This window comes from Acinetobacter sp. V116_7, assembly GCF_056735735.1.
The window spans coordinates 230,685-288,355 of record NZ_JBWZIF010000026.1 but is presented as its reverse complement, the minus strand read 5'-3'; the positions used below and the strand labels follow the sequence as shown (position 1 = coordinate 288,355).

Here is a 57,671-nt window from a genome sequence, read left to right as displayed (position 1 = left end):
TTGATAAATGCGCAGCTAAATCTGGTTCAGCTTGCTGCATAATCTTTTGAATATCCTGTAGCAGGTGGTAATCACCTTGCAATGGGATATTGCCAATCTGATCTGGATCGCTGACCAATAATTTAATCAGTTCGACGACATCTTTAACATGCAAAGTTGCTGTTGCTTCAGAAATTTTGAATTGCGCATCAAAAGGGCGTTGTTCAAAAATAGAAGGCTTTTCACTGTGCCCTGTTGCAGTAGGTTCAAGACGTACTTTTTCTTGGTCAAAGAATACATCGACAGAAAGCTGCGGACTATCAATCACAACACGCAACATTTTGCCCTGTAACTGATTAAGCTGAATGCGGGTAACCGCATCCAGATCGATCAGATGATGAATGATACGTTCGACTGCACCGAGTGCCAGAATCGACCACATATCGTTATCCCTTACAGTTTGAAGCCACGGTGAACGGCAACGATACCAGCAGTAAGGTTGTGATAGTCGCAGTTCTGGAAGCCAGCATTTTCCATCATACCTTTTAAGGTGCGTTGGTCTGGATGCATACGAATTGATTCAGCCAAATATTTATAACTTTCTGAGTCATTCGCAACCAATTTACCCATAATCGGTAAAGCAGTGAATGAATAGAGGTCATAAAGTTTTGAGAATGGCTCAAATACAGGCTTAGAAAATTCAAGAATAAGTAAACGGCCACCTGGCTTCAACACACGGAACATAGATGCAAGCGCTGCATCTTTATCTGTCACGTTACGTAAACCAAAGCTAATGGTGAGTAAGTCAAAGCTGTTATCTGCAAAAGGCTCTAGAGTTTCTGCATTAGCAAGTACGAAATCAACATTGGTACAGCCTGCATCAATGAGGCGGTCGCGACCAACATTAAGCATAGATTCGTTAATGTCTGAAAGAACGACATGGCCTTGAGGACCAACTTCACGGCTAAATACTTTTGCTAAGTCGCCTGTACCACCAGCAATATCTAATACGTGTTGACCACGGCGTACGCCAGACATATTAATTGCGAAGCGTTTCCATAGGCGATGAATACCAAATGACATTAAGTCATTCATCAAGTCATATTTGCTTGCCACCGAGTGGAATACTTCTGCAACTTTTTGAGCTTTATCTTCAGTTCTAACTGTTGAGTAACCGAAGTGGGTGGTTTCACCAACGTTGCCAGTATTGCCAGCACCACGAGGTAAATTATATTTCGGTACAGAACCATTAACCGGTGTGTCGGTTAAGGTTTGTTGTAAAGATTGTTGTTGCCCTTGAGGGGTACCTGACGGTAAAGGTGAGCTTAGGAATGGGCTAACTTTGTCTGAACTTTGTGCCTGCTCAGTTGGAGATGTTGGCTTTTGGTTTTCGTTAGACATATTGTCTCTCCTAGACTCAAACTCAAGTGAAACGGAATAAGTTCTGCATGATGACAGATTTTGTCTATTTTTACAGGCATCATCACGCAAATATAATGAATAAAATCTCAACTTCGTAAGGTTGATTTTTTCTCTGTGCCGACCTTATCACACTCTAAACGGATTCGGATGCCCTGAATGTACATTTTCAATAATTTGGCGTTCTTTTTCAGTAAAAGTCTTGATAAAGTTCTCGGCTGATTTTAACGGTTTCATCGCACTAAAACCATCTTGGATAAAATCATACATCAATTCGAAGTGATATTTCTGGGCAATACCTTTACACATTTTAAAAGCCGTAAACATCATAAATGAGCGCATGTATTTATCGAGTGCGGCTCCTAAATCATCAAGAAGAGCAAGCTGCTGATAACGAGCTTCTGCCTGATCAAGTTTGATTAAGGTTAAACGCATAATCTCATCAGTGAGTACTGTATCTGCCGGATAGTCCTCAAGAAGCTGCATAGCTACTTGCTCATCAAGTTGAGTTGCAAGCACAGCCAAACTTACCGATTTAGTGCCAGTTTTAATTGCATTTTCAGGCAATACTTTTTCGGCTTTATGGGCATATTTCAATAAGCGTTCAATTTGAGCTGCCAGAGCATCAAACTCTGGACCACCATATAAACGATTTAAAAAATACTCTGACATGAGTTTATGTTCAGGCAAGTTAAAAAAGTCGTGATGAGTATCTTTCATCCGCTCTTTTAGCCATGTTTGTACATCTTGCAAACGCTGGGCAAGCACTGGATTGTCGTGATAATTAAATGTTTTATATTGTTGTAAAAGATCATCAAAAGCAGCGAGTTTAGACATTTAAGGCTCTAATATTGGGCTATTTGCAAAAAATCATAAGAGGCATTGTAACCTTGTACTATGGCGAGAAGATGTAAAAAAAATGATTCATGCGTCAATTCTTAGACAGATTTTTGTCGCAATGACATAATTTGTATAGCAATTCATCATTTAACCGCATAAGTTAAAGATCATCGAAATTAAACAATAAAATATTAGAGCCGTAGACTATGAGTGAACAACAACCAAAATTTGAAATTCGAGATGAAGAACTGCTTTCAGTTGACTTGATTGAAGCACAATATGCGTTAAAAGAAAGTCGGGGAAAACCCAACGCTAAAAGCACACTCATTTTAATGAGTGGTATTGAGCTGGCAGGTAAAGGGGAAGCGGTTAAGCAGCTTCGTGAGTGGTTAGACCCTAGATATTTGCGAGTCAAAGCAGATGCGCCACGTGTACTGACAGATACAGAAGCATTTTGGCAATCTTATTCGGAGTTTATTCCTACCGAAGGCCAAATTGTGGTGATGTTTGGCAATTGGTATAGCGATTTGCTCGTAACAGCAACGCATGTATCTGAACCTTTAGATGAAGCACGCTTTGATGCTTATGTTGAAAATATGCGGGCATTTGAGCAAGATTTAAAAAATAACTATGTCGATGTGGTTAAAGTCTGGTTCGATCTTTCATGGAAATCACTACAAAAACGTTTAGACAAAATTGACCCGTCTGAGCAACACTGGCATAAGCTTCACGGTCTAGATTGGCGTAATAAAAAACAATACGACACTTTGCAAAAGTTACGCCGTCGTTTTACTGACGACTGGTACATTATTGATGGCGAAGATGAAAAGCAGCGTGATCAGTTTTTTGCTCAGTACCTTTTACAACACATGCGCCAACTTCCTGATCATGAAACCGAAGTTAAAGGAAAATGGCAGCAGGCCAAAATTCCAGAAAGTTTATTAAAACCTTCTAATGAACCACTTGAAAAAGCTGAATATAAAAAAGAGCTCGATAAATTAAGCAAAAAAATTGCTGATGCCATGCGTTTCGATAAACGTAATGTCGTCATTGCTTTTGAGGGGATGGATGCTGCAGGTAAAGGTGGTGCAATTAAGCGAATTGTTAAAAACCTAGACCCGCGTGAATATGATATTCACTGTATTGGAGCACCTGAACGCTTTGAAGCACGACACCCTTACTTATGGCGCTTTTGGAACCGCATTAATGAAGCCGAGAAAATCACAATCTTTGATCGGACATGGTATGGGCGCGTACTTGTTGAACGTGTTGAAGGTTTTGCTTCACCTTTAGAGTGGCAGCGTGCCTATGACGAAATTAATCGTTTTGAAAGAGATTTATTTGATAGTCAAACGATTGTGGTAAAAATTTGGCTTGCGATTAGCAAAGATGAGCAAGAGCAGCGCTTTAAGGCCAGAGAAGAGACACCGCATAAACGTTTTAAAATTACCGCAGAAGATTGGCGTAATCGTGATAAATGGGATGATTATTTAAAAGCGGCAGCAGATATGTTTGAGCGAACCAGTACAGATTACGCACCTTGGTATATTGTTGCAACTGATGATAAATATACGGCACGTCTGGAAGTATTAAGGGCGGTTTTAAAACAGCTGAGAGCAGATTAAGCTCTCAGCCATAAGGCATAGATTAATTTACAATGGTGGTGCGGCTTTTTTGCTGAATACGCTTTGCAAGATTGTAACTGTCGGTAAGATGCGTTTCTGCTATTTTTTTCATCATGAAATAGCCTAAACTAGCTGCTACAATTTGTCCGCCTAGCGGTATAAATTTAGTCACCTGTTTCGTTACGATTTTGCCAAAAAAGCCGTTAAATGTTTTTTTAACGGTCGTGCGTGCCACTACAAAGCCTGAAAATTCGAAACCACGTTTACGTAGTTCATCCCAGTGAATTGTTTTAGTTTTTGGGTCATAGACACTTACGTGTTCAGGGGCTAAACCGAAACGGGAATTGATATCTGGAATCAGGTACGACAAAATTCCCAAATCTATCACCACGTCAAAAAAAGGGATCGGTACAATTGCCGCCCCTGCTGAGACGTAAGCTCTTTTTTTGATGAGATCATGGCACTCATCGCGAATTTGTTCCAGATTTAGGCTAGGATCAATATAGTCAGGAATCTTGTCAATTTTCATAATGTCTACCTGTATAAATTTCTTGATGGCGTCATTCAAACCAAGTGTAAGTGACACCTGAAGTTAAATTATGCTGTGTTTAAACCAACGTGACATAGTCAGATTCAGTTGTATAGTAATGAATGTTTATGATTTTGTGCATAAATTATGCAAGCAGGAAATGAAATAAATGGGGATCCATGTTATTCAAAGTCAACGTATTGATGTGTTGTTGCAAGGTGTATTAGCGTCTACATCTCAAGCTTCAACGCATCCATTACAGGTTTTGAAAACCCAACATTTTATTGTTCCAAGTCCTGCGGTCGAGCAGTGGCTGATACAAAAACTTGCAGAACAGCAAGGCATGAGTGCCAATTACCAGTTTCACCAACGGGTACGCGGCTTCCAGTGGTATGCCTATCAGCAAGTTTTAACTGCGCATAAAGAACAGGTCCGTAAAGCGAACATTCCACGTTTGATTTTTAAATGGCGGGTTCATCAGGCTTTGCATGAGTTTATTCAACCTGACACGATGAGCATAGACACATCGCATCCTTTACATTCTATTGTTCAGCGTATTTACGACAGTGCAGATCGCCTCGAACAAGGCATAGATAAACAATTAAAAAAACAGAAAATGCTGTATTGGGTCGCTGAGCAGGTTGCTGATTTATTTAGTAACTATATGATTTATCGTGGACAGTGCCAGCGTGGTTGCGAAAATGGTTGCACTTGTCCTGAAAACTGGTTGTCTGCTTGGGGGCAGGGGCGATCACTCGATATTGAAAAATATATTGTACAAAAAGATGAAGAAGTGACTGCTTTTGCATTGCACCAAACTGAGGAACTAGAACGCTGGCAGCGTTGGTTGTGGCAGCAACATTTTCATGATGATTTTGTGCAGATGCAGCAAATTGATGCGTTGTTCTGGCAAGAGTTAGATCATCCGGACCGTAGTAAGCGCGCTATTTCAAGATTACCTAATCAGGTAGTGATCTTTACGTTATTAGATTTACCGCCAAGCCAGTTACAGTTCTTGCGCCGTTTAGGCCAATATATTGATGTACTGATTTTGCACTATAACCCTTCACAAGAATATTGGGCCGATAGTGTCGATCCACTGTGGAAGCAGCGTTATGACCTAGGGGTAAAAGAACGTTTTATTGCGAAAAACCCGAAGGCTACAGATGCTGAAATTAGTGATTTCTTTAATAAATTTACACTCAACTTTAATGCTGAAGCGCGTGAGTCTAGACATCCGCTTTTAACCAGATTGGGTAAACAAGCCCGCGACCACTTTTCACTATTATCGAATTTGTCTACGGGCGAAGAAGGTAAGTGGGTTGATGCTTTTGTGGATGATTTTCCAGAAAGTTTACTCGGTAAAGTTCAGTCAGATATTTTGCATTTAGTGGAACCCCAAGCTAAACAATATGAGCTTGCTTCCGATGATGACTCTATTCAGATTCATGTTTGTCATTCGACTTTACGCCAACTTGAAGTATTAAAAGAGCAATTGATTGGTTGGTTGGCTAAACCACATGACCAGCCGCGCCGACCAAACGATATTTTAGTTTTAGTTCCTAATTTGGCTGACATAGAGCCTTTAATTCGAAGTGTATTTCCTGCTACGGCCACAGAGCAAGGTGTGCATTTGCCTGTGAAAATCGCAGGTGTTGCATCACTTGATGCACTGAATGCATGGCGTGCTGTGATTGGGCGTATTCAACTGATGCAGGGGCGTTTTAGCTTTGATGATTTTGCTGACTGGTTAAGTTTACATGCGACCCAGCAGCGTTACGAACTTGCGTATGTTCAGGTTGAGCGAATTTTAAATTTGCTTGCCGATGCAGGTTTTAAACGAGGGCTTGATGCAGAACATCTCAAGCGCAGTTTGTGTGACGGTGATGATGATTATCGATATAGCTTTAAATTTGCCTTAGAACGATTGGCTCTTGGTATTGCCGTGCCTGTGCACGCCACATTTAATCAGGTGTTGAGTTATGCCAAAGTTCAACCGAGTGATTTTGAGCTGATTGGTACACTCATTCAGATTTATCAAGATTTGAATGAGCGCCGTGATTGGCTGACGCTGCATGAACAGGGGAAAGTCTACACGGTTGAATATTGGCTTCAGGTGCTGGGTAAAGATATTGTTGAATTTGAGCAGGTCGGTGTTGCTGCTTTAAAAGCTGTTCGGGAAATTGTTAAGAAACAAGAGCGAATGTTGACGCTCGCAAGCTATTACGCTGAGACAGAAACAGGAACTTTGCGCAAAATTACCTTGCCTCTGCCTTATATTATTGAAGAAATTCAGCGAACTTTAGAAAGCCAAAGTACACAAGCTGAACCGACAGGACAAATTACCTTTGCCCAAATTGGACATATTCGGCCTTTACCTTATCGTTTAATGGTCATGCTAAATCTGGATGCAGGGCAATTTCCAAACCGAGATACCCATGTTCCATTTGATTTAATGGATGCACTGCGTCAACAGTTAGGTGACCGCTCTCGTCTTGAAGACGATCAAGGGGCGTTTTTAGATGCTTTATTATTAGCCCAAGACAATTTATGGCTGTTTTATAACGGTTTTGATGTGAATGATGGTGAGGTACGAGAACCATCTAGTATTCTTCAAGAGTTCCGTGAACACCTTGCCTTGATTGTGAAAGCTGAAGACGATGTACCTGAAAATGTAGTTGTGGAAGGAATTGAGATTCCATCACAGTTAAAACAACTCTATCACTTACATGACTTACAGCCCTTCGACCCGAAAGGTTTTACTGTAGAAAAAAGTGTGATCCGTTATCAAGATCACTGGTTTAAGGTCGCTTCACAAATTCAGCAAATCTCAGGAAACCGTCAACCTTGGGCGAATACGACCTATCCGCTACAAGCCCCTGACATGTTGGTTTTAGATAGTCAGCAGTGGATACAGGATGTGACGTTCCCTGCACGTTTATATTTGAAAACTTTAGGGGTGGAAAACTTAGGAAGTGTCGGAGTGCTCGACCAAAATGAACCGTTATTATTAGATGGTTTAGGGCGTTATGCGATCCGACATTTTTTACAGCAATCTGAACAGCAAGCACAACCTGAAGTATTAATTGATCAGTTGCCTGTAGGTAAAGTCAAATATAGCGCATGGCAACAAGGTGTGTTTGAGCAAGAATGTTTGCTTGAACGCCTTCACCATTATGCACCAGCAGTGACACAAACCACGCAGCGTATTTGGCGAATTGCTAAACAGCTTCATATGAATATTACAGTTCCAAAGTCTGAAACTCGGGATTGGGTGAGCATGGAGCCTTCAAGTGCCCGCGCAAAAAGACGCGCGAAAGTCTGGTTGGAACACTTACTTTGGTTAGCTTATTTGAATGAGGGAAGTGCAGGAGCTGAAAAGCGCCGTATTGTGGTTTTTAGCGATCAAACTGTGATTTGTAGTGGGGTTAGTTCTGAGCAAGCTCGGCAATATTTACAGCCATGGTTTAAAATCTGGCGTCATGCACAGCAACAACCATTGGTTCTACCAGCAGCCTTATTATTAAAACCATTAGAAAAAGCCAAAGCATATCAGTGGGAAACAACAAATCAGGCAGAAAAAGCAAAACTGGATGAGAAGAGCTACACTGAGCTGTTAAAATACTGGAATGAGACAGGGTCATTTACCACAATGGATATGACTCAAAATGAAGCTTGCAAGTTGCATCGAGACTGGAGCTTTATTTTACAAGAACAAGATGCGCAAGCTTTGCTTCAACATGCTTGTGATGAGTTTGCGTATGATCTGTATCATCCGGTTTTTCAATTTCAACATTCGGAGTAAGACATGAACTCAAGAGTACAGGTGTCTTATCAACCTATTATTGATATTGAATTTAGTGGTTTACATTTAATTGAAGCTTCGGCAGGTACAGGAAAAACTTATACCTTATCGAGCTTGATGGTCCGTATCTTTCTTGAAAAATACTTGCCTAAACAAGTGATTGCGACCACGTTTACCCGTGCTGCCGCTGCTGAGTTAAAAAGTCGTATTCGTGCCCGTTTGGTAGAAACGTATCGTTACTTAGAGACCAAGCGTAGTTTTACAGAACACGAATTAATTACGCAGGCTGAGCAAGAGTCTGACTTATTACTTCAACATATTTTAAAAAGCTTTGCGACGCGTATTGCCTATGCATGTGAACGTTTAAAATTAGTCATCGATCAGTTAGACGAGTTATTTGTCGGGACACTTGATAGCTTTAGCCAAAAACTGTTACGTGAGTTTGCCTTTGAGAGTGGCAAAATTGAGCGCGCTCAAATTACCGATGATGCCACAACATATAGTCGACAACTAATTCATGATGTTTTACGTGAATGGATACAGTCTCAACCTCAGACCGTGATTGATGCTTTATATCTGGCAGGTGAACTCAAGAGTGTCGATAGTTTTGTCAAACTTGTTGAAGACTCACTGAATTTTAGTTCGGCTCACTTTAAACTTCCTGAAAAACCAACCATTCAATTTGAACAACTTGCACAGCTCAAACAGTTAGCAACAGAAATTGACTTAAGCCTTTTAGAAAACTATTACCAACTTGATGGTGAACACTATAAACATGTGAGCGGCACAATATTTCGGAATGGGGCATTTAACAAATTATTTAGTGAATGTTTGCCGCAGCTTTTGCAAGTTCTAACGCAAAGCGACAGCATTTTGGTTTTTGATGGGTCTTTGACTGCACAACGTGAACTCGTTTTCAAATTTTTAGGTCAACTTGCCGATCAGAAAGTTTTCAAGAAATGTCCTGCTGAAATTTCTGCTGGATTCTATCAACATCCTTGTATTCAACAGATTCAACAGCTATTTGGTGTGCTGAAAAACTACGCCGAGCAGTTCGACCAGCTTCATATTTTTTTAAAAGCCTATTTGTGTGTAGAAGTTAAAAAACGTTTGCCGCAGGTTTTACAAAATAAAGGCGAAACTACTTTTTCTCAGCAAATTCGTACACTTTCTGAAGCTTTAAAAGGTGAGCAGGGGCAGCGTTTTGCTGTATTTGTTCAGGCACGTTATCCCTTAATTTTGGTCGATGAATTTCAGGACACTAACCAAGATCAAGACGATATGCTGGCGAGCATTTGGCGCCATCCAGAGCGCTACCAAAAAGGCTGCATGATTATGGTGGGCGACCGTAAACAGGCGATTTACGGTTTCCGTGGTGGGGATATGCTCACCTTCTTAAATGCCTATAAAGATATTCAAGCCAAACATGGCCGTGAATATAAGTTAATTCATAACCATCGTTCCGTTGCTGATCTGGTTGAAGTGGTCGATGCCTTATTTCAACGACAAATTGATTTCGGCGAAGAGGTTCAATATGACCCAATTCGAGCAGGAACTCGGCCTCATCCTGTACTGATTGAGCAGAATAATCATAATCCTCATCCTTTACGTTGGCTCATGCTCAAAGATAAAGAAACTGAGGCACAGCAAGTTGCTTGGAAGATTCGAGATCTACTCAACCAGTCACATGCTGGACAACTATATTTTCAAAAAGATGCTCAGACTCAAGCTCTAAACGAAGATGATATTGCGGTATTGTCTCGTAATCATGATGGGCTTGATAAAGTTCAATTTGAGCTAGAGCGTTTAGGAATTCGGGTTAACAGGCCATCAAAACGAAGTGTTTTCGATTGCACAGTTGCGCAAGACGTTGGTGCTTTGTTGACTGCCATACTTCATCCTTACGATGAGGCAAAAGTGAAGCGAGCTTTAATTAGCCGTCTATTTGCCATGGATTTAAAACAACTCTTACAGCTTGAGCAGACAGCCGAAGGGTTAAGCCAGTTTATGACTGGTTTTGATAGCATTAGAGAGTTGTGGTCCGCTCAAGGCTTTTTAGTAGCATGGCAACAATGCCTCATCCAGTTTGATATATGGCAAAATTTGGTCGCTGCCCAAAGTAAAGATAATGAACGGGTTGTGGTGAACTTGCGTCATTTAACTGAAATTTTGAGTCAGCACAGTGAGAAATACTCAGGCGCGCAAAACCTCTATCATTGGTATCTCAAACAGTTGAGTTCTCCTCTCGATCGTGATTGGGAGTTAGAGCGTAAATTGTCGAGTGAAGCTGGTGTTCAGCTCATGACAATTCACCAGTCAAAAGGACTGGAATTTAAGATTGTATTCTTATTGGGTGCAGACAAGCCCTTTCGAGAAAATAACAAAACTCTGAATTTTTCGACTCAAGATGTAATTCAACCAGACTCAAGTCAGACTTTGACTCAACGTGTCGTTGCGATTGCTGATAAAACTTATTTGAATGAAGTTGAACTTAAGCAACACGAAGAACGAGCGCTTGCTGAACAGAATCGTCTTTGGTATGTCGCTTTAACGCGAGCAAGCCACCGCGTCTACGCGCTTTTACAAGATGTGGATGGTAAATCCGTATCAGGCCTCGCGTTTTGGAAAAATAGGACTGAGCCTTTTCAACACCGTTGCTGTACGGATGAAATGGTTTTGGAGCAGATTCCACAGGCAATTCATTTAGCCAAACAAACAAGTATTATTGAAATACAAGCACAACGTTTTCCTGAACAACGTTTTTATTCGAGAGGTAAAACCAGTTTCAGTTACTTGGCACAGCATTTAAAACATAAGGCTGGCACAGATTTATTGGCCAGTCAGAGCAATGAGGCTGTCTTAGCAGAAGATGAGCTGGATTTAATTAACACTGCTGAAGCAATTAGTGCTCAGCCGATTGACTGGATAAAGAGTAACTTCCCGCGAGGAACGCTTGCTGGTAATTTCTTACATGAAATATTTGAACACATCGATTTTCAATGTTCAGATGACTGGGTAAGTGAAATACGTCGTCGTTTTAAAAATGACTATAGTAGTCTTTGGCAAGATTTACTTAATAAATATAACGAGAGCTTCCCAGAGCAAGAAGATGCCGAGAATCTGCTTTACCAGTCAGTTGCAGAGTGGCTGAAAGATATTTTGCGAACACCGCTTTATCAAGGTTTCCGACTAAATCAGCTTCAACAAGAGCAGTATTTGTCAGAGTTTCCTTTTTATTTGGCATTATCAGATCGGGTTCTAGCGATGACACGTATTCAGCAGCTTTTCGCTGAGTATGGTTTGAATATGCCTGAATTACTTGAAGCACGTTCAGCACGTTACCTTAATGGTTCTATCGATTTAGTTTATTTTGATGGGCAGCGTTACCACATTGCCGATTATAAAAGTAATTACTTAGGTGATGATCTTGCAGATTATCGTAGCGATAGCATTGCCCAAAGCATGTCTTTAGCAAGTTATTGGCTACAAGCAGGTCTATATCTCGTTGCATTACATCGCTATTTGCAAGTCAAAATGCAGGATTACCAAATTGAGCAACACTTAGGTGGGGCAACTTATCTTTATTTACGTGGCATGAATGGTGAAGCTGAGCAGGGCTATTATTACTGGCAGCCTAGCATTGAGTTTATTCTGCGTCTTGATGCCATTTTAGGGTATTTTGCTGAGGATAAAATTGCATGAAAAATGCTGATAAAGTATGTAATTTTAATATTAACAAACATTTGGCATGTGGATAAGCCTGTCTATAACCATGTGGACAAGCGTGTGGAAAACTAGGTGGATAAGTGTGTGGACAATCTAAATAGCTCTGAACAGGCCGATTTAAGCTGGTTAACAACGTGGAGTAGCTTCCTAAATCAGGCTCCATTTACTGAGCAATCGCAAGTGTCAGAAGCCACTTCTTACTTGCAGCAGCTTATTGAAGCGAGCTTACAAGGCGATAGTTGTATCGATGTCAGTTCTGAGCAAATTGCAGCACTTGGTCAGCTTGCTATATCTGCCGATCAAGCAACCTCAAATGTTGCCCCATGCGTCTATGATGAGCAGGGGTTGGCATTATACCGATATTGGCACCTAGAGCAACGACTTGCAGAACAAATTTGTCGATTAAAGCAACAATTAATTCAACCTGTATCTTTTGATGACTACTTAAACCTACTCACAGACTCTCATCAACAGGCAGCTTTACAAATGGTCGCTCGGCAGAGCCTGAGTATTATTACGGGTGGGCCAGGTACGGGTAAGACCTATACGCTTGCACGTATTATTGCAGTGCTTAGCCAAGCAATTCCACATATTCGTGTAGCGATGGCTGCTCCAACAGGTAAAGCCGCACAGCGTATGCAAGAGGCCTTACAGAACTCGTTTAATGACCCTAAATTGCTTGAGTCTGGATTAGTGAGTGAAGAACTAAGGAATCAGGGAACGCAAACAATTCACCGATTATTGGGAATGGGGCATAGTCAAACACCACGGTTTAATCAAAAACAACCGCTTCCTTATGACGTGATTGTCGTGGATGAGGCTTCCATGCTGGATTTAAATCTAGCTACTCTTCTATTTGAAGCAATGCCAGAGTCTTGTCGAATTATTTTATTAGGAGATGCAAATCAGCTGGCTTCCGTCGACGTCGGAGCGGTTCTTGCTGATTTGCAACAAATACAGGCACTCGCCGACAACAGGGTACAATTACAAACCAGTCGCCGTTTTGCTGAAGGGGCATTGATTGGGCAGGTGGCACGTTTTATTCAAATGCAAACCAGTCAGATTAATCATGAGCAGGTTTTGCAACAGTTTGAAATTGATATTGTTGAGGTTTCTGAATTAAAGCCTATAGTTTTACAAAGTGACATGCCAGATGTGGTTCAGCTTGAGTATTTGCCAGAAGGGAATCACGCAGAAGTCGAAATTTATTATCAGAAGCTCATGCTCGGTTTCCAAGGATATGTAAAAAGCCTAAAAAATTATTTAAAAGAAGAACGCTCTATTGAACAGGTCCAAAACGTAGTAAAAGCATTTGATGACTATCGTATTTTAACGGCTGTTCGTCATGGTCCATTTGGCTTACAGCAGTTAAATCAATATGCACAGCGTTGGATACAGCAACAACTTTCAATAGTGATAGCTGGGGGATGGTATGTCGGTCGTCCGGTCATGATGACTTATAACGACTATCAGCTCGGTATTTCAAATGGTGACATTGGTCTGTGTTTTGAACATAGAACTCAGCCTCAGCAGTTTGAAGTATATTTTCCAAGTTTGAATAAATGGGTCGCGGCAAATCGATTACCTAAAAGTATTCAAAGTGCATTCGCTTTAACGATTCATAAATCACAAGGGTCTGAATTTACACACACTGCTGTCGTTTTAGATCAAGCCGCAAAGAATTTATTAAGCCAAGAGCTTATTTACACTGCGATTACACGCGCTAAAAAAGTAGTAAGTCTTTTGGTTCATCCCGAAGCTTTACTACAGTCCTTTACAGTTCGTACGACACGAAAAAGTGGTTTAGTTCAGAAAGTTAATCGGTTAGTTCGTTAAGCCAAACTTAATATTTTTACCCTTGTAAGAAAAAGCTTACATAGATTCGAGATATTTGCTGCTAGAGTACACCCCACGTTTTTGAGATTATAAACGCACAACGAGCTTGGCAAGGAATGTCGGGCAAAATCGCACAATAATAATAGCTTAAGTCGAGAGACTGCGAACTTACAATGACGTAGGTGTATAAAGAGGAAACTTACAGCCGCTAAGCCTTGTAGTTTTGGGAGAGACTACAGGGCTTTTTTATATTCTCAATTTTATTTACTTCTAAAAATTATCAGAAAAGTTCGGATTTAAGCCAATATTGAGTGCAATTTCTTTTAAAAATTTATATCAATAATATCAATATATTTATCTGTAATATGATTTTTAAACAGCCATTTTTCCTGTGAATTGTTAAGTTAAATGTTATACAGAACTGTACGATAATGGGGCAAAAACCGTTATTTATTAAATATTAGACAGACCTGTACGTTTTTGCTTACATGATGATAAGAAAAATACTACTTTTCTTCATAATTGGATATGTCACAATACATCACATAAGGAAATAGAAACAAAACAACGGAAGTCAGTTAAAACAACAAGAAGGATGTGACTAGCATCTCACCAACGATAATAAAAATAGAAATAACACGATAAACAAAAACTACAGCGCAAAAAACCCAAGCAGAAATGCTTGGGTTTTTTATTTAATTTACACTAAGTTCGTTTCATGAGCATCGCTGCCAAACAAAGATCGGCGCTGATCTCTAGGAATACGTGGGCATTGTGTTGAAATCTGATAAAGTACATTGGCTAGTGCAGGAAGGTGAGTGCCCACGACCGATTTGCCCGTTGTTAATAGAGAAACACTAATATCTCGTTCAGGGTCGGCCCAACATAAAATGTTGGAGAATCCTAAATGACCAAAAGCTTGCCCCGTCATTGGACCAAAAAGGCCTATAGGATTACTACCTAACATTGGACCTAAGGCATAGCGCATTGGAATGAGTAAAGTACGGTCAATGTTAACGCCTGTGGTCGGCAGTGTTGCCCTGAAAATCGTTTTCTCACTGAATATTTGCTGACTGCCATAGCTTCCGCCACTTAAAAGCATTTCAAAGAAACGTCCAGCTTGTTCTGCACTCGTATAAATGTTGCCGGCTGGGCAAATTGTATCCATAAAACGACTATCGTTAGTCACATCAACTGCAAGTTGCAACCCTCCACCTAACACATGATTTAGATAGTGATCGGTACCCAGCCGAGGGTGTAGACCCGTTGCACAGTTTAAGGCCACTTGTGAGCGGTATTCTGGTTTTAAGCCATAATTGAAATAAGGCATTCCCATTGGTTTTTCGATAGTTTGATGTACAAACTCACGTAAATCTTGCCCAGTCACCCGTTCAATCACTTCTCCTAAAATATAACCCGCCGTAACCGCATGATAGGCAAGATGGTTGCCAGCAGGAGATACAGGCTTGGCAGCATATAAACGTTTTAAAATTTCATCTTTATCAAATAGGAGTTCGGGCGTGACATCGCCATCAATATAGGGAATGCCGCCACGATGTGCTAATAAATGAAAGAGAGTTGCACGGCGCTTACCATTTACGCCGTATTCTGGAATATAGTAGCTAACAGGATCAAGCAAATTGATTTCGCCTTTTTCATCTAGTAGATGAATCAGCATGGCCGTGATCATCTTAGATGCTGAAAACAGACAAACGGGCGTATCTGGAGTCGCAATCAGGGCATTCTCTTGTAGTCCTGCCGGAGAGTTCCCTTGAGCATATCCAATGCTTCTGTTCAGCAAAACTTTACCTTGTCTACGTAAGCAGAAGGTAATAAGTGGATAATTTCCGGTTTTATATAGTGCTTCTATACTGTTCCAGATCTTTTTAACCTGGCGCTCAGTCATTTCACCCTGTTCAGCAGCAACTTCATCTTGATGACGAATAACTTGCTCAATATTGTCCGGTACTGGACAAGTGTTGGTTGAAAAAATTTTCACACGTCCCTCGCGCTTCTTTCTTTTTATTCAAAGCTAGTGTGCAGGGTTAGCATGCTCATGTCAGTGTCTAAAATGACAAGTTACTGAAAACTATTTTGCAATCCACCTATAGATACCTTAAAATAGGCAACTTGCTGTAGTGATGCACGGCAGTCAGTTGCCTCAACTGATTCATATCGTTTACTTTTTTAAGCATCTCGGAGAAATCGAATGGCTTTAACTAATGCAGACCGCGCAGAGATCATTGCTAAATTTGCTCGCGCTGAAAATGACACTGGTTCACCAGAAGTACAAGTAGCTTTATTGACTGCTCAAATCAATGATTTACAAGGTCACTTTAAAGCTCACAAACACGACCATCACAGCCGTCGTGGTTTGATTCGTATGGTTAACCAACGTCGTAAATTGCTCGACTACTTAAATGGTAAAGACCACGGTCGTTACACTGCTTTGATCGGTGCTTTAGGTTTACGTCGTTAATTCGATTTTCACTTTGTTTTCGCTATTTCGCATGTCGCAATGCTTTATCGCTGAAAAGAGAGTTTCACTTAATTTTAGATTAAGTGATGTTTAGAAGGGGCGCTTGTGCGCTCCTTCTTTGCGTTTAATATTATTTAAAATTTTTGGCCTAGTGTGATGGCTTCTAAGCTTTGTCATTTATCTACCAACAGTTGTAGTCTGAATGCCAAACCTTAGGGGTCTCACTAGAATAAAATTAGGAAAATACAATACATGTCAATGTTTAATATCGTTCGTAAAGAATTCCAATTCGGTCAACATCAAGTCGTTTTAGAAACGGGTCGCGTTGCACGTCAAGCAAACACAGTTTTAATTACAATGGGTGGCGTAACTGTTTTAGTTGCAGTTGTTGCTCAACCTAAAGCAAAAGCGGGTCAAGACTTCTTCCCGTTAACAGTTAACTATCAAGAAAAACAATATGCAGCTGGTCGTATCCCTGGTGGTTACGGTAAGCGTGAAGGCCGTGCTTCTGAAGCTGAAACTTTAATTTCACGTCTTATTGACCGTCCAATTCGTCCATTGTTCCCAGAAGGTTACTTCAACGAAATCCAAGTAACAGCAACAGTTGTTTCTTCTGACAAAACTATGGATGCTGATATTGCAGCAATGCTTGGTACATCAGCAGCATTATCTATTGCTGGTACTCCTTTCCGTGGTCCAATCGGTGGCGCACGTGTTGGTTTAATCAACGGTGAATATGTTCTTAACCCGAACTTTGAACAGTTGAAAGAAAGTGACCTTGACCTTGTTGTTGCTGGTACAGAATCTGCTGTATTAATGGTTGAATCTGAAGCTAAAGAGCTTTCAGAAGACCAAATGCTTGGTGCTGTGCTTTTCGGTCATGACGAAATGCAAATCGCGATTCAAGCAATTAAAGAATTTGCTGCTGCTGCTGGTGCAGTTGAATCAACTTGGGTTGCTCCAAGCAAAAACGAAGCACTTCTTGAGCAATTAAAAGCAGCTTTCGAAGCTAAAATTTCTGAAGCATATACAATTGCGGTTAAACAAGACCGTTATGCAGCACTTGATGCACTTTATGCAGAAGCTGTAGCTCAGTTCGTTCCTGAAAATGACGAAACTGGTATTGCTGACGAAGTAAATGAATTATTTGAAGACCTTAAATACCGTACAGTACGTGACAACATCTTGTCAGGTAAACCACGTATTGATGGCCGTGATACTAAAACTGTTCGTGGTATCGACGTTCAAGTTGGTGTATTAGACCGCGCTCACGGTTCTGCATTATTTACACGTGGTGAAACTCAAGCGTTGGTAACAACAACTTTGGGTAATACTCGTGATGCATTAATGGTTGATACATTGTCAGGTACTAAAACTGACAACTTCATGTTGCACTACAACTTCCCTGCATACTCTGTAGGTGAAACTGGTCGTGAGTCTGGCCCTAAGCGTCGTGAAATCGGTCATGGTCGTTTAGCTCGTCGTGGTGTTCAAGCTGTTCTTCCTGCTGCGGACCGCTTCCCGTACGTAATCCGTATCGTATCTGACATTACTGAATCTAACGGTTCATCTTCAATGGCTTCTGTATGTGGTGCTTCATTATCACTTATGGATGCGGGTGTTCCACTTAAAGCACCAGTTGCTGGTATCGCAATGGGCTTAGTGAAAGAAGGCGAGCGTTTTGCAGTACTTTCTGACATCTTGGGTGATGAAGATCACTTAGGTGATATGGACTTTAAAGTAGCAGGTTCTGCAAACGGTATTACTGCGCTTCAAATGGACATCAAGATTGAAGGTATCACTGAAGAAATTATGGAAGTTGCATTAAACCAAGCATTTGCTGGTCGTATGCACATCCTGAATGAAATGAATAAAGTCATTTCACGTGCTCGTGCTGAAATCAGCGCACATGCACCGACATTTGAAGTGATTAACATCAATCCAGACAAGATCCGTGATGTTATTGGTAAAGGTGGCGCAACGATTCGTGCCATTACTGAAGAAACTAAAGCTGCAATTGATATTGAAGATAACGGTACAGTTCGCGTATTTGGTGAAACTAAAGCTGCTGCTCGTGCTGCGATTGCAAAAATTCAAGCACTTACTGCTGAAGTTGAACCAGGTAAGATCTATGACGGTAAAGTAATCCGTATTGTAGAATTCGGTGCGTTTGTAAACATCATGCCGGGTACTGATGGTCTTCTTCACATTTCGCAAATTTCAAACGAACGTATTGCGAACGTGACTGACGTTCTTAAAGAAGGTCAAGAAGTGAAAGTACAAGTTGCTGATGTTGATAACCGTGGTCGTATTAAATTGACTATGAAAGACATCGAACAAGCATAATTGTTTGAATGACACGAAAAAGTCCGCTTGATGCGGACTTTTTTTATGGCATGATGCAAGTAATACAAAAACAGATCGTTGTGGTATGCAGGTTTATTATTTTTATCGCCATCAAAGCGACGGCTATGTCTTTTTAAGCCGCGAACAGCATAGTGAACATGTTCTGGAGTTTTTCTGGATTGATAGTGTCAGAACGGATGTGGTTAACCATAACGAAGAATGGCAACAAGAGATTCATAAGCTTTCAGGTGTGGTTATTAATGAGTTTCATATGCGGGATATTGCCAACATTGAACATCCCTGTGCATTTGACACGCTTGAAGAATATGACCTGTTAATTTTTAAGAAATTGGTTACGCCTGACGATGAAATTAAGCATGCAGAATCACAAGATAGTGTTTTTGGTTTAGCAACGACGCCGATTAGTTTTATTTTGACACCTGATGTGCTGATTAGTGTGCGCGAGCAGGGGAATAAGTCGATTGAAAACTATATTCAACGTCTCGAAAATATTTTATGTAAAACTTTAGAAGAACAAAACAAAACCCGTAAATTACCGAATTCACCCGTCGATTTATCATTACGCTTGTTAAATAGTATGGTTGATGGTTATCTTGATATCCGCTCACCATTGACGCGAAGAGTAGAGCATTGGCAACAACAACTATTGCAGGGTAATCGTCGTTTTAAACAGTGGCACCAGTTGTTCCATGAGAATATGGCCTTTCAACAGGTCGAAAATTTATGTGAAGAACAAATCGAAACCCTTCAAGAGTTTCGGGATGAAATTGTAGAAAATTACCATCATGTCGTTGGCAGTCACATCCATAATTCTCAAGATATTTTACTGGTTCGTTTAAATGATTTAATGAGTCATGTAGAACGTATTCAGAAACATACTTTACGTTTACGTAGCGCAATTCAGTCAGCAATTGATTTACATTTTTCTGCTATTGCAAACCAAACTAATGAAAACATGCGGATTCTTGCGATTATCACGGCAGTCTTTGCACCACTTACCCTTTTAACGGGCATTTATGGAATGAACTTTGAGTTTATTCCTGGTCTTAAATCACCTGTTGGTTTCTGGATTATGTTGGGTGCCATGCTGATTAGTACGATTTTTCTGTTGTACTATTTTTATCGACAGCATTTGGTTGGGCGTGGTGAAAAAAGTGTGATTGATTTACTGGCTCAACAGCATCGTCAAGATCGGATGAATTTGTTTTGGTTTTTGGAATATGAGCCGATTAAACAGACTGTGAAGGAATTGGAGAAGATTACTCGGTTGAAGTAATAGGAATTTTCAAAGATCAGTAAAGTTGATTTGTTAGTACTGCCTCAAATTTAGGGATTAATTTGATACTTATTGTCTAGGCATATCCTTACTTTTGACTGGGCAAAAGTAACAAAACCCCTTGCTTGGACTGACGGTACATCCTTGTTACCGCAGTCCAAAAGGCGGCATCCATGCCGCCCATCACGTTAGCTCATACCTGTGTGAAAGATTATTTAGAAGAAAAAATCTTAATGAAAATGCTTCAACTGTTTTCTAAGTTGTTGTACTTCATCAATCAAATCTAACATCACCGCAACTGCTGCCAAACTTGCGTCAAAGTCACGTTGCAGACGATAAGCTTTACGTGCACGTGCCACATCTTCACCGATAAATTGGTGTGCTTCAGGCGTATTATCGACAGATAAAATGTCATATTCAATTAACTGAATAATCCAGTCAGGGCTTTGACCACAAGCTTGAGCAAATTGTTGTAGGTCAAATGTAGATTGTTCATCAACGACCTCCGCACTAAAGGTATGGCCGTCATATACAATTTCGCGATAATGAATGGTTGTCATGATCTTGCTCCCTAATGAGATGAACGAGGTTCGAATGAAGCGAAGGCTTCAGCCAGTTGCTGATAAGCTTGTTTTTCTTTTTCAGAATGCGCTGGTGGGAATACAATATTTAAAATTAAATAGAGATGGCCTGGCGTTTTATTTGGTATCCCTTTGTCTTTTAAACGTAGCTGTTGTCCTTGTTTTGCGTTGTGAGGTAAATTGACGTTTAAAGGTCCAGCTGGTGTTTTTACTTCAATACCCTGACCTAATGCAGCTTCCCACGGCGCTACATCTACAGTCAAATATACATCGCTACCTTCAACATGAACGCGGTCTGTATCTTTATACTGAATTTCAATATAAAGATCGCCGTTGGCACCACCATTGATACCACTTTGTCCTTGTCCACTCAAGCGAATTTGCTGACCTTCTTTCATACCTTTTGGTATTTTCACCTGCAAGGTTTTGCGTTGAACTTCAGGTTCGCCATAAGCATTCATGGTCGGGATTTGCAGGGTAATCTGTTGCGTTGATCCATGATAGGCAATATCAAGATCAACCTCTATGCTGGCATGTTGGTCTTCACCGCGATAACTACGTTGTTGTCTCTGGTACTGTTGCTGACCACCACCAAATCCTGCACCAAAGCGTCCAAATAAATCTTCAAAACCGCTAAAGTCTGCTTGTTCACCACCTGTAAAGCCTTGGCGATAAAACTGTGCTCCATCAAAGCCACCTTGTGCAGCACCCTGACCAAAGTTATTAAAACCTTGAGGATGATCTAACATCTGGTCATATTCAGCTTTTTTTTCTGCATTGCTTAACGTGTCATAGGCAACATTAATGGCCTGCATCTTTTCTTCTGCATCTTTTTCTTTGCTGATGTCAGGATGATATTTACGGGCTAGTTTCCGATAAGCTTTTTTAATTTCATCAGCAGAGGCTTTGCGTGTAACCCCTAATTCTTCATAATAATTTTTTGCCATAATGTTTTATCACGATGGAGTTGTTTATTTCATTATGAAACGATTTTTAGAGTTTTCAATAAGCTAGATTGTATAAGAGTTGTTCTATTCCCAAATGAAATTGATAGAAAAAGGTATAGGCAAATGAGGCCCATATCTTTCATGATTTAGATGAAACTTTGATATAAGCCATACAGGGCAATAAGTAAAAGTAATAAACCGCATAGCCCTAATATTTTTGGATATAAATGACTGTTAGAGAGGCGACGGAAGAATATATAAACCAAAGATAAGGTGAGGAAGTCTAAAACAATCCATGTCAGGGTCAGTATGGTTAGACTTAAATTTAATTGAGGGGTAATAGAGACGAATTGGGGAAAGAAGGCCGAGAAAAAAATAATATCTTTAGGGTTTGAAATACCTACGAGAAAGCCTTTTTTAAAGCCACCATTTTGTGCTGAAACTGTTTGTATTGCTTCTGGATGAGGTGCTTGAATCACTTCTTTAAGAATACTAAAACCCAAATAACCAATATATAAGCAGCCTAAAATACGAATGATATTAAGATAACTATCGTTAACACTCAGTACTCCCTTTAAAACGAGTACTGAAATAAAAATTAAGACAAGAGATGCTAGATTTGTACCAAAAATGGTTTCAAGCGCTTTTTTATAGCCTCCTTTAAGTCCAGCGCTTGCAACTAAAATCATTACGGGGCCAGGGGTCGCAATCATAATAATTACGCTAAAAATAAAGAGAAAATAATCAAAATAATTCATGGCGTTTTAAGCAATCTATTTATAGGCTATAAAGTAGCCTTATATTATCCTATTTAAAATAAAATATTGAAAACTATCATCAAAAGTACAGACAAATAAAAAGGCGGTATATCCGCCTTTTTATAAATTTTAATGATTAACTCAAATGTTCACCAAATAATGCTAAAGCTTCTTCAGCAGTAAAAGTGTATTGAGTATTACAGAACTGACAATCCATACGAATAGGGTTCTGTTCCTCTAATGTTTCATGAACAGCGTCTACACCAATTTGAATCAGTGCATTTGCACAGCGTTCTTTTGAACATGTACAGCCAAATTTTAGTGCTTCAATTTCTGGTAAACGAACTTCTTCTTCGTTATATAAACGATATAAAATTTCGTTTGCATCTAAATTGGTCAGCTCTTCGGCTTTTAATGTTTCGGTCAACATCGTCAAACGTGGCCATAAATCTTCATCGACCAAGTTTTGCTCTTCTTCATCATGGCGTGGTAAAAGCTGAATTAGTAAACCACCAGAGCGTTTGGTCGTACTTGCTAACACAATGCGAGTTGGAATTTGCGCAGACAAATCGTAATACTGCATTAAACAGCCAGCTAAAGTTTTTTGATCAAGAGGGACAATCCCTTGATAACGCTCGCCAAATTCAGGTTCAATATTAATAAATAAAACTGGATTAACTAAAGCGCCAAGAACTGTACTACTGTCTGTTGCTTCGATGAAGCGTGGGTCCGTTTCGTAATCAGCTAGAGCACGTACTTCACCTAAATGATTACATTCAGCCATTGCCCACTTAAAGGTACCGCTAGCCTGGATTTGCAAGCTGATACGGCCTTTGATTTTTAGTGTACTTGCAAGTAATGCAGTCGCACTCAACATTTCACCTAACAGAATTTTAACCGCAGGCATATAGTCACGTTGAGCTAAGATAGTTTGTAGTGCTTCTTCTAGATGAACTACTTCCCCACGAACCGGAAAGTTCTCAATATAAAAGCGTTGGCGTAAATCAGACATAATATTCTCCAGGGCCCTAAGCAGAGTATAACTATTTCGTTTTAATCAAGCTTAGGAAATGCAGCGAAGCCGCAAGCCGGACAGGGGCAGCTTTGTGCCCATTGTCCAATTATTTAGGCAATGTGAATAAGTCCTTAATATAGCCATTTTTTGAAATCTCAAGTTATTCTAGATGATCTCTTGTAATGTCGATGCGATTTGGCTGTAAATGACGCTTTAAATTAACATCATGTTTTGATGTAGCCTGTTGCTGCGCATCACTTTCAAACAAATGTTCAAGTTCGGCTAAGGCATTACGATGTGTTTCAAAAATCTTCTGTTCATCAGTATAAATACTTTGCTGCTGTATGAGCAATTTCTCATCATAATCCCGAAAGATTTCGATATTGTTATAGGCTTGTTCATCTGAGATGCCGAGTTCTCGTAAGGCGCGATAAGCCATACCTAATGAAGATAAATATGTTTCACGCCAAATGTATTCAACGCCTAAATCTCTTAAAAGATGTACGTGATGGCGGTCACGAGCACGAGCCAACAGCTTTAAGTTTGGGTAATTTAATCTGAGATGGCGAGCGACATTCATTGAGTCTTCAACATCATCAATCGCTAAAATAAATACTTTGGCTTTTTCAATACCCGCGGAACGCAATAAATCTGGCTGGGTCACATCGCCATAATAAAGCTTGCCGCCATAGCGTCGAACAAAGTCTACTTGATGAAGATTATTGTCGATTGCGGTAAAGCCCAAATGTTGCAGGCGGGCAATACGCGCGATAATTTGTCCAAATCGACCAAAACCAGCAATGATAATCGGGTTATCCTGCTGAGGAATTTCATCGTACTCAGGTGGACGTTCTTTATTAAACAGAGGAATAACCTTGGTTGCCATAATCCAGTAAATCACTGGGGTAAGTACCATCGACAACGTCACAATAAGGGTCACTGGTTCTAATAGAGCTTGAGTTAAAATCTTCTCACTTTTTGCAAGACTCAAAATTACAAAAGCAAATTCTCCGCCTTGTGCCAAGCAAGTGCCCAAAAGCAAACTATTGTTCCAACTGTATTTTTTATAGCGGGCAATGGCCGTCAATATCAGTGTTTTGATGAGCAATAAGCCGACTGCTCCACCAATAATAAGTAAAGGCATTTCAATGAGTAGTGACAGTTGAGTGGTCATACCCACGGTCATAAAGAATAAGCCAAGTAGTAAACCTTTAAACGGTGCAATACTCGCTTCAACTTCGTGACGAAATTCTGAATCTGCTAATAATACGCCTGTAAGGAACGCGCCTAATGTGGTGCTAATTCCTAAGGTATCCATAAGCAAGACAACGGCAAGGATAATAAATAATCCTACTGCTGTAATAAGCTCAGTCGCGCCACTTTTTGCAACAAAACGGAAAAAAGGACGCATCACATAGCGACTAAACAAAAACAAGCCAGTAAAGGTCGCAATAATCGCCGCAAAATAAGCGATCCCGTGATGGGTTGATTCTGTTCCTGCCAATAATGGAATGATGGCAAGTAAGGGAATCGCCGCTATATCTTGAAAGAGCAAAATCGAAAAAGATTGCTGACCATAAGTCGTGTTGAGTTGCTGCTTTTCAGTCAGAAGCTGTAATACAAAAGCGGTGGAAGATAGCGCAAGGGCAAAACCAATGACAAAGCTAACAGAAAGCTGCTGCTTAAAGAGTAATAGTATGATCAGCATAAGTACGCCACCGCTAATGAGGACTTGCAGACTTCCCATTACAAAAATAGAGTCACGCATTTCCCACAACCGCTGTGGTCTTAGTTCTAAACCAATCAGGAACATCAATAAAATGACACCGAATTCGGCAAGTTCCATAATTGCTTCAGGGTCATGTGCAATATTTAAAACACTAGGACCTAGAAGTATTCCTGTAAATAAATAACCTAAAACTGTTGCTATCCCTAGGCGTTTGCCAAGAGGGACTAAAATCAGAGAAGCTCCAAGAAAGATTGTTGCTTGCAGTAGGAATGACATTCATTGCCTCGAATGTATTAGTCTCTTTTAAGTGTAAAGCCAAAAAGGCTTCTTCACACCATGATATTCAAATCATCTAATTAAATTCTTGCGGATCGACATCAATTGATAGCCTGAGCTGATGCTGTCTTGGGGCATGAACCAATTGAGACCACCATTGTCTTAAGTAAAAATGTAGGCGAGCACGGTCAGCAGATAAAATCACCATGTGGGCACGGTAGCGTCCCGCTTTACGTTCCATCGGCGCTGGAATAGGTCCCCAAATATCAACAATCTCACCAGCGACTTGACGAAGTTGCTCGGCTGCTTCATTTAAAAATTGTAAGGTATAGTCACGATCTTTAGATTCTGCACGTATTAGTACTGCATAGCGATAAGGTGGCAGCAAAGCTACTTTACGTTCAGCCAGCGTTTGTTTGGCAACTGCGCGATAATCTTTTTCAATGAGCGTGGTGAGTAACGGATGGTCAGGTCTTAATGTTTGTAAATAAACATGGCCTTTGTGTTCACCACGACCTGCACGACCAGCGACTTGTACAATCAGCTGCGCCGTACGTTCTGGTGCACGGATGTCTACACTGAGTAAACCTGCATCAATATCTAAAATGGCAACTAATGTGACATGCGGAAAATGATGGCCTTTTGCCAACATTTGAGTGCCGAGTAAAATTGTTGGTTTGTTTTGATGAATACGGTCATAGATTTTTTGCCAGCTTCCGACACGACTGGTACTGTCACGATCGACCCGAATGACATCATGATCTGGAAATAGTTCTTGTAAGTGCTCTTCAACCTTAGCGGTTCCTGCACCTAAAGTTTTTAAGCTTTTTTGCTGACATTCAGGGCAATGATCGGGTAAGCGATGAATGGTTCCGCAGTGGTGACAGTGTAAATAAGAATAAGGCTGAGTGTGCAAAGTAAAATGCGCGTCGCAATGCGGGCAATTTGCTTGCCATCCACAGCTTTCACAAACTAGTACAGGTGCATAGCCACGACGGTTTAAAAAGATTAAAACCTGTTCTTTTCTAGCTAATGTATGTTTGATTTGTTCAATAAGAGGCTGGCTGATTCCATGCTGTTTTTTGACAATTTTAAGGTCAATCAAATGCATTTTAGGCAAAAGTGCATGTCCAGCACGTTTGTTGAGTTGCAGTGCAGTTAATTTGCCAGTTTCGACCAAATAATAACTATCAATACTTGGTGTTGCCGACCCTAAAATAACAGGGCAGCTTTGCAAGTGACCGCGGTACAGTGCGACATCACGCGCGTGATATCGGAAGCCTTCTTGTTGCTTATAAGACAGGTCGTGCTCTTCATCTAAAATGATGAGGCCCAAACGTGGCAGTGGCGTATAGATGGCAGAGCGCGTTCCTAAAATAATAGACGCTTTTCCAGTCTGTGCCTGTTGCCATGCTTGTAAGCGTTTGGAATCATTTAAGCCAGAGTGCAATAAAGCAATATCACAGTTAAAACGAGACTTAAAACGGGAAATCGTTTGAGGGGTTAAACCAATTTCAGGTACTAACACCAGTACTTGTTTACCTTGCTTTAGCACCTCGTGCATGATGTGCAGATAAACTTCGGTTTTACCACTTCCTGTTAAACCATCTAATAAAAATGCTTGGTATTGATGTTGCGCGTTTACGACGTGCTGGGTTGCTTTCTTTTGATCTTCATTGAGCGTGAGCGGCATTTGTGCCAATTGAGCTGGTGTCGGGCTAAAGTCGTGTGGTTCGAGCGTGCAGTCAACCAATCCTTTCTTTTGAAGTGCTTTAAGCGTTGCAGTTTCTACACCACTTAAATTGAGAATATTTTCTGTAGTTCCGGCAGGGTGTAATTTTAAAATTTGATACGCATCTTGTTGCTTAACAGAACGCTTTAGCAGTGCTTCAACATTGTCACAGGGAGTGATTTTCCAAAGATGGAACAAAACATCCATCGGTTTGCCCTGACGCAATAATGCGGGTAGGGCAGTTTGCATGACCTCACCAATTGGAAATTGGTAATATTGCGCGGACCATGTCAATAAACTTAAAACTTGTTCATCTAAAATTGGTTCTTCATCTAAAAGTTCAGAAATGGCTTTAAGCTGAAATTTGCCTGTAAATGGCTCATGTGGATTTACTTTTTCTGTAATGATACCAATCAGGTTTTGGCGTCCAAATGAAATAGCGACGCGTGAGCCTACGTGAGCCCGTTCATATTGTGCTTGGGTGAGTGTATAGTCAAAAGTGTCGTACAGATGCACAGGTACGGCTACACGCACACGATAAACAACTGAATCTGGCTTTGGCGTTATGGTCATAGAGGCTCATTTCGTCAATTTTAAAAAACGGCATAGCGTCGTGAAGAGGACTTGGGTATTCTACACAGGCTATAGAACGAATATGAATGATTGCGTAGCATAGATGCAACAGCAGCGACTATTATTTTTGGAAAATTAGAACATTACCATGCCTGCATATCAATTTACTGCCATTGATGCTTCAGGGAAGCAGCAAAAAGGAGTGCTTGAAGGAGATTCAGCACGCCAGATTCGCCAACAATTACGCGATAAAGCATGGACACCAATTAGTGTTGACCCTGTTGAACAAAAAGATAAACATCAGAGTCAGGGGTTATTCCAAAAAAAGTTCAGTGCTTATGATTTGGCACTCATGACCAGACAACTTTCTGTTTTGGTTGCAGCGGCCATTCCTCTAGAAGAAGCTTTACGTGCGGTGAGTAGGCAAAGTGAAAAACCACATGTGCAAAACCTTTTATTATCTGTCCGTTCTCGCGTTTTAGAAGGGCATTCACTCGCACAAGGGATGCAGCAATCTGGACGGTTTCCAGACCTCTATATTGCAACGGTCGCAGCTGGTGAGCGTTCTGGGCATTTAGATCTGATTTTAGATCAGCTCTCTGATTACACCGAAAACCGTTTTGCCATGCAAAAGAAAGTTCAGGGCGCTATGATTTACCCAATCATTTTAATGCTGATGTCTTTTGGTATTGTGATGGGTTTAATGACTTATGTTGTGCCAGAGATTGTAAAAACGTTCGACCAAAGTAAAGATGCCTTGCCGTGGATTACAGTTGCTTTAATGAAAGCCAGTGATTTTATTCGGCATGCTTGGGTGTTTATTATTATTTTTGCAGTTGTGGGAATTGTTGCATTTGTACGATTCTTAAAAACGACTGCTGGGCATTATGCTTTTGATCGATTAACACTCAAATTGCCATTATTCGGTAAACTGTCACGTGGTATTAATTCTGCACGATTTGCCAGTACTTTATCTATTTTGACTCGTTCAGGCGTACCTTTGGTCGATGCCTTAAAGATTGGTGCAGCAGTGACCAGTAATTGGGTCATACGAGATTCAATTGCCCATGCAGCTGAGCGTGTTACCGAAGGTGGTAACTTGGGAACACAGCTTGAGCGCAGTGGTTATTTCCCACCAATGATGGTACAAATGATTCGAAGTGGTGAGGCATCAGGCGAACTGGACCGCATGTTAGAACGTGCATCGACCATGCAAGACCGTGAGGTTACAACATTTATTTCAACCTTACTGGCATTACTTGAACCACTTATGCTGGTTCTAATGGCAAGCATTGTACTGGTTATTGTAATCGCGGTTATGCTGCCAATCGTAAATATGAACAATATGATTTAATAACTTTGATATTAGAGATAATGATGAAGATGGTCATGAAACAAAAAGAGCACGTTAAGGATGCTCAAAAAACCTCAAGCGTAGCTTTCGGACTTGCGGCACGTTCGAGCGGTGCTCGAATGAAACGTGCCTCAGGATTTACCCTCATTGAAGTCATGGTCGTGATTGTAATTTTAGGCGTGTTAGCAGCGTTAATCGTACCAAATGTCATGGGGCGTAGTGAAAAAGCTAAAATTGATACCACCCAAATTACATTAAAAGGTGTGGCTGGTGCTTTAGATCAGTACAAGCTTGATAATGGACATTTCCCAACCATGCAAGAAGGCGGGCTAGATGCTTTAGTTAATCAACCTGCAACAGCGAAAAACTGGATGCCGGGTGGCTATGTAAAAGGTGGTTATCCTAAAGACAGTTGGAAAAATGATATTCAATATGTCATTCCTGGGGCAGATGGTCGCGCTTTTGATTTGTATTCATTTGGAGCAGATGGCAAAGATGGTGGTGAGGGTAATGATGCGGATATTTATTATCAGCCTTAATTGAAAATATAATAGAGATTATCAATTTAGTTAAAAAGATAAACCGATAAATTCGAATTGATAATCTCTCTCAATCAGGAAAATATAATAAACAACTGAAAAATATAAATTAAAATTAATAATGATATTTGAGATTTATAATAAGAATTATTCCCATATTTAATAGTTACAAGAAAGTTAAAATGTAGAGAGAAATAAGCTATATATTTAAATGAAAGCTTTGCATAATAAATAAAAAGCACTTTATTCAATTAAAAAGGAGAGATTAAATGAAAGCATTTCTCATATTAGATGAACTGACTCAGTTCCATTGGGTAATGCTCAAATCTGTCCTATTGATTTTGGGTTTATTGCCAATTGCTGAATTTTCATTAAAGTTATGGTTGAGTACAGAGGGAAGTAGCCAAATTATGATTGGTTTCTTCGCATTAAGTATTGTGAGTGCATGGTTGATGGTGAGCTTCTTTACCGCATTAAAAGCGAGTGTCTGGCAAGCTAAACAAATATCTACTAAATATGAGCAATTACTGTTTAAAGCTTATCGCTATGTACCCATGGTCTTTTTATCAAGCTTAGTTGCTTATTTATCTTTGGAACTATCTATCGCTTTTTAATGATATTTTAAAACCAGATTTTTAAATAAAACGTAGACTCAACATCTACGTTTTATTTTTTTAGGTAAGCAGGTTGTACTAATATGGCCGTGATTTTACGAACAACAGGTAAGACCAAAAGTAACGTTGGAAAAGCGATTAACCAAGAAATTGCCCATGCAGACATCCAGACATAAAGGGAAAATTCTTCTAGTCCTAAACTTCGTAATGTACTAATCATCGAAACCACAAAAGTCATAATGATCGATAGAAGAAAAGGTAAAACGATAGATGTATAGCGATTTGGAAGTTTTTTAAAAGTAGACAAAGATTTTGAGTTTTGCATTTTTGACTCCGTAAACCAACAAACGCCAGTGCCATTCAAAAATATAAAAATATTTTGAACAAATAGCTCCAAGCATTGTTGGAGGTATGTTGGCACGTTGATTGACGTAAACGTTTACGGCTTTTTGATGAGCAGATTTAATTTAGCATGAATTTTGAAAACTGGAAATAAAAAGAGGGTGTTTCTTTATTTGTACATATTATATGCTTCAAATCAGATATTTAAGAACATGAGAAAAAGTAAATGGAACAAATCGAGTGGAATGATTTTTTAAAAGTAGAGCTTCGCGTTGGTAAAATTATTCAAGCTGAAGTTTTCGAAAAGGCACGTAAACCTGCCTATATTTTACATGTAGATTTTGGTGAAGAATTAGGTATACGTAAATCGAGTGCTCAGATTACCAAGCTATATCAACCACAAGATTTAATTGGTAAATTAGTTGTTGCTGTAGTGAATTTCCCTAAAAAACAAATTGGGCCTATTCAGTCAGAATGCTTAGTGACAGGGTTTCATAACGCAGATGGGGATGTTGCACTTTGTATCCCAGAGTTTGAAGTTCCTCTGGGTACAAAGCTATTATAATTTAGCGACGTGATTTAAAAGAAACGTCAACTTTACGTGGACGATACACCCAACCTAAAATCAGCAGTAATACTGCAAATCCTAACACTGGATAATCACCTAAACGGTTATAAAGAGTTTGACCTTGCATGGCAGGTAAATCACCTCTCAAGACAAACTCTTTATCGAGCGGTGCTTGTTCAGTGATATGACCATTTTGATCAATAAACGCTGTTACACCAGTGTTGGTTGCACGAATAAACCAACGACCATTTTCTTTAGCGCGCATCTGCACCATTTGTAAATGTTGCCACGGCCCGGCAGTACCCGTAAACCAAGCGTCATTAGATACAGTGACTAAGAAATCGCTGTCTTCTGCATTGCGTCGGGTAAGGTCCGGATAAGCCACTTCATAACAAATCGCAGCAGCAAGCGCATGCCCTTTAATTAAGAGTGGTTTCTGGTTACTCTCCCCACGTGAGAAACCGCTCATGCTAATATCATTTTGCATGGCTGGTAATACCCATGAGAGTAAGCCTGATAGTGGAATATATTCACCAAACGGCACAAGACGCTGCTTTTTATAAAGACCGCTTGAATCACTGCCAGAAGCCATAATACTGTTGTAATACAGTGGGCTACCGACTTCATGAGATTTAGTAACATCCCAGTAAGGAATTCCGGTTACCCATGCAGTGTGGTTCTTTTTAGCTTGTGCATCCATTGCATCCAAAAACGGTTCAATGTCAGTTTGGAAGAGTGGAATTGAAGATTCAGGCCATACAATTAAGTCACGGCCCCATTCAGATTGAGTCAGACCAGCATAAATTTCTAATGTTCTAACTTGATATTCAGTCAGCCATTTTAAATCTTGTGGAATGTTGCCTTGAATGAGCGAAACGCTAAGTGGTTTAGCAGCTTTAGGTTTTACAAACTGTATATATGATGCTCCCCATGCACCCAAAACCAATAGGGCAGACGGGATAACCCAGAAAATACGCTTGCGCAGAACTTCAACTAAAGCACATGCTAATACAATGACAACGAAGGAAATTGCATAAATACCGAATAGAGGTGCGTAACCATCAAGTAAACGTTCAGTAAAAGCGTAACCCACAAATAGCCATGGGAAACCTGTAAATACCCAAGTTTTTGCCCACTCGAAAACAATCCAGAGCGGCGCAAAAGTCAGAGGTGTTTCAGGGAAGAAACGTCGATAAACCCAAGTCTGAAGTGCGGTAAATAAGCCCATCACAAGGGCCATAACAGCAATCATACATACGCTTAGAAAAGCATTGGTGTCGCCATATACATGGATAGAAGTGTAGAGCCAAAAAGCGCCTACAAACCATAAGCCGAAGCCATAGCTCCAACCAATCGCAAATGCTTGTTTAGCTGAGCGTTTATGTAGTGATGCATAGAGTAGGGCTGGAGATAAAATTGCCAGCCACCACCAATAATAAGGTGCCAGTGAAAAACTGAACACGGCACCTGAAAATAAAGCAATGAGTAAAGGAAAAATTAAAGGAAGCTGTTTTTGTTGTTGCGAAGAATCTAACAGCTTTTCAAAGTATGCTCTCATTGACGTACAGCTCGAATCAGATGAATAGTGCGGGCATCTGCTTCAACGATTGTAAATAACCAATTTCCAAGCTCAACAGTTTGTCCTTGTAAATCACTTACTAGACCAATCTCTTGAAGCAATAAACCGCCGACAGTTTCTACTTCATCGTCAGAAAAATCAGCATCTAAAACAGTATTGAAATGTTCGATTGGTGTAAGTGCTTGCACCATCCATGCATTTGCTACCGTATGGTCATTGTCAGGAACAATGTACTGAGCATCTTCATCAGCAGTGTCATGTTCGTCTTCAATTTCGCCAACGATTTCTTCAAGAATATCTTCGAGCGTAACAAGACCAGCCGTTGAACCATATTCATCAATCACAATGGCAATGTGAGTCTGAGTATGTTTCAACATGCGTAGAACTTGATCGGAACGCGCACTTTCTGGAACAAATAAAGGTTGACGCATAAGAACTCGAATATCGACTTTGGTATTCGGTTCGGTTAGAAACGGCAGTAAATCTTTTGCGAGCAAAATCCCGACAACATTATCAGGCTGATCAGAAGAGAAGACTGGAAAGCGTGAGTGAGCAGACTCGACCAATACATCAAGAATATCAAGTAACTGATCATCTTCTTGCAAACTGATCATTGCTGTTCGTGGTGTCATGACTTCACGAATTTTTGTAGCTGGAAGGTCAAGAACCCCTTCAAGCATGGCAACAGTATCTGGTTCTAAAAAGCGACGTGAATTTTGGACTAATTTTAATAATTCATCACGGGTTTCTGGTGCTGTGCCTAACCATTTTCGTAAGCCGCGCATTCCCCACGACGGACTTGGTTCCTCTTGCATGATCTTTCCTAAAGACTCAATCTATCAAATGAATACTTTGAATCATACCGAAGAAAACATGCTTATGCATCTATAAAACAAGCTAAAAGACAAAACGTATATTGTTATGTAAAAGCCAGTTACAGTTAACAGCGCAGTAATTTGTTTATGCTAAAATGTGAAAATTCTATTTGTTCGAGTTTGTTATGTCAGAGCAACCCATTTCACCTACTGTACAACTCAATACGCGTGGTTTACGTTGTCCGGAACCTGTCATGATGTTGCATCAAGCCATCCGTAAATCTAAATCTGGCGATGTGGTTGAAGTCTTCGCAACAGATAATTCGACCTCGTGGGATATTCCTAAATTTTGTATGCATTTAGGCCATGAGTTGCTTTTGCAAGAAGAACGCTTAGATGAAAATGGGCATAAAGAATTTCATTATTTGGTGAAGAAAGGGTAATACAATAATAAGGCTTCTAATAACGATGATTAGAAGCCATTAATAATTCAAATTTAATTTGAAATGATAATTTTTTACAAATAAGAATCGTTATATAATTTATAAAATTAAGTATATAAATGACGTATAAAAATGAATGAATATTTTGTAAAACGAAGCTTATTTATTTTTCTTTGGTTTTTCTGTATTGCCATTTTATTAAATCTAGAAACTTCTTGGTTATCTGAAACTGTTGCTGTCATTATTTTAGTTACTCTTATTATTGTTGGCTCAATTCTGTTGGGTTATAGAAATACATATTTTGCTCCCGAACCAAAAATAAAGATGAGTCTGATTTTACATACAAGATTCATGGGCTTCATGTTAATTCTTGATTTATTGTTTGGGAAATCAGTTTGGTATTTCGATTTAGCACGAAACTTTGGTTTTCTTGGTCTGTTTTTATTAGGCTCATTTATTTTCTATAAAAAGAACCTTAATTTAAATGTAGCAAAAATACCGCCTTTTCAATAAGCGAACTCCAATAAAAAAAGCCCCGAATAATCGGGGCTTTTTTATTACATATTAGGATAATTCGGACCACCGCCGCCTTCTGGCGTTACCCATGTGATGTTTTGAGATGGGTCTTTAATATCACAGGTCTTACAGTGAACACAGTTTGCTGCGTTAATCTGGAAGCGTTTAGAGCCATCATTGTCTTCCATAATTTCATAAACACCAGCAGGGCAGTAGCGCTGTGCAGGCTCATCCCATTTCGGTAAGTTTACGTTCACTGGAATTGACGGATCAGTAAGCTTCAAGTGAGCTGGCTGGTTTTCTTCATGTACAGTGTTTGAGATAAATACAGAAGATAAACGGTCAAATGTAAGCTTGCCATCTGGTTTTGGATAGTTTGGCTTAAAGCTGGTTGTATCAACAGTTTTCAATACAGCGAAGTCTTGCTTCAAGTCATGTAAAGTAAATGGCACTTTAAAGACATTTTGGTCGATAAAGTTAAATGCACCACCAATCCATTGACCAAATTTATGCATTGCTGGGCCAAAGTTACGAGAGTTATAAAGCTCTTCTTTTAACCAGCTGTTGTTGAATTTGTCAGTGTATGAAGTTAATTCTTTAGTGAATAAATCTTCGCCTTCGGTAACACGTGCAATCGCAAGGTCACCACCTTTTTCTACACCAGCAGCAATCGCTTCAAATACAGCTTCACCACATAACATGCCTGATTTCATGGCAGTGTGTGAGCCTTTGATTTTTGCAAAGTTCAAGAAACCTGCGTCATCACCAATCAAGCAACCGCCCGGGAAAGTCAATTTAGGCAATGAGTTGAAACCGCCTTTCACTACAGCACGTGCGCCGTAAGAAATACGTTTACCACCTTCTAAATACTGTTTAATCAGTGGGTGAGTTTTCCAGCGCTGCATTTCCATGAATGGATACATGTGTGGATTTTCATAAGACAAGTCCACAATCATACCCAACGTCACTTGGTTGTTTTCAGCGTGGTATAACCACCAACCACCAGAAGAACCAGTTTCAGCCAATGGCCAACCAGCACCGTGCATCACTAAGCCTGGTTTATGTTTTGCTGGGTCAATTTCCCAAAGCTCTTTAATCCCGATACCGTAGTGCTGAGGATCAGCATCTTTATCAAGGTTGTATTTCGCAATGAGGCGTTTGCCTAAGTGACCACGGCAACCTTCAGCAAAGAGGGTGTATTTAGCGTGAAGCTCATAGCCTGGAGTAAAGTTATGCGTTGGTTCGCCATCTTTACCAATACCCATGTCACCAGTTTGAATACCTTTTACAGTACCGTCTTCATGGTAAAGCACTTCAGATGCAGCAAAGCCAGGGAAGATAGAAACTTCTAATTCTTCAGCTTTTTGACCTAACCAGCGAACAACGTTACCTAACGAGATAACATAGTTACCATCATTGTGCATGGTTTTAGGAACCATCCAGTGAGGTGCTTCTTTAGAAGTGGTTTCTGAAAGTAAGAAGAATGTCTTGTCTTCAGTTACAGGGACATTAAGAGGCGCGCCTTCTTCTTTCCAGTTCGGGAAAAGTTCATTGATGGCACGTGGCTCAAGCACAGCACCAGACAAGATATGCGCACCTACTTCAGAGCCTTTTTCAACTACACAAACAGAAAGATCGGGTAAGTTTTTTTCAATCGCTAATTGACGGATCTTAATCGCAGCAGACAGACCGGCAGGTCCTGCACCTACGATGACAACGTCAAACTCCATCGATTCACGTTCGATGTGTTCCATGTAGGACTCCTCAATACTTAAAGGTGGCAACCGTCATATTCAGAAATTCGGTGCTGCCGTGAGTGTTTTAATCCATAGGCGCAAATATGCTATTGTGCCTTTTATCGTTTTGGCTAGTATAGTTTTAAACCATGATCTAGCCAATTGGCTGAGTCGTCATATTTTTTCGTCAGCAAGGCATAAACTATGGTAAATCAAAATAATTCCCCATCGGATATGGGAAAAATACCGTTATCTGATGATAAAAACTTAATGAACATTGCACAATACTTAAAAGGTGTACAGCAAAGTCACAAAAGGTCAATTCCACCTTTAGAGCAGTGGCATCCAAAGCATTGCGGCAAAATGGATTTGACGGTTAAAGCCAATGGAGAATGGTGGCACGAAGGTCAATTAATTAAGCGCCAAGCCCTATTAGATCTATTTACCAAAGTCCTATGGAAAGAAGAAGGGAAATTCTACCTGAAAACCCCCGTAGAACAAATTGAAATTGAGGTTGAAGATGAACCTTTATTAGTCAATCAGGTCGATCAAGTTGAAATTTCAGGTGATCAATTTTTACAACTGACCACGACCAATGAAGATGTGATTTTGGTTGATGCTGAACATCCAATTTTTATGCGTGAATATGCAGGGGAGTTACGCCCTTACGTACATGTGCGTTTTGGAATTAATGCGCTTATTCAACGTCAGTCTTTTTATCACTTAGTGAACTATGGAACACTGATCGAAAAAGAGAATGGTGAAACCGTTTTAGAGTTAAAAAGTGGTAATTTGCTCTTGCAATTAGGCACTTGAGGTTTAAGCTTTAGGAAGTGAAATTTTCTGACACTTCAGTACAGCTATGACCGCCATACAACCTCTATTTACCGATCTAGAACCTATGCCTAAAGCATCAGCAGATGCCCCAATTGGTATTTTTGATTCGGGAATTGGAGGAATGTCTGTTGCAGCAGAAATAGCTAGATATTTGCCGAATGAACGCATTGTGTATTATGCCGACACAGCCTACGTTCCTTATGGCCCACGTTCTGATGAAGAAATTAGAGAGCTCACAGCTCGCGCAGTCGATTGGTTATACCGCCAAGGTTGTAAAATTGCGGTGGTTGCCTGTAATACTGCTTCAGCATTTAGCCTTGACCATTTACGTGAACATTATGGTGAACACTTTCCAATTGTTGGTTTAGTTCCAGCATTAAAACCTGCCGTATTACAGACACGTTCTAAAGTGGTTGCGGTGTTGGCCACACCTGCTACTTTTCGTGGGCAACTTATTAAAGATGTTGTCGAGAAGTTTGCTGTTCCGGCGGGTGTTAAAGTGATGACCTTAACTAGCCTTGAACTTGTTCCTTGTGTAGAAGCGGGACAGCAAATGGGAGAAGTGTGTTTAACGGCATTAAAAGAGGTTTTACAGCCTGCCGCTGAGCAAGGTGCAGACTATTTAGTGCTCGGTTGTACGCATTATCCTTTCCTAAATGAAGCAATTCATCATCTTTTTGATAACCAATTCACACTGGTTGATTCGGGATTCGCAGTTGCCCGACAAACAGCCCGTATTTTAATAAAAAATGCGTTATTATGTGACCAAATAGGTCAGAATGTTGCACGTATTGAATGTTACGTCAGCGGAAATAATGCTGACGCACTGCAACCTGTTTTACAACATATGATTCCACAAGAGTTAACTTGGACACTTCATAATCTGAACTGATCTTTTTGATATCATTTAGAAAATAGTGTTTTTTTATATTTATTATTTTATTTGGGGCGGTTCATGATCTTGGCTGATTTTAGGTCACATAGAGATCATGAGGCGAAAGGGTATTGTTATGCTCGATACACGCTATCAGATTTTTATTTCAACGTCTGGCCGCGATATGCAGCCAGAGCGAATGGTTTTGTCTCAAACCTTGGTGGGGATGGGTTTCTTTGCTTGGGGACTAGAACATCGAACACCTTTAACAACCACACTTGCACGTCGACAAATTGATGAATGTGATTATGTAATCTTACTTCTAGGAAGTCAGTATGGAGAACAATCGATTTCTGGTGTGAGTTATCTGTCTTTAGAATATGAATACGCGTTAAGTCAGGCTAAACCTATTATTGTGTTCATGCATGAACAGCCTGAAAGCCGTGAAATAGATTTACAAGAAACACATCCACAACTTAAAGATAAATTTCTCGCATTTAGAAAAAAGTTATTACACGAAGCAAAGCATATTTTTTACTTTAAAACTCCACGTGAATTGGAGTTGGCTGTCCGTTTAAATATTCCTTTAATGGTTGAGCAACATATGGGACAAGGTTGGGTTCCTGCTCATCAAGCTCAGCAGTTAGAAGATGAAATTAGACTATTAAGAAGTAAAATTTTGCATTTAGAACAGCGAGTAACAGAGCCATCAGTGCAGTTAAAGGAAGTTGCACCGCAAGATATTTTTGCATTTGAATATCAGATTCAAGCATTTCAGGATGGCAACTTTAAAGAGCTTAAACGACAACGACAAATGACGTGGTCTCAGTTATTGAGCGTGTTGGCAAAGCGCTTTGAAACAGCTGTGCCAGAAGAAAATTTTGGAATTTGTCTGAATGAATATTTAAATCAGGCAGGCTTAGAAGATGCCCGTCAGGAATTACCTCGTGCACATGCGGTGGCCTGTGCACAGATTAATCATAAGGCACTGTTTCGAATTAAAAATCAAATGCAATCACAAGGTTGGATTGTCCCAACGCAAACTGAGCAATCATATGACCTCTGGAAACTAACCACTAAAGCCCAAAAGATACTGCTTAGTTATAAATGGAACCATCGAGGTGTTCGATTAAAAGCTTAGAGCGATTCAATTTATATATGACACTGAAAACTGTTACATTAGTGTCATAAGATGAACTGAAAGGCATTTACACATGTCGTTTGAACAAAAACCGAAAGTTACTGTCATTTTAGCGAATTTAGGCACACCAGATGAGGCGACTGTGCCTGCGGTGCGCCGTTTTTTAAAACAGTTTTTATCTGATTCACGCGTGATTGAAATACCAAAATTCATCTGGTGGATTATTTTAAATCTGTTCGTTTTACCTTTTCGTCCGAAAAGAGTAGCGCATGCCTATGCTTCAGTATGGTCAGCAGATTCGCCAATGCGCGAAATTGTGTTTGAACAAACCAAACGTGTGCAGGCTTATTTAGAACAAGAAAATAAACAGTTTGATTTAACGGTTTTACCCGCAATGACTTACGGTAATCCGGGTATTGGTGCAGTTTTAGAAAAATTGGCGACGAATCCGCAAGAGCATGTCATCTTATTGCCTTTATTTCCTCAATATTCTGCAACGTCTACAGCGCCGTTATATGATGCATTTGCCAAGTGGATTCCAGCTCAGCGGAACTTGCCGGGTCTGACCATCATTAAAGACTATTATCAGCATCCTATGTTTATTCAAGCCTTGGCAGAAAGCGTTTTAGCCTACCAAGAGCAGCATGGTAAACCTGAAAAACTGTTGATGTCATTTCATGGGATTCCACAGCCGTATGCAGACAAAGGCGACCCTTATGCAGATCGTTGTCGTATTACAGCAAAGTTAGTCGCTGAAGCCTTACATTTAAAAGATGATGAATGGGCAATTAGCTTCCAATCACGTTTTGGAAAACAAGAATGGGTTAAGCCTTATACAGATCAGCTTTTACAAGATTGGGCGAAGCAAGGTGTTAAGTCTGTTCAGGTATTAAGCCCAGCTTTTTCTGCCGATTGTTTAGAAACACTTGAAGAGTTAGCCATTCAAAATGCAGAGTTGTTTCAAGAAGCAGGTGGTGGTAGCTATGCTTATATTCCAGCTTTAAATAGCGATCAGGCTCATATTGATTTGCTTGCAGGTTTAGTTCAGGCTAATCTTGATGCCCTTACCCATACCTTAGCCCACCGTTAATTGCGTTTTAGCCAGAGGTTCTTATGCTGCAAGTCAAAATTGTTCCCGTTACTGCATTTGCTCAAAATTGTTCCCTTGTTTGGGACAGTGAAACGAAAGAAGCAGTTTTGATTGATGCAGGTGGCGATGCTGCTGTTTTGAAAAAAGAAGTTGAAGCCTTAGGTTTAAAAGTGAAGGCTCTGTGGCTAACTCATGGGCATTTAGATCATGCAGGAGCAGTAGGTGAGCTTGCTAAAGAATGGAGCGTTCCAGTTATTGGTCCACACAAAGAAGATCAGTTCTGGCTAGACATGATTCAGGAAGTATCAGCACGTTATGGCTTCCCGATTCCACAACCTGTCAAAGTCGATCAATGGCTTGAAGGTGGTGAAGTACTCAAATTGGGTGAAGATGAATTTGAAGTACGCTTTGCTCCAGGGCATACGCCAGGGCATGTGGTTTTCTATAATAAAAACCATGGCTTACTTTGGACAGGCGATGTTCTGTTTAAAGGTTCGATTGGGCGAACAGACTTCCCACGTGGTAACCATGAGCAGTTGATTGAATCGATTAAACGTGAGTGTTTTAGTTTGCCAGATGATACTCAGTTTATTTCTGGACATGGTCCAATGAGTACCATTGGCTATGAAAAGCAATTTAACCCGTTTGTCGCGGGTAAAGCAGGTTAATCTTCATAATCATCTTCATTTTGACTACCCTTGTTTTGCTGAGGAGCATCTTGGGTAGGCAGTCTATATTCATCATTTGCCCAAGCGCCTAAATCAATTAATTTACAACGTTCAGAACAAAATGGACGAAATTCATTGCCTTCCCAAACACTTGGTTCACCACAACGTGGGCAGGGAAATGTACGTGGCATAAAGCGATATCCTCAAAGTGAAGAGAAATAGATTAGGCAAAAGTCAGGTGACTTGTTAGACTTATGCCGATTTTTATTTAGTTTGATGTGATTATGCCGATTCGTCAATTTCAAGCACAACGTATGCAAGCGCCTCGTGATTTTACCCCAATTGAAAATACCCCGATTTGTGTAGAAATTGGAGCGGGCAAGGGCAAACATGCTTTGCTTTTTAGTGGGCAACAGCCACAGCACACGTTGTATGCAATTGAACGAACCCGAGAAAAATTCTTGGCAATGCAAAAGCAGCATGGTTTGGAACCAAGAGAGAATTTGGTCCCTGTACATGCGGATGCTTTACCTTGGGTAGTGCATGCTTTGCACCCCGCTCAAGTTGAACATTTCTTTATTCTCTATCCAAATCCAGAACCACACAATCCAGCACAGCGCTGGTTGAATATGCCATTTTTTGAGTTCTTAATCTCACGTCTGCAAACAGGTGGAACAATTACTCTGGCAAGTAATATTCCCGAATATATTGAAGAGGCAGAGCAGCAGTTATTAAATGTATGGAAGCTGCCTTACCAAAAAGAAAAAATTGCTCAAACCTCTGCACGTACCCATTTTGAGATTAAGTATTTAGAGCGTGGCGAGCTTTGCCAGCAGCTCATTATGACCAAGCCTGAAGGTTATCAAACTCGATTTGATGAGTTCGCGCCATTGCAAGGGCAAACACATGGCGAATAAGCGGGTTGCCATTATTGGAGCAGGCCCAGCAGGTCTTATGGCTGCTGAGGTACTAAGCCAATACGCTTATGATATTGATGTCTATGAACAAAAACCTTCAGCGGCACGTAAGTTTCTGATGGCAGGTAAAACTGGGTTAAACATCTCGCACGCCGAACCTTTAGCACAGTTCATTGACCGTTATGACCATGCAGAATGGCTCAAACCGTGGGTTGAAAAATGGGATGCAGTCTGGATTCAAAGCTGGATGAAAAGTCTAGGAATTGAATCTTATGTGGGCACCTCAGGTCGCATTTTTCCTGTCGAAATGAAAGCTGCTCCTTTACTGCGTGCTTGGCTCAAGCGCTTAGCAGAACAACAAGTTAAATTCTTTTATCGTCATCGTTGCATTAATTTACAAGGTACAACGGTGACTTTAGAAAACCAAAATAATCAAAGTACTGAAACTTTTACCCAGCAATACGATGCGGTTGTATTGGCTTGTGGTGCGGTGTCGTGGTCTCAATTGGGTAGTGATGGTGCTTGGCAGCAATGGATAGATCAATCCAGTATTGAACCTTTTCAAGCAAGTAATGCAGGGGTATTGCACACTTGGTCAGCTTTTATGGAAAGCTGTTTTGGTGAACCTTTAAAGCGTATTAATGCGTGGGTTGAGCCTAGCCAAGTTACTCATGGCGATATTGTAATTACTCACTATGGTTTAGAAAGTAGTGTTATTTATAAACTTGGACGTGCTTTACGAGAACAGCAAAAACAAGGGAAAAGCTTAAATCTATTTTTAGATTTATTGCCCGATGTAGAGTTGTTCCAGTTAATTAAAAAATTGCAGGCTGGTAAAAAACAATCGCTCACTAATATCTGGCGTAAAGCAGGCTTAGACACAGCTAAAATTAACCTAATTAGAGAAGTCGTTGATAAAGCGTTATGGAGCCAACCAGAGACTATGGCTCAGCAAATTAAAGCACTTCAAATCAAGTTAGATGGCTTTAGGCCTATTGAAGAGGCGATTAGTTGTGCTGGTGGTATTAAGCAAAAAGCATTAACTGAGAACTTGAGCCTTAAACAAATCTCAGGTGTGTTTTGTTGTGGTGAAATGCTAGATTGGGATGCGCCTACAGGTGGATATTTACTTACAGCATGCTTTGCTACAGGGCGAGCGGCTGGTGAAGGCGTGCATTTATTCTTAGAAAAATAACAGCGAATTTGGTGCTATTTTTGATATGTGAAAAGTGTTATTTTTGAGCGATCAATAATAATAGGATTTACGAGAACATGTCTCAAGCATCACCAGTCTATCAAGGAAGTTGTTTGTGCCAAGGTATTCGCTATGAAATTAAAGGCGATATCGGGGATATCATTCAATGCCATTGTCAACGCTGCCGGAAATCCAATGGAACAGCATTTGCCACGAATGCTCCTGTTAAAAGTACAGATTTTAAAATTACCCAAGGTGAAGACTTAGTCAAAAAATTCGCTGTGGAAGGTGTGTACCGCTGGTTCTGTAGCGAATGTGGTTCACCGCTTATTAGCTCGCGTGATGCCCAGCCTGAACTGTATCGTGTAAGAATTGGGACACTCGATACACCATTAGAGCAAAAACCGACAATGCATATTTTTGCTGCCTCTAAGGCAGAGTGGGAATGCATTCGTGACGACTTACCACAATACGATGAACGTCCATGATTTTACAAAGTATGTTTAAATCAAATTCAAGATGATCTAATATACTTAAAACGGGGAGATGGCATTCCTCCCCTGAAAAACCGCCGTATTGGCTAATGATGCCTACGTTACCCTCATGTATTTATATATCGCTGGGTACGTAGGTTATTGCGTACTCTGCTTATTTTTGGAGTACGCCATGTCATATTTTCCTTCATTATTTTTTGCTCTTTTAGCGTCTATCTAAAGGGGTGGTCTTATGTATTATTCTCTACTTTCAATTGCTTTAGGCTCAGTTCTAGGGGCGTGGTTACGTTGGTTTTTAGGTTTAAAACTTAACCCGATTTACCCGCAAATTCCGCTCGGTACTGTCACTGTTAATTTGGTTGGTGGTTTTATTATTGGTTTTGCGATTGCCTACTTTTCTCAAAGTGATTTAAGCCCGAACTATAAGCTCTTTGTGATTACGGGTTTTTGTGGGGCTTTAACTACGTTTTCAACGTTCTCGATTGAGATTGTAACTTTATTGCAAAGTGGTAAGTTGGGAATGGCTATGTTGGGAATTTCCATTCATTTAATTGGATCGTTAATTTTTACATGTTTGGGGTTGGCGACTTATTATTGGGTAGCAGGGCATTGAGTATTTGTTCTGGCTGAAATGTTTACTGCGGAGTCTTTTCAATAAAGTTTTATGTCTGGATTAGCCGTCGGCTCGACCTGAGAAGCGCGGCTTCGCAAGGGTTTTTGCAAAAGTAGGCAAAACCATTTTCATCAACAGAACCTGTTATCTGTTTACAATTATCCAATATGTCGCAAAAACATTATATAGCTGATTTGAGTCAGGCTGTTGATGACTTACCGAGTATCGAATATAAGAGTTAATCAAATAATTTAATTAATAATTAATCATTTACTATCGTGACAGACGGCAGGGATGCCGTCGTTTCGCTGTGCTACATGGATGTAGCATCAGCGGAACAAAGGGTTTTGTCACTTTTGCCCTCAAAAGTGAGGCATTGCCTATTAACAGGCTTTAGAAAATCTCATAATTTGAGGCTGTGCTAAAAAATGATTAAGCTTTTTCAGCCAAAGCCTGACCTTCAAACTTCACACCATCCCAACCATTTTGCATAAACTGACGAATATTTTGATGGTCAGTGCCCTCAGGTGTAGCCAATACAGAGGCGTAGTGTTCTGCAAATAAACTTAAAGTTTGTGCTTGGTCTAAACCTTGTAACTTGGCAAAAGAGAAAACTTTTGCACTGCCTTGATTTTCAGTCGCAGCATTATGCTGTGCGCCATTTTGAAAAGCTGTTGGAGTATGTTGGTAACGTGCTTCAATATGAGCTAAAACGTCTGAAAATTTTGCTGTGCCTGCTTGTAATTGTGCAAGTAACTCTTGTGCCATTATCTTAAACTTCCTATTAAATGAGGGTTCAAGCATAGCATCGAATAGCAACTTTGAAAGCTCGGTGAATGCAAAAAAATGATGAGTTGTGGGAAAAATAAGAAGAGTTTTTATACAAGTTGTGGATAAGTTTTCTTTTATACACAACATAAAAATATCGAAAAAATACACATAAAAAAAGAAGCCTAAGTGGAGGAGATAGTCTTAGGCTTCCAATGATTTAAGTGTATTGATCAAATCTTAACGTAAGATTAACTCTTACGATTAAAGCGAGCGAAGCGTTTATTAAAGGTTGCAACGCGGCCTTCGTTACTTGCTTGACGTACTTCACCTGTGTAGAAAGGGTGAGATGCACTTGAAATATCAAGGGTTACATAAGGATAGACTTTTCCTTGATATTCTTTGATTTGTTTAGACTGAAGAGTACTACCAATTAAAAAGTACACGTCTGCATTGGTGTCATGAAATAACACTTGTTGATAAGCAGGATGAATATCTTTACGCATGAGAGATTGTCCTAAATTATTTTTGATTAAAGAAATGTTATAACATAACAATTAAAAAGTCAATGTAACCCCTAGAAGGCTACATTAATCAGTAAATTAAGTTAGTTAGAAGGCGGGACAAGCTCTTCAAATAGTCCATTCAAATTGTCATGAACTTTTAAGTGAATGAGGTTCCAGTAGTGTCCTGAAATGGTCCTGTTGACCATCAAAGTGTCTGGTGAAGGCTTAAAGACATCCCAGTACTTCAAAGATTTTTTCACAAGCAGCATGCCATCATGATGTGATGAGTTCTCGGCAAAATCATAAGTGGTGGTAAGCGGACGCAATAACACTTCAATCCAGAGTTTATATAGATCGCTCGGGAATTTGCCTTTTTCGGCTAGTGAATGTAGTTCAAGTAACTCAGTTTCAATAAGGTCAATATCTTCATGACGAGCTGCATTTACTAAACGCTTAAAGCTATACACAATTTCATTTGAAAGTGTTTTAACACTGCCATAGTCATAAATAATGACACTGCCGTCTTGGCGGAAGGCAAAGTTACCTGGGTGAGGGTCACAGTGAAAACGTTTTAAAAAGAACATTTCCTGACCTAAAGCACGAATCAAACGACGTCCAATCGTATTTCGAATTTCAATAGGCCAAGCGCTGGCAGTTTCAATGCTGTCACCTTGTTCGAGGCTCAAGGTTAAAATACGTCTTGAAGAGTAATCTTTATAAACAGTAGGGATGATAATTTTGTCATCTAACTGGCTATGAAATGTTTTAAAAACTTCAAGGTTTTGAGCTTCGATTTCATAGTTAAGTTCTGCTGAAAGACTATCCTGAATTTCTGTAAAAAGCTGATCTTGTAGCTTTTTATCAATTTTAAGTACGCCCATTAAACGAAGGGCTAAACGCACTTGTTTTAAGTCACTTTCACAGGCCTCATCAACACCAGGATATTGAACTTTCACTACAACTTGTTCACCACTAGGTAGGGTAGCTTTGTGAACTTGGCCAATTGAAGCAGCTGCAAAAGGTTCTTGGTCAAAAGATTTAAAGGCAACATTGAGCGGTTTTCCAAGCTCACGTTCAACTTGTTGCTGAATGGCAGCAAAAGGCATGGCTGGGGCTTGGCGTTGTAACTTTGAAATTGCTTTGGCGACTTCGGGTGGGAAAATATCTTTATATTGAGATGCAATTTGGCCGACTTTCATGACGGCACCTTTCATTTCACCTAAGGTATCGGCAATTTGTAAACCAATATCCTGAAATAACTTGGTTTTTGAAGCCAGCTTTTGCTCTTCATCTGCGGTCAAGTTTCGAATCGAGTTAGAAACGGTTTTCGTTGCAATGCTCGCGGTCATTCCTGCAAGTTTCATAAATCGTTTGCCGGGTGAACTTGCATTCTTTGCCATATCTTCGATACCTCATTGACTACAACATAATATTGCCTAGTTTTGATCATAGGTGACAAAGCTTAAAAAGCCTATATGAAATTGTTTATCTCATGTAAGAAAATTTTCGAAAAACAAAATGTTATTTTTATAGTAAAAAATATGAAAAGCTTGTGAAAATCCATTTCATAAACAAAGCTTTAATATATATAAAGTGTCTGTTTTTTTGGTGCTAATGTGAATGGCAGGTTAAATAAAAATAGAGATAACAAAAGTTATGACAAGTTTAAGTTCAGCCCATGGGCGGTCTCAGGCGGTTCCTTTATCTGTGTTTGAGCAGTCAAAAGATGCGCATATTATTCGTTCTGATGAAGAAGCAATTGAGGTTGCCAAACAACTTGCGCAAGAGTTCGCACACGAAGCATCCGATCGAGACAAGGAGCGCCGTTTACCCCTAAATGAAATTCAACAGTTCTCACAAAGCGGTTTATGGGCCATTACGGTTCCTAAGCAATTTGGTGGCGCACAAGTCAAATATCGAACCTTGGCTGAGGTCATCAAAACAATTGCGAGTGTTGATCCATCTCTTGCACAGCTTCCCCAAAATCACTTGGCTTTTATTGAACATTTACGTCTTGATGCAGGCCCAGAACAAAAACAGTTCTTCTTTAACTTAGTGTTGAGAGGGATTCGTTTTGGCAATGCATTTTCGGAAAAACATAGCAAAACGGTTGCTGATCTCACTACCACATTAAAAAAGACTGAGCACGGTTATGAAATTAATGGGAAGAAATTTTTTGCAACAGGCGCATTGCTTGCACATTGGGTTCCAATTGTTGCTGTAAATGAACAAGGGCAGCCTTATGCGGCGCTAGTTCCTCGGGAAACTTCTGGGGTCAATATTATTAATGACTGGTCTGGTTTTGGGCAACGAACCACGGCCAGTGGGACCGTTGAACTTAATCAAGTTCCAGTACGTGAAGAATATCTAATTCCGATTTATCAGGCTTTCGAACGTCCTACACCGGCAGGTGCAATTTCACAATTTATTCAAGCTGCTGTCGACGCTGGTATTGCACGTGGCGCCATTGAAGAAACAATTCACTATGTCAAAAATCATAGTCGTGCATGGGTCGATTCAGGTTTGGAAAAAGCGAGCGATGATCCCTATACGATTGCAAACATTGGTGATTTAAAAATAAAACTGCGTGCAGCAGAGGCGGTATTAGATTTAGCAGGAGATGCGATCGATCAAGCGATTACCGACACGACAGAAGAACATGTAAATCAAGCAACATTACTGGTTGCTGAAGCAAAAGTACTCACTACAGAAATTGCGATTTTAGCAGCGAATAAGCTTTTTGAGTTGTCTGGAACACGTTCTACTTTGTCAGAACTTAATCTGGACCGCCATTGGCGTAATGCGCGTACTCATACCTTGCATGATCCAGTGCGTTGGAAATATCACATTGTCGGTAATTATTACCTCAATGGCATCCATCCACCTCGTCATGCATGGAGCTAAAGTGAATAAAAAATAAGATTAGGAGAATAAAGATGACAATTACCCAAATTGAATTAGAAGAGCTATCGGTAGGCGCCGATTATGAAAAAGTGGCAAGTAGATTTCGTCCAGTTTTTGAAAAAATTGCCCAAGGTGCAATTCAACGGGAAAAAGAACGAATCTTGCCTTTTGAACCTATTCAGTGGTTAAAAGAACTCAAATTAGGTGCGGTACGTGTTCCGGTTAAATATGGTGGAGATGGGGTGTCATTGCCGCAACTTTTCCAGCTTCTAGCAGAATTGGCGCAAGCAGACTCGAATATTGTGCAAGCATTGCGTGGACACTTTGCTTTTGTTGAAGACCGTTTGGTTGCGCATAAAGAGCATTCGCAGGAAGTCTGGTTTCAGCGTTTTGTACAAGGTGATTTAGTTGGAAACGCATGGACCGAAGTTGGAAATGTACAGATTGGTGATGTCGTTACCCGAGTAACCAAAGATGCTTCGGGTAACTTGGTGGTTAATGGTGAAAAGTACTATTCAACAGGAAGTATTTTTGCTGACTGGATCGATTTATTTGCTTACGATGAAGTGAATGACCGTCATGTGATTGCTGCTATTTATCGTCATGAAACAGGGGTTAGTGTGATTGATGATTGGGATGGCTTTGGTCAAAAGACAACGGGCAGTGGTACTTTAAAAGTGCATCAGGTTCATTTACCAGCTTCGCACCTTATTCCATTTGACCAGCGTTTTAAATATCAGACCGCTTTTTATCAGGTTGTCCACCTTGCAACGCTAACAGGGATTGCACATGCTGCGGTCGAAACTTTTAGCCAAGAAATACGTGAGCGAAAGCGTATTTTTAGTCATGGTAATGGTGACCTTGTTCGTCACGACCCACAAGTTTTACAGGTGGTGGGTAAAGCCTCTGCTCAAGCCTATGGAAGTCTAGCAATTACGATTAAAACAGCAGAAGCATTACAAAAGGCTTATGAAAGTCACTTTAGTGAGCTAGAGGTGAAAGAACATCAGTTTAATGTAGATGCTGAGCTTGAGTCAGCGCAAGGGCAGGTGGTGATTTCTAATTTGGTATTGGATTTAACCAGCCAGTTATTTAACGCTTTAGGTGCATCGGCAAGTAGTCAGGTTAAACAGCTCGATCGTTTCTGGCGTAATGCACGAACAGTCTCTTCTCATAATCCACTCATCTATAAAGAAAAGGTGATTGGGGATTGGGAAGTGAACCGTACCGATTTACCCTTTGTCTGGCAAATTGGAGCAAGCCCGCGGGCAAAGTCTGCATAAAATAAAAAAGCCGATGTTTCATCGGCTTTTTTATTAGGTTTGACTTAAACGTTTAGTATTTAAATAAAGCCGTGAGAGTAATAAAACACAAGCAATGCTTAAACCAATAATCAAACCTAGCCACACACCAGCTACGCCCCAATGGGTATAACGCGCTAGATAAAGCCCAATAGGAAAAGCAATCACCCAATACGCCATAAGTGTAATCCACATTGGTGCTTGAGTATCTTGCATACCTCTTAAACAGCCTGCGGCACTTACTTGCAATGCATCCATCAACTGATATGCCATTGCAAACCAGAGTAAATACATCGCAACAGGAGCTACGTTTAAGTCTTGAGTATAAATCGAGATAATTTGTTCACGGCATAGAGCAATAAAAGTCATGGTTAATATGGCAAAAAATATTGCTGTGCTGAGACCAATTTTTTGTACTTGGTACATTGAAGCCCAGTTCTTTTCACCATAATAAGTACCGACACGGATGGTTAAGGCAATGGCTAGTGAAAGCGGAATCATAAACAGCACAGAGGTAACGGAAATTGCGACTTGGTGTGCAGCAATAAATACTTCACCAAGAGGGCTAAGTACCAATGCACCTGTACTAAAAATACTAATCTCAAAGAACACAGCTAAACCGATTGGTAGACCAAGCTGTAAAATTCTTTTAACTAAAGCCATATTAATTTTATCAAATCGGCCAAAAATAGACGTGTTTTGATAAGCCGAAGCTTTATAAATATAGCCTGCTAATGTAATTAACATGAGCCATTGTAAAATGGAGGTTGCAAAACCACAGCCAGCGCTACCTAATGCAGGTATTGGCCCTAATCCATGCATAAAGATCATGTTAAGAGGAACCAATACAACTAAAGCTAATAGGCTAATAGCTGTGACGGGGCGTGGATGGCCTAATGCTTCTGAATAGCCACGTAGCGCTGCGTACATGGTCACAGCTGGCATACCTAAACCAATTGCATGTAAGAACAAGCTTGCTTTAGGTCGTAAGCTCTCTGGTACGCCGAACACATGCAAGAAAAACGGCATAAGCTGCAAAATGAGCATTGCCAGTACACCTAAAATGACAGCAACCCACAATGACTGACGAACAACGACAGGGATCTGCTCTGTATTTCTTGCGCCTTTTGCTTCAGCGACCAAAGGTGTTGTTGCAATCATAATGCCGCTGAATAGGAGCATGATTGGAACCCATAAACCGACCCCTACAGCAATTGCTGCTAAATCGGTTGCAGATAAATGCCCAGCCATAATAGTGTCAATTAACCCGAATCCTGCTTGAGCAAACTGGGTAATTAAAATTGGTAGCATTAAGTGGAAGAGTTGTTTTAATTCAGCCCGAAAAGATGTGACATTCGACACAAAAGGTACTCTTTTTAAATATAAAAAATGAAGCTAACGCTGCAAAGTGAGTACCACACCGACAAAGATGATGACTCCACCAAGAAACCGTTGCCATGTAACAGGTGTCTTTTCTGTGCCCAACCAACCAAAATGATCAAGTAACATAGAAATAACGATTTGCCCAAAAACGACTAGCCCTGTAAAGGTTAAAAAACCAAGCTTAGGTGCAGTATAAATGCTCATGCTGATTGCATAAACCCCAAGAAATCCTCCAGTCCAAAGAAGCCATGGAATATTTGATATTTCACTTAAAGAGGGCTTCTCGGCACTTTGAAAGAAAACCATAATGGCTAAAACAATAGTACCTATGAAAAATGATAATAAAGCTGCTTGTAAGGGTGAGTGTAGTTGCTCGCGCAGTTGAGCATTAATTGCTGTCTGAAAAGCCATGGCAACACCGATTCCCATAGCTAAGGGTAAGATCAGGAAAAGTTGACTAGAGAATTTCATCATTTTTATCAGTATTTAAGAATGTTTAAATTTAGTCTAAAGCAATTAAGGTATGTTTTCATAAGCCCATTGATGCAGTCATGTTAAAATAGAAATATTGTGTAAATTGGACCTGCTCCTTGGCCGTATTAAACCCTGCTTCTATTCCTCTATCTTTATATATCCATATGCCGTGGTGCGTGCGTAAATGCCCATATTGTGACTTTAACTCGCATGCCGTACCAGACGGAGCACTTTCGTCAGAACTTGAGCAAACCTATTTAAAAGCATTGGTGGCCGACTTTGAAACTCAACTAGAGATGGCACAGGGACGTCCAATTCATAGTGTGTTTATTGGTGGTGGAACCCCTTCACTGATTTCGGCACAGGGTTATGTATGGTTATTTGCAGAGCTTAAGTCATTGCTTAAGTTTGAAGATGGCTGTGAAATTACCTTAGAGGCAAATCCGGGAACGGTAGAGCATGACCCATTTGCAGGATATTTAGAGGCTGGCATTAATCGCTTATCGATAGGTGTTCAGAGCTTTGATACTGATCATTTGCAAAAGCTTGGACGTATTCATTCTGCAAACAATGCAATTGAAGCGATTCAACAAGCAAAGCAGGCTGGCTTTAAGCGAGTGAATGTAGACTTAATGCATGGTTTGCCTGAGCAAACGCTAGCGCAGGCTCTCTATGATCTCAAGCTTGCTGTAGAAAGTGGAGCAACTCATATTAGTTGGTATCAACTCACTATTGAACCGAATACCGTTTTCTTCCGTACTCAACCCGTTTTACCGCAAGATGAAATGCTTGAAGACATTCAAGAGCAGGGTGAGTCATATCTTAAGGCAAATGGCTTTATAAATTATGAAGTTTCGGCATGGCGTAAAGAGCTGCCTTCAGCACATAATTTGAATTATTGGGAATTTGGTGATTATCTTGCGATTGGGGCAGGTGCACATGGCAAAGTGACACGACCAGATGGTGTGTATCGTTTCCAAAAAACTCGTTTGCCAAAAGACTATTTAGCTAAGGTTCCTGCTGAACATTTGCAAATGAAAAAGATTGAGGCAGAAGAGCTACCTTTTGAATTTATGATGAATGCTTTGCGTCTAAATGATGGGGTAAAAGCTGAGTTATATGAACAGCGTACAGGCTTAAGCTTAGATCATTTAAATGAGGTCCTCACTTCGCTGCGAGCTAGAAAGCTACTGGTAGAGGATAGTTCTCGTTTGGCTTGTACAGAGCAGGGACATATTTTCTTGAATTCGGTACTAGAAGAGTTTTTATAATAAAACAATGTAAAAGCCGCACTATGAGATGCGGCTTTTTTGATTTTAGCGAGTGGTGTAGCCACCATTTGCAAAAATCGTCTGACCAGTAATCCACCAACCATCGGTTACCAAAAAACGAACTAGAGGCTCGATATCTTCAATTTTGGTGAGCCCACCTAAAGCTGAAGCTGATTTATGGTAAGCCACTGCCTCGGCAGATTCCTGCCCATAAAAGAATGGTGTATCCATAGGCCCTGGTGCAACAGCAGTAACAGAAATTTGACGATTACCAAATTCTTTTGATGCAGCACGGGTGTAGTGTTCAACAGGAGCTTTTAAGCCTTCGTAGGTTGAATACAAACCAGTGTAGGCTGCAAGAAGAGAAGTAACGATTGAGCAGATCTTGCCGCCGTCATTTAAATGACGACCCGCAGATTGAATAAAGAAATAGGCAATTTTTGAGTTGATATCGCTCATGCTATCAAACTCTTGTTCTGTGGTGTCTAAAAAGGATTTCTTTAAAACCTTTCCAACTGTATTAATGGCAATATCAATTCCGCCAAAATGCTGCTTAGTGTCTAAGAAGAGTTTTTCAATATTATTAATATCCGTTAGGTCTGCTTGAATTAAAACAGCGTCTACACCGAATGCAGTTACATCTGCGAGCGTCTGTTCTGCATCTGCTTGAGTTTCAGCGCTATTGTAGTGAATTGCAATTTTTGCACCTTGTTCTGCAAATTTACGGCTAATAAGTCCACCTAAGTTTTTTGCACCGCCTGTAATCAGTACAACTTTATCTTTAAGAGTATGAGTTGCCATGATGATTGTTCCTATGATGACTTGTTTTAATGTGTTTTTAGTCTAGATTGGCGGTAATTTTTGATCAATTATGCTAGTTTGGTTTAACTATTCAGAAAATACGAACAATTAAAATGGATCGGTTGCAGCAATTTTTTATTTTTTCAGAAGTCGCTAAACGACAAAGCTTTAGTGAAGTAGCAAATCAGCTTGATTTACCTCGCTCTACAGTGACGAGTGCAATTCAACAATTAGAAACTCACTATGGGGTGCGTTTATTTCATAGAACTACACGCAAGGTGAGCCTTACTCAAGATGGACAAAGAATCTTGCCTGAATGTCAAAATCTATTATTTGACTATGAACAGCTCGAACAACTCATACAAACGCAAAAGCAGCATTACCGCGGCACGCTAAAAATTTCAATGCCCAGCCGAATCGTGCATCAAGTGATTATTCCTGAACTTTCCGATTTTTATAGCCGCTATCCAGACATTCATTTACAGCTCAAGAGTTCTGATGACATGACTGACTTGATCGAGAAGGGAATTGATTGTGTTGTTCGGGTGGGGCAGCTAGATAATAGTAGCTTGATCGCGAAATTCGTCGGTAACTTGATTATGGTGAACTGTGCAAGTCCTCATTATTTAGAACAATACGGTATTCCTGAACAACTAGAAGATCTATCTCAGCACAAACTCATTAATTACGCAGGAGCCGTAGGAGAAAAACAAGGCATATTTTTATATCAAGATGGAACAGTGATGATCGATAGTGCTTTAAGTGTAAATAATACAGAAGCCTATGTTGCTGCAGCTTGTGCTGGGCTAGGGATTATTCAACTTCCATACTACGATGTTCAGGATAAAATAGAGCAAGGAACTCTGGTTGAAGTGTTAAGTGCACATACTGCTCAATCTTTGCCACTCAATATTTTGTATCCGAACCGAAGTTATATTCCTAAACGTTTAGAAATCTTTATGAATTGGGTTAAAGAGATTTTATATAAGAAATGCATCGTCATCTTTTAGTCATGAAACTAAAATAAGATAACAATAAAAAAAAACCTCTCGCAGTGAGAGGCTTTTTAGAATTTGGTGGGTCGTCCGCGACTCGAACGCGGGACCAACGGATTAAAAGTCCGCTGCTCTACCAACTGAGCTAACGACCCAAATAGGTTCAAAACAGATAAGTGGTGGGTCGTCCGCGACTCGAACGCGGGACCAACGGATTAAAAGTCCGCTGCTCTACCAACTGAGCTAACGACCCGTATCGTTTTGATGTCGCGTATTTTAGCAAGTTATTCAACTAACACAAGAGGTAAATCAAAAACATTTGCATGATTGCCTATAAAAAGCACGATTTCCTCTTGTTTAGCTAAAAAATGAACTAAAAACGATATTTATATGCCTGAATGTTGTCAAAAATTTCAGTTGTGACATCACAATAACTGTTTGTACCAGGTAATAAAGCGAGTAAACGTTCAGAAGTTTTGCTTGGATTAAACGAATCTTCCTTCAATTTATTCTTTTGATATTTAAAAGTACCTGTTGTTTCAACTTTGGCTTGCACTCGTAAGAACACGGGTACTGCATAAGCAGGGAGGCATTTTTTAAATATAGTCACCATTTCGGTTAAGTCAAATTCATTTAGCTCAGCGCCATCAGCAAGTGTGATTGCTGCCATACCAGCACGACCATTGGTATTTGGGATTTCTACCCCATAAACCACCGCTTCAGCGATCTTGTCATATTCACAAACCATGTTCTCAACTTCAGTAGTAGATACATTTTCGCCTTTCCAGCGGAAGGTATCGCCTAAGCGGTCAACAAACTGAGCATGGCGGAAACCAATATTACGAACAAGGTCACCTGTGTTGAAATATGAGTCACCTTTTTTAAAGACATCTTTCATAATCACAGATTTATTCTTTTCTGGATCTGTATAGCCGTCAAAAGGTGAGCGGCTGGTAATTTTACCCACTAGCAAACCGATTTGACCTGCTTTAACTTTTTTACACCAACCCTTTTTATCGCGTACAGGTTCATTTTTCTCTTTATCAAACTCAATAATGGCATATGGTGTAGGAGAGAAGCCTACTGTGTTGTCAAAGTTAAAAATATTACTAAACCCGACATTGCCTTCACTTGATGCATAAAGCTCAAGAACCTCTTGGACACCAAAACGTTGTTTGAACTTATCCCAGATGTTTGGACGCATGCCATTACCGATCATTTTGGTTACGCGGTGGGCACGGTCAATTTCTGTAGGAGGGGCATCCATTAAGTAACGGCAAAGCTCTCCTACATAGCCAATTGCAGAGGCATTAAATTTCTGAACATCTTTCCAGAATGCACTGGTTGAATATTTACGTCGAATTGCAAGGGTAGAACTTCCCGCAATCACACCACACCAGCAAACTACGACACCCGTTGCATGGTAAAGCGGTAAAGTTACATACATCACATCATCTGGGCCAAGGTTTAAAATGTGACCGTAGGTGCCATAGGCAAGTGTCCAGCGACTATGTTTGAAAATAACAGCCTTCGGTAAGCCTGTAGTGCCCGAAGTATAAATATAAAACAGGCCATCATTTCCATGAACAGATTGTGTAGTCGATGGGTTGAATTTTGGAAATTGATCAATTTCTATTGCAAGATTGGCATAACCTTGAGGTGCTGTTCCCGCATTTTGACGTGTAGCCTGATCTGCAAACCAATGAAAACGGTCTTTAGGAACATTTAGGTCCTGACGAATTTCATCAATTACAGCTCGAACTTCTTCACCTGCAATGACGGCAATTGGTTTTACAAGATTGATACTATGAGCGAGGACCTTACCTACTTGAGAGGTATTAACAAGCGCAATTGTTACCCCAATTTTAGCTAAACCTACAATCGTGGCAATAAGTTCAGAACGGTTCTCAACCATTACCGCAATCACGTCGCCTTTTTGTGCGCCAAGAGATAGATAATAGTGAGAAATTTGGTTAGCCCATTCGTTTAAAGCTTCATATGAATAACGTTGATCTTCAAATAATAAAGCAATGCCTTGCGGATTTCGCTTAACAGCTTTTTCAAAAGCTACACCTAATCCCGTTGGTGTATTTGCTGTTCTTAAGTAAGCCTGTTTAAGACCATTCAGGATATGGGGTACTTTGGGGATGAAGCTAGGAAGTCTTGTTGCAACATCACCAAGCGTAATGATATCGGTCTGTGTTGTCTGGCTCATATCAATCCTATTTATTTTTCGATCAATCCAAAAAAGGTTGCGTTGGCAAAAGTACAGTGTTTTTCATGGTTCACCATGCTTTTAAAACTTTTCTTCTAGTGCAATCAACCTAATTGGTTAAAAATAACAAAAAAAACCTAGTCATCGAAATGACTAGGTTTGTTTAAATTAGCTGCAATTGAGCAAATGATTTACTCAGCTACAGGATTTGCTTTCTTTGGTGGACGACCACGAGGGCGACGAGGAGGACGACTTGGTTTGTCCTGATCTGCCTTAGAATCGTCTGATTCAACTTCTGTAGTAGCTTCTGTTGGTGCTACAGCCTGTTCTACGGCAGCTTTTGCTCTTGCAGATGCTTTAGGCTGTTTAACAACCGGAGCTTCGACTACAGTTGTCGCTGGTGTTTCTTCTACGCTTGTTTCACTTTGAGCTACTTCTTCAGCCACTTGATCAAGCTCAAGTGGTTGTTGTTTTGACTCAACAGGTGCTTGTGTTTCAGCAGCAGGAGCAACAACCGTTTCTTCAACAGCTGGAGCTACTGGTGCAGCTTCTTCTGGTGCAGCGTGTTGTTGTTTAACTTGCTCAAAAGCTTGTTCAGCAGCAAGTTTTGCTAAACGACGACGCTCACGTGGATCATTAGCAACACGTGGTGTTTGCTCTTTTTGTGGCGTCAATGCAAGTACAGGTGCAGGCTCTGCTTCTTGTGATGGCTTGTTGCTTGGAAGCTCTGCATCACGAGTAACAGGCTTTTTGTCTTCAGCATCAGACACGACTTCTGTTGCTAGCGTACTAGCGTACTGTTCAGCAAACTTCTGCAATGCACGATTGAATGTTGGAACTAGACCAAACTGTTCAATCAATACTGTGCAGTCTTCACCATAAACATGACGAATCAAGCTACCAATCGTATATTGCGCCAACGTTGGAATTTGCGATGGGGCAATAGATGGTACCGCAGCTTTAGCACGTTTCGCGTTGCGTTGTTCACGGCGACGCATACGAGGGTCATTGCTCGCACGTTGAATTTGCGGTTGAGCTTTGTTGTCTGCAGGAGGAGTCGTCGTTTCTTCTGCTTTGGCAGTGACTGCTTCTTCTACAACTGCAACAGGTGCAGGAGCTGGCTCTTGAGCGACTTCAACAACAGGTGCTGTTTCAGTGCGTTCAACAGGTTGCTCTGGAGTCAAAGCAATAATTTCGCTTTGTGCCTGATCAACATTGATTACTAA

At 40.3% G+C, this 57,671-nt stretch carries 50 protein-coding genes, 2 tRNA genes and 1 riboswitch (2 of these 53 cut by a window edge); of the genes, 26 read left to right on the top strand and 26 right to left on the bottom strand.

Features of this window, described 5'->3' with window-relative positions:
• The 3 genes from AC1PJP_RS12455 to AC1PJP_RS12445 form a co-directional block, all read right to left on the bottom strand.
• On the bottom strand, window positions 1-421 hold the 5' portion of the coding sequence (locus AC1PJP_RS12455) for a ubiquinone biosynthesis accessory factor UbiJ (protein WP_151988898.1). It extends 248 nt beyond the left edge of the window; the window shows 421 of its 669 coding nt (coding positions 1-421); its start codon is at window positions 419-421; the stop codon falls past the left edge of the window.
• An 11-nt stretch (window positions 422-432) separates the two neighbouring features.
• A complete protein-coding gene (gene ubiE / locus AC1PJP_RS12450; RefSeq protein WP_005301878.1) occupies window positions 433-1,380 on the bottom strand; it encodes a bifunctional demethylmenaquinone methyltransferase/2-methoxy-6-polyprenyl-1,4-benzoquinol methylase UbiE in 948 nt (315 codons plus the stop codon).
• A 147-nt stretch (window positions 1,381-1,527) separates the two neighbouring features.
• Complete coding sequence (locus tag AC1PJP_RS12445; protein WP_107880643.1) at window positions 1,528-2,235, bottom strand: DUF8198 family protein; 708 nt, start codon at window positions 2,233-2,235, stop codon at window positions 1,528-1,530.
• Between the two features lie 209 nt (window positions 2,236-2,444).
• Here AC1PJP_RS12445 and pap point away from each other — a divergent pair, with 209 nt between their 5' ends.
• Complete coding sequence (gene pap, locus AC1PJP_RS12440; protein ID WP_005301884.1) at window positions 2,445-3,863, top strand: polyphosphate:AMP phosphotransferase; 1,419 nt, start codon at window positions 2,445-2,447, stop codon at window positions 3,861-3,863.
• A 22-nt stretch (window positions 3,864-3,885) separates the two neighbouring features.
• Here the strand turns inward: pap and AC1PJP_RS12435 are convergent, their stop codons facing one another.
• Window positions 3,886-4,392: a hypothetical protein gene (locus AC1PJP_RS12435; protein WP_005301888.1), complete on the bottom strand. Its 507-nt coding sequence runs from the start codon at window positions 4,390-4,392 to the stop codon at window positions 3,886-3,888.
• A gap of 169 nt (window positions 4,393-4,561) precedes the next feature.
• On the opposite strand from AC1PJP_RS12435, the gene AC1PJP_RS12430 reads away from it, so the two are divergent.
• The 3 genes from AC1PJP_RS12430 (at window position 4,562) to recD (ending at window position 13,759) form a co-directional block, all read left to right on the top strand.
• Window positions 4,562-8,197: an exodeoxyribonuclease V subunit gamma gene (locus tag AC1PJP_RS12430; protein WP_479767044.1), complete on the top strand. Its 3,636-nt coding sequence runs from the start codon at window positions 4,562-4,564 to the stop codon at window positions 8,195-8,197.
• 3 nt (window positions 8,198-8,200) lie between these two features.
• A complete protein-coding gene (locus AC1PJP_RS12425) occupies window positions 8,201-11,899 on the top strand; it encodes a UvrD-helicase domain-containing protein (RefSeq protein ID WP_416707716.1) in 3,699 nt (1,232 codons plus the stop codon).
• A 108-nt stretch (window positions 11,900-12,007) separates the two neighbouring features.
• Window positions 12,008-13,759: an exodeoxyribonuclease V subunit alpha gene (gene recD, locus AC1PJP_RS12420; protein ID WP_416707714.1), complete on the top strand. Its 1,752-nt coding sequence runs from the start codon at window positions 12,008-12,010 to the stop codon at window positions 13,757-13,759.
• A 700-nt stretch (window positions 13,760-14,459) separates the two neighbouring features.
• Here the strand turns inward: recD and AC1PJP_RS12415 are convergent.
• Complete coding sequence (locus tag AC1PJP_RS12415) at window positions 14,460-15,758, bottom strand: serine hydrolase domain-containing protein (RefSeq protein ID WP_416707712.1); 1,299 nt, start codon at window positions 15,756-15,758, stop codon at window positions 14,460-14,462.
• 210 nt (window positions 15,759-15,968) lie between these two features.
• On the opposite strand from AC1PJP_RS12415, the gene rpsO reads away from it, so the two are divergent.
• The 3 genes from rpsO to AC1PJP_RS12400 all read left to right on the top strand — a co-directional run bounded on the left by rpsO (window position 15,969) and on the right by AC1PJP_RS12400 (window position 19,881).
• A complete protein-coding gene (gene rpsO, locus AC1PJP_RS12410; RefSeq protein ID WP_002114951.1) occupies window positions 15,969-16,238 on the top strand; it encodes a 30S ribosomal protein S15 in 270 nt (89 codons plus the stop codon).
• 258 nt (window positions 16,239-16,496) lie between these two features.
• Complete coding sequence (gene pnp, locus AC1PJP_RS12405) at window positions 16,497-18,584, top strand: polyribonucleotide nucleotidyltransferase (RefSeq protein WP_171056879.1); 2,088 nt, start codon at window positions 16,497-16,499, stop codon at window positions 18,582-18,584.
• A gap of 85 nt (window positions 18,585-18,669) precedes the next feature.
• A complete protein-coding gene (locus tag AC1PJP_RS12400) occupies window positions 18,670-19,881 on the top strand; it encodes a magnesium transporter CorA family protein (RefSeq protein ID WP_005301909.1) in 1,212 nt (403 codons plus the stop codon).
• Between the two features lie 230 nt (window positions 19,882-20,111).
• Here the strand turns inward: AC1PJP_RS12400 and AC1PJP_RS12395 are convergent, their stop codons facing one another.
• From AC1PJP_RS12395 to AC1PJP_RS12370, 6 genes are all read right to left on the bottom strand, one after another.
• The gene (locus tag AC1PJP_RS12395; protein ID WP_005301912.1) at window positions 20,112-20,441 is read right to left on the bottom strand and encodes a chaperone modulator CbpM; all 330 of its coding nucleotides are present in this window, start codon (window positions 20,439-20,441) and stop codon (window positions 20,112-20,114) included.
• 11 nt (window positions 20,442-20,452) lie between these two features.
• The gene (locus AC1PJP_RS12390; protein ID WP_013199061.1) at window positions 20,453-21,409 is read right to left on the bottom strand and encodes a DnaJ C-terminal domain-containing protein; all 957 of its coding nucleotides are present in this window, start codon (window positions 21,407-21,409) and stop codon (window positions 20,453-20,455) included.
• Window positions 21,410-21,555: 146 nt separating this feature from the next.
• A complete protein-coding gene (locus tag AC1PJP_RS12385; RefSeq protein WP_005301917.1) occupies window positions 21,556-22,167 on the bottom strand; it encodes a LysE family translocator in 612 nt (203 codons plus the stop codon).
• A gap of 136 nt (window positions 22,168-22,303) precedes the next feature.
• Complete coding sequence (hslO, locus tag AC1PJP_RS12380; protein WP_005301920.1) at window positions 22,304-23,179, bottom strand: Hsp33 family molecular chaperone HslO; 876 nt, start codon at window positions 23,177-23,179, stop codon at window positions 22,304-22,306.
• 163 nt (window positions 23,180-23,342) lie between these two features.
• Window positions 23,343-25,187, bottom strand: a complete 1,845-nt coding sequence (locus AC1PJP_RS12375) for a monovalent cation:proton antiporter-2 (CPA2) family protein (protein ID WP_005301924.1) — start codon at window positions 25,185-25,187, stop codon at window positions 23,343-23,345.
• Between the two features lie 76 nt (window positions 25,188-25,263).
• On the bottom strand, window positions 25,264-27,492 hold the full coding sequence (locus AC1PJP_RS12370; RefSeq protein ID WP_479767043.1) for a primosomal protein N': 2,229 nt from the start codon (window positions 27,490-27,492) through the stop codon (window positions 25,264-25,266).
• 148 nt (window positions 27,493-27,640) lie between these two features.
• Between AC1PJP_RS12370 and gspF the strand changes: the two genes are divergently transcribed.
• The 3 genes from gspF to AC1PJP_RS12355 all read left to right on the top strand — a co-directional run bounded on the left by gspF (window position 27,641) and on the right by AC1PJP_RS12355 (window position 29,999).
• Window positions 27,641-28,846 (top strand): type II secretion system inner membrane protein GspF, encoded by a 1,206-nt coding sequence (gspF, locus tag AC1PJP_RS12365; RefSeq protein ID WP_005301929.1) that lies wholly within the window; start codon window positions 27,641-27,643, stop codon window positions 28,844-28,846.
• A gap of 23 nt (window positions 28,847-28,869) precedes the next feature.
• Window positions 28,870-29,385, top strand: coding sequence for a type II secretion system major pseudopilin GspG (gene gspG / locus AC1PJP_RS12360; RefSeq protein WP_107880652.1), 516 nt, complete (start codon window positions 28,870-28,872; stop codon window positions 29,383-29,385).
• Window positions 29,386-29,654: 269 nt separating this feature from the next.
• Window positions 29,655-29,999, top strand: a complete 345-nt coding sequence (locus AC1PJP_RS12355) for a hypothetical protein (RefSeq protein WP_005301935.1) — start codon at window positions 29,655-29,657, stop codon at window positions 29,997-29,999.
• A gap of 52 nt (window positions 30,000-30,051) precedes the next feature.
• On the opposite strand, the gene AC1PJP_RS12350 is transcribed toward AC1PJP_RS12355, so the two are convergent.
• Complete coding sequence (locus AC1PJP_RS12350) at window positions 30,052-30,324, bottom strand: DUF2798 domain-containing protein (protein ID WP_479767042.1); 273 nt, start codon at window positions 30,322-30,324, stop codon at window positions 30,052-30,054.
• Between the two features lie 243 nt (window positions 30,325-30,567).
• On the opposite strand from AC1PJP_RS12350, the gene AC1PJP_RS12345 reads away from it, so the two are divergent.
• Window positions 30,568-30,906 carry a tRNA-binding protein gene (locus AC1PJP_RS12345; protein ID WP_005301940.1) on the top strand — a complete coding sequence of 113 codons (339 nt, stop codon included), beginning with the start codon at window positions 30,568-30,570 and terminating at the stop codon, window positions 30,904-30,906.
• 1 nt (window position 30,907) lies between these two features.
• Here AC1PJP_RS12345 and lnt read toward each other — a convergent pair whose 3' ends face one another.
• Both lnt and AC1PJP_RS12335 read right to left on the bottom strand, forming a co-directional pair.
• The gene (lnt, locus tag AC1PJP_RS12340) at window positions 30,908-32,467 is read right to left on the bottom strand and encodes an apolipoprotein N-acyltransferase (protein WP_479767041.1); all 1,560 of its coding nucleotides are present in this window, start codon (window positions 32,465-32,467) and stop codon (window positions 30,908-30,910) included.
• Window positions 32,464-33,303, bottom strand: coding sequence for an HlyC/CorC family transporter (locus AC1PJP_RS12335; protein WP_004794939.1), 840 nt, complete (start codon window positions 33,301-33,303; stop codon window positions 32,464-32,466). The genes lnt and AC1PJP_RS12335 overlap by 4 nt, the downstream gene beginning before the upstream one ends.
• Window positions 33,304-33,488: 185 nt before the next feature.
• Here AC1PJP_RS12335 and tusA point away from each other — a divergent pair, with 185 nt between their 5' ends.
• Together tusA and AC1PJP_RS12325 are read left to right on the top strand one after the other, a co-directional pair.
• Window positions 33,489-33,746: a sulfurtransferase TusA gene (gene tusA / locus AC1PJP_RS12330; protein ID WP_002053527.1), complete on the top strand. Its 258-nt coding sequence runs from the start codon at window positions 33,489-33,491 to the stop codon at window positions 33,744-33,746.
• A 132-nt stretch (window positions 33,747-33,878) separates the two neighbouring features.
• Complete coding sequence (locus tag AC1PJP_RS12325) at window positions 33,879-34,259, top strand: hypothetical protein (RefSeq protein ID WP_199944947.1); 381 nt, start codon at window positions 33,879-33,881, stop codon at window positions 34,257-34,259.
• 44 nt (window positions 34,260-34,303) lie between these two features.
• Here the strand turns inward: AC1PJP_RS12325 and AC1PJP_RS12320 are convergent, their stop codons facing one another.
• Window positions 34,304-36,016: an electron transfer flavoprotein-ubiquinone oxidoreductase gene (locus AC1PJP_RS12320; protein WP_151988890.1), complete on the bottom strand. Its 1,713-nt coding sequence runs from the start codon at window positions 36,014-36,016 to the stop codon at window positions 34,304-34,306.
• A gap of 186 nt (window positions 36,017-36,202) precedes the next feature.
• Here AC1PJP_RS12320 and AC1PJP_RS12315 point away from each other — a divergent pair, with 186 nt between their 5' ends.
• From AC1PJP_RS12315 to AC1PJP_RS12295, 5 genes are all read left to right on the top strand, one after another.
• On the top strand, window positions 36,203-36,814 hold the full coding sequence (locus AC1PJP_RS12315; protein ID WP_151988889.1) for a DUF1285 domain-containing protein: 612 nt from the start codon (window positions 36,203-36,205) through the stop codon (window positions 36,812-36,814).
• 46 nt (window positions 36,815-36,860) lie between these two features.
• Entirely contained in the window at window positions 36,861-37,727 is an 867-nt protein-coding gene (murI, locus tag AC1PJP_RS12310) for a glutamate racemase (RefSeq protein WP_174759497.1), read from the top strand.
• A 118-nt stretch (window positions 37,728-37,845) separates the two neighbouring features.
• Window positions 37,846-38,850 carry a DUF4062 domain-containing protein gene (locus tag AC1PJP_RS12305; protein WP_174744645.1) on the top strand — a complete coding sequence of 335 codons (1,005 nt, stop codon included), beginning with the start codon at window positions 37,846-37,848 and terminating at the stop codon, window positions 38,848-38,850.
• Window positions 38,851-38,923: 73 nt separating this feature from the next.
• Complete coding sequence (gene hemH, locus AC1PJP_RS12300; protein WP_199944951.1) at window positions 38,924-39,940, top strand: ferrochelatase; 1,017 nt, start codon at window positions 38,924-38,926, stop codon at window positions 39,938-39,940.
• Between the two features lie 23 nt (window positions 39,941-39,963).
• On the top strand, window positions 39,964-40,608 hold the full coding sequence (locus AC1PJP_RS12295; protein WP_004794923.1) for an MBL fold metallo-hydrolase: 645 nt from the start codon (window positions 39,964-39,966) through the stop codon (window positions 40,606-40,608).
• Here the strand turns inward: AC1PJP_RS12295 and AC1PJP_RS12290 are convergent.
• Complete coding sequence (locus AC1PJP_RS12290) at window positions 40,605-40,799, bottom strand: DNA gyrase inhibitor YacG (protein WP_004794921.1); 195 nt, start codon at window positions 40,797-40,799, stop codon at window positions 40,605-40,607. The genes AC1PJP_RS12295 and AC1PJP_RS12290 overlap by 4 nt on opposite strands.
• Window positions 40,800-40,886: 87 nt before the next feature.
• Here AC1PJP_RS12290 and AC1PJP_RS12285 point away from each other — a divergent pair, with 87 nt between their 5' ends.
• The 4 genes from AC1PJP_RS12285 (at window position 40,887) to crcB (ending at window position 43,827) form a co-directional block, all read left to right on the top strand.
• Window positions 40,887-41,525 carry a class I SAM-dependent methyltransferase gene (locus tag AC1PJP_RS12285; RefSeq protein ID WP_479755548.1) on the top strand — a complete coding sequence of 213 codons (639 nt, stop codon included), beginning with the start codon at window positions 40,887-40,889 and terminating at the stop codon, window positions 41,523-41,525.
• Window positions 41,515-42,720, top strand: coding sequence for a TIGR03862 family flavoprotein (locus AC1PJP_RS12280; RefSeq protein WP_479767040.1), 1,206 nt, complete (start codon window positions 41,515-41,517; stop codon window positions 42,718-42,720). The genes AC1PJP_RS12285 and AC1PJP_RS12280 overlap by 11 nt, the downstream gene beginning before the upstream one ends.
• Window positions 42,721-42,797: 77 nt before the next feature.
• Entirely contained in the window at window positions 42,798-43,208 is a 411-nt protein-coding gene (locus AC1PJP_RS12275; RefSeq protein WP_061874206.1) for a GFA family protein, read from the top strand.
• Window positions 43,209-43,253: 45 nt separating this feature from the next.
• Window positions 43,254-43,320: riboswitch (Fluoride riboswitch) on the top strand.
• A 126-nt stretch (window positions 43,321-43,446) separates the two neighbouring features.
• Entirely contained in the window at window positions 43,447-43,827 is a 381-nt protein-coding gene (gene crcB, locus AC1PJP_RS12270; protein ID WP_057105397.1) for a fluoride efflux transporter CrcB, read from the top strand.
• Window positions 43,828-44,259: 432 nt separating this feature from the next.
• Here the strand turns inward: crcB and AC1PJP_RS12265 are convergent, their stop codons facing one another.
• The 3 genes from AC1PJP_RS12265 to AC1PJP_RS12255 all read right to left on the bottom strand — a co-directional run bounded on the left by AC1PJP_RS12265 (window position 44,260) and on the right by AC1PJP_RS12255 (window position 46,501).
• Window positions 44,260-44,595, bottom strand: coding sequence for a HopJ type III effector protein (locus tag AC1PJP_RS12265; protein ID WP_004794912.1), 336 nt, complete (start codon window positions 44,593-44,595; stop codon window positions 44,260-44,262).
• Window positions 44,596-44,846: 251 nt separating this feature from the next.
• Window positions 44,847-45,101 carry a type B 50S ribosomal protein L31 gene (locus AC1PJP_RS12260; protein WP_479767039.1) on the bottom strand — a complete coding sequence of 85 codons (255 nt, stop codon included), beginning with the start codon at window positions 45,099-45,101 and terminating at the stop codon, window positions 44,847-44,849.
• Window positions 45,102-45,202: 101 nt separating this feature from the next.
• A complete protein-coding gene (locus AC1PJP_RS12255; RefSeq protein WP_151747386.1) occupies window positions 45,203-46,501 on the bottom strand; it encodes an ABC1 kinase family protein in 1,299 nt (432 codons plus the stop codon).
• 256 nt (window positions 46,502-46,757) lie between these two features.
• On the opposite strand from AC1PJP_RS12255, the gene AC1PJP_RS12250 reads away from it, so the two are divergent.
• Complete coding sequence (locus AC1PJP_RS12250) at window positions 46,758-48,005, top strand: SfnB family sulfur acquisition oxidoreductase (protein WP_479767038.1); 1,248 nt, start codon at window positions 46,758-46,760, stop codon at window positions 48,003-48,005.
• A gap of 32 nt (window positions 48,006-48,037) precedes the next feature.
• On the top strand, window positions 48,038-49,288 hold the full coding sequence (locus AC1PJP_RS12245; RefSeq protein ID WP_005301987.1) for an acyl-CoA dehydrogenase family protein: 1,251 nt from the start codon (window positions 48,038-48,040) through the stop codon (window positions 49,286-49,288).
• 33 nt (window positions 49,289-49,321) lie between these two features.
• Here AC1PJP_RS12245 and abeM read toward each other — a convergent pair whose 3' ends face one another.
• Together abeM and AC1PJP_RS12235 are read right to left on the bottom strand one after the other, a co-directional pair.
• The gene (gene abeM / locus AC1PJP_RS12240) at window positions 49,322-50,668 is read right to left on the bottom strand and encodes a multidrug efflux MATE transporter AbeM (protein WP_215903528.1); all 1,347 of its coding nucleotides are present in this window, start codon (window positions 50,666-50,668) and stop codon (window positions 49,322-49,324) included.
• 33 nt (window positions 50,669-50,701) lie between these two features.
• Complete coding sequence (locus AC1PJP_RS12235) at window positions 50,702-51,163, bottom strand: DMT family transporter (RefSeq protein WP_004794898.1); 462 nt, start codon at window positions 51,161-51,163, stop codon at window positions 50,702-50,704.
• A gap of 116 nt (window positions 51,164-51,279) precedes the next feature.
• Between AC1PJP_RS12235 and hemW the strand changes: the two genes are divergently transcribed.
• A complete protein-coding gene (gene hemW, locus AC1PJP_RS12230) occupies window positions 51,280-52,434 on the top strand; it encodes a radical SAM family heme chaperone HemW (RefSeq protein WP_250374830.1) in 1,155 nt (384 codons plus the stop codon).
• Window positions 52,435-52,479: 45 nt separating this feature from the next.
• Here hemW and AC1PJP_RS12225 read toward each other — a convergent pair whose 3' ends face one another.
• Window positions 52,480-53,235 (bottom strand): SDR family oxidoreductase, encoded by a 756-nt coding sequence (locus tag AC1PJP_RS12225; protein ID WP_416716343.1) that lies wholly within the window; start codon window positions 53,233-53,235, stop codon window positions 52,480-52,482.
• Between the two features lie 113 nt (window positions 53,236-53,348).
• Between AC1PJP_RS12225 and AC1PJP_RS12220 the strand changes: the two genes are divergently transcribed.
• On the top strand, window positions 53,349-54,245 hold the full coding sequence (locus tag AC1PJP_RS12220) for a LysR family transcriptional regulator (protein ID WP_479767037.1): 897 nt from the start codon (window positions 53,349-53,351) through the stop codon (window positions 54,243-54,245).
• Between the two features lie 64 nt (window positions 54,246-54,309).
• Here the strand turns inward: AC1PJP_RS12220 and AC1PJP_RS12215 are convergent.
• The 4 genes from AC1PJP_RS12215 to AC1PJP_RS12200 all read right to left on the bottom strand — a co-directional run.
• Window positions 54,310-54,385, bottom strand: a tRNA-Lys gene (locus AC1PJP_RS12215).
• A gap of 22 nt (window positions 54,386-54,407) precedes the next feature.
• Window positions 54,408-54,483, bottom strand: a tRNA-Lys gene (locus AC1PJP_RS12210).
• Window positions 54,484-54,603: 120 nt separating this feature from the next.
• Entirely contained in the window at window positions 54,604-56,445 is a 1,842-nt protein-coding gene (locus AC1PJP_RS12205; RefSeq protein WP_479767036.1) for a long-chain-acyl-CoA synthetase, read from the bottom strand.
• Window positions 56,446-56,636: 191 nt separating this feature from the next.
• Window positions 56,637-57,671: the final stretch of an Rne/Rng family ribonuclease gene (locus tag AC1PJP_RS12200; protein ID WP_479767035.1), read on the bottom strand. 2,319 nt of this gene lie beyond the right edge of the window; only the last 1,035 of its 3,354 coding nucleotides appear in the window; its start codon lies beyond the right edge, outside the window; its stop codon occupies window positions 56,637-56,639.

Coding starts and splice junctions, on each gene's coding strand:
- ubiE (WP_005301878.1), bottom strand. CDS start 1,380: ATGTCTAACGAAAACCAAAAGCCAACATCTCCAACTGAGCAGGCACAA.
- AC1PJP_RS12445 (WP_107880643.1), bottom strand. CDS start 2,235: ATGTCTAAACTCGCTGCTTTTGATGATCTTTTACAACAATATAAAACA.
- pap (WP_005301884.1), top strand. CDS start 2,445: ATGAGTGAACAACAACCAAAATTTGAAATTCGAGATGAAGAACTGCTT.
- AC1PJP_RS12435 (WP_005301888.1), bottom strand. CDS start 4,392: ATGAAAATTGACAAGATTCCTGACTATATTGATCCTAGCCTAAATCTG.
- AC1PJP_RS12430 (WP_479767044.1), top strand. CDS start 4,562: ATGGGGATCCATGTTATTCAAAGTCAACGTATTGATGTGTTGTTGCAA.
- AC1PJP_RS12425 (WP_416707716.1), top strand. CDS start 8,201: ATGAACTCAAGAGTACAGGTGTCTTATCAACCTATTATTGATATTGAA.
- rpsO (WP_002114951.1), top strand. CDS start 15,969: ATGGCTTTAACTAATGCAGACCGCGCAGAGATCATTGCTAAATTTGCT.
- pnp (WP_171056879.1), top strand. CDS start 16,497: ATGTTTAATATCGTTCGTAAAGAATTCCAATTCGGTCAACATCAAGTC.
- AC1PJP_RS12400 (WP_005301909.1), top strand. CDS start 18,670: ATGCAGGTTTATTATTTTTATCGCCATCAAAGCGACGGCTATGTCTTT.
- AC1PJP_RS12395 (WP_005301912.1), bottom strand. CDS start 20,441: ATGACAACCATTCATTATCGCGAAATTGTATATGACGGCCATACCTTT.
- AC1PJP_RS12390 (WP_013199061.1), bottom strand. CDS start 21,409: ATGGCAAAAAATTATTATGAAGAATTAGGGGTTACACGCAAAGCCTCT.
- AC1PJP_RS12385 (WP_005301917.1), bottom strand. CDS start 22,167: ATGAATTATTTTGATTATTTTCTCTTTATTTTTAGCGTAATTATTATG.
- hslO (WP_005301920.1), bottom strand. CDS start 23,179: ATGTCTGATTTACGCCAACGCTTTTATATTGAGAACTTTCCGGTTCGT.
- AC1PJP_RS12375 (WP_005301924.1), bottom strand. CDS start 25,187: ATGTCATTCCTACTGCAAGCAACAATCTTTCTTGGAGCTTCTCTGATT.
- AC1PJP_RS12370 (WP_479767043.1), bottom strand. CDS start 27,492: ATGACCATAACGCCAAAGCCAGATTCAGTTGTTTATCGTGTGCGTGTA.
- gspF (WP_005301929.1), top strand. CDS start 27,641: ATGCCTGCATATCAATTTACTGCCATTGATGCTTCAGGGAAGCAGCAA.
- gspG (WP_107880652.1), top strand. CDS start 28,870: ATGAAGATGGTCATGAAACAAAAAGAGCACGTTAAGGATGCTCAAAAA.
- AC1PJP_RS12355 (WP_005301935.1), top strand. CDS start 29,655: ATGAAAGCATTTCTCATATTAGATGAACTGACTCAGTTCCATTGGGTA.
- AC1PJP_RS12350 (WP_479767042.1), bottom strand. CDS start 30,324: ATGCAAAACTCAAAATCTTTGTCTACTTTTAAAAAACTTCCAAATCGC.
- AC1PJP_RS12345 (WP_005301940.1), top strand. CDS start 30,568: ATGGAACAAATCGAGTGGAATGATTTTTTAAAAGTAGAGCTTCGCGTT.
- lnt (WP_479767041.1), bottom strand. CDS start 32,467: ATGAGAGCATACTTTGAAAAGCTGTTAGATTCTTCGCAACAACAAAAA.
- AC1PJP_RS12335 (WP_004794939.1), bottom strand. CDS start 33,303: ATGCAAGAGGAACCAAGTCCGTCGTGGGGAATGCGCGGCTTACGAAAA.
- tusA (WP_002053527.1), top strand. CDS start 33,489: ATGTCAGAGCAACCCATTTCACCTACTGTACAACTCAATACGCGTGGT.
- AC1PJP_RS12325 (WP_199944947.1), top strand. CDS start 33,879: ATGAATGAATATTTTGTAAAACGAAGCTTATTTATTTTTCTTTGGTTT.
- AC1PJP_RS12320 (WP_151988890.1), bottom strand. CDS start 36,016: ATGGAACACATCGAACGTGAATCGATGGAGTTTGACGTTGTCATCGTA.
- AC1PJP_RS12315 (WP_151988889.1), top strand. CDS start 36,203: ATGGTAAATCAAAATAATTCCCCATCGGATATGGGAAAAATACCGTTA.
- murI (WP_174759497.1), top strand. CDS start 36,861: ATGACCGCCATACAACCTCTATTTACCGATCTAGAACCTATGCCTAAA.
- AC1PJP_RS12305 (WP_174744645.1), top strand. CDS start 37,846: ATGCTCGATACACGCTATCAGATTTTTATTTCAACGTCTGGCCGCGAT.
- hemH (WP_199944951.1), top strand. CDS start 38,924: ATGTCGTTTGAACAAAAACCGAAAGTTACTGTCATTTTAGCGAATTTA.
- AC1PJP_RS12295 (WP_004794923.1), top strand. CDS start 39,964: ATGCTGCAAGTCAAAATTGTTCCCGTTACTGCATTTGCTCAAAATTGT.
- AC1PJP_RS12290 (WP_004794921.1), bottom strand. CDS start 40,799: ATGCCACGTACATTTCCCTGCCCACGTTGTGGTGAACCAAGTGTTTGG.
- AC1PJP_RS12280 (WP_479767040.1), top strand. CDS start 41,515: ATGGCGAATAAGCGGGTTGCCATTATTGGAGCAGGCCCAGCAGGTCTT.
- AC1PJP_RS12275 (WP_061874206.1), top strand. CDS start 42,798: ATGTCTCAAGCATCACCAGTCTATCAAGGAAGTTGTTTGTGCCAAGGT.
- crcB (WP_057105397.1), top strand. CDS start 43,447: ATGTATTATTCTCTACTTTCAATTGCTTTAGGCTCAGTTCTAGGGGCG.
- AC1PJP_RS12265 (WP_004794912.1), bottom strand. CDS start 44,595: ATGGCACAAGAGTTACTTGCACAATTACAAGCAGGCACAGCAAAATTT.
- AC1PJP_RS12260 (WP_479767039.1), bottom strand. CDS start 45,101: ATGCGTAAAGATATTCATCCTGCTTATCAACAAGTGTTATTTCATGAC.
- AC1PJP_RS12255 (WP_151747386.1), bottom strand. CDS start 46,501: ATGGCAAAGAATGCAAGTTCACCCGGCAAACGATTTATGAAACTTGCA.
- AC1PJP_RS12250 (WP_479767038.1), top strand. CDS start 46,758: ATGACAAGTTTAAGTTCAGCCCATGGGCGGTCTCAGGCGGTTCCTTTA.
- AC1PJP_RS12245 (WP_005301987.1), top strand. CDS start 48,038: ATGACAATTACCCAAATTGAATTAGAAGAGCTATCGGTAGGCGCCGAT.
- AC1PJP_RS12235 (WP_004794898.1), bottom strand. CDS start 51,163: ATGATGAAATTCTCTAGTCAACTTTTCCTGATCTTACCCTTAGCTATG.
- AC1PJP_RS12225 (WP_416716343.1), bottom strand. CDS start 53,235: ATGGCAACTCATACTCTTAAAGATAAAGTTGTACTGATTACAGGCGGT.
- AC1PJP_RS12220 (WP_479767037.1), top strand. CDS start 53,349: ATGGATCGGTTGCAGCAATTTTTTATTTTTTCAGAAGTCGCTAAACGA.
- AC1PJP_RS12205 (WP_479767036.1), bottom strand. CDS start 56,445: ATGAGCCAGACAACACAGACCGATATCATTACGCTTGGTGATGTTGCA.